The following is a 57,671-nucleotide window of genomic DNA, read 5'->3' as shown; positions in this document are numbered from 1 at the left end:
GCTACAATAAGATCAGGCAGAACGATGCCAAATTTATGAGCCTGATCAATTCGGGAGGCATTTACTGGCCAATATCACGTAAGCTTTTGTTGCAGAATAATTTATTAACACAAAACACTTACTGGCGCTAAACAATAAAGAAATGAAACCATCATCAGCTTTCCACTCTGCAAACGAAATGCTTAAGCGTATGATGGCTTCATCACCATTAAAATATAATCAGATGAAAAAATTTGTAAAATATGCAGGAGCCCTAACCATGCTGTTATTGCTCACCCTGGTGTATTCGGCTTGTAAAAAGAACGGTGGCTATTACGATGCTGCCGATGAATCTGCGCCGTTTTCGGGAAATATATACGAATATTTAAAAAGCAAACCCGGTGTTTACGATTCGCTTATTGTAGCGGTTGACCGTATGGGATTAAAAAAGACACTTACCGATAGTAATGTGACTTTGTTTGCCGTTACCAACCCAAGCTTTCAGCTGGCTTTGCGCAACTTAAATACCTTAAGAAAACAATCGGATAAAGATCCTTTGTTTTTATCCAATATTGATGGCGTGCAGTTAGATACCATGATTTCTTACTACATCATCAGGGGAGTAAAACCAACCGATTCGTTAAAGCTACAGGATGGATTAAATTTAACCAGCGTAAAGGTTGCTTACCCCATGCATGCCAAATCGGTAAAAGGATCGGCATCGGGACAGGTAGGTGCCGGACCTGAAGTAATCGAATTCAGCAATACCAAAAAGAGCAAGTTTATCAGAAACTGGTCTACCAGTACAACTGCTTCTAATAACATCCGTGCCAAAAACGGAATTGTACACGTAATAAGTCCCGATCACCTTTTCGGTTTCGATGGTTTTGTTACCCGTTTAACCTTTGTACCGCCACCGCCAAACTTAATGGTTACTGTGGGTGGAACTTTCTCTACCAACCGCGAAAATGGTGGTGGACCAACCAGTGGCGAGAACTCTAAAAAAGTAATCGATGGTGATGACCACACCAAGTTTTTATGCGACTTGCAGGGCTTTTTAACCATGCAGTTTAAGCTTAAAACACCAGAAGTTTCGTCGGTTTATACCTTAACATCAGCTAACGATGCGGTAGAAAGAGATCCGAAAGCCTGGACTTACGAAGGCTCGCAAGATGGTGTAAACTGGACCGAATTGCACCGTGTTAGCAACTTCTTCTTCGAAGAAAGGTATCAGCAAAAAGTATTCAGGTGTACCAATACCGTGGCCTATCAATACTACCGCGTAAATATTACCGAGTTAAGAAGCGGTGGCGTATTCCAGCTGGCCGAATGGACAATTAATAAAACGAAATAGATGATGGCGAACGGAAAAAATAAATTAGAAAAACTTATGAAGTCAATCCTAAAAAAGGAACATCTTTTTGTAGCGTTTGCGCTGGTTGTTTTTAGCGGATGTAAAAAACTATACAATTTGCCTGACGAAAAAGATTACTTAAGTAACAATGTAAATTTTAGCAATAAAATTCTCGAGCCGATTATTGGCCGTAATAATTTGATTGGTGGTTTCAATGGCGATAACTCAACAGCCCCAATCACTTTCGAAATTGTAAATGCAAGGTATGGCGATGGAAGGCCGGTGAACGATATTTTTCAAAAAGTACCTACTTACGTTTGGACAGCCCCTTACACTGGTTTAGAAAAAAGCCTGGCCGAAATTGAAGCCAAAAGAAAATTGGAAGAGCACTCGTTGTTAGAAATCCGTTCATCGGGGCAGTTCATTCTATGGGCATCGGCTACCAACCAGCTCATTAACCCAAGGCCAATTGATAGTACTAATTTTTCGCAGGATACCCGTTTTTTCGATGTAAAAGTTAAAAATACAGGTGGCGAGCGGTTAATTAAAGATTTCCAGATCAGGCCGTTCAGAGAGCGCCCTTACGAGCCATCGAACGATTTTAACGCATACACAGGCTTACCTGCCCCGGATCCTAAATTTCCACTCGATAAAAAACTAAGGGATTATATCCGCCCTTATTTAAACAATGTGATTGGCGCCAACAGCAATAAAAACCTGGTAAGCAATAACGACCTGAAAGATGTGGTGGTTTACATCCGGCCTTTTACAGGCGGTAATGGCCACTCACTGCGAATTAAAGCTTTAAATAAAGATTCGGTAGAAATCAATCCTGCCGCTTTTAACGAAACCGTGTGGGATAAAATGATCCATGGTTTTAACATGCAGAAAACCGATAAATATGTGCAGTACGATGTGGCTTATCCTATTCCGCTGGTAGAAATACCAACCTCGTACGCCACTGGCGGTTCGAGGGCAAAAGCCGAGCTAAGCTACTCCAGAGCTGCATTTGGTGGTGGGCGTACCATCGCCAACTTCGGTGTCGATTTTGCCATTTACAGGGCAGGTGACTGGGAAGTTGTATTTCACTTTAAAACTGATAACCCAAAATTTGCCGGCGAGTAGGCAACATTTAAAGCTAATATTATGAGAAGAAATATACTTTTTTATGCATTACTCATCGTATGCATAATGTTAGGCACAAGTGCTTATTCGCAAGAAAAAAATATTATTGTGAATGGTACTGTTGTGGATAAAGAAACTAAACAGGGGGTACCGGGAGTTTCGGTAATTTTAGAAGCAACCAACAAAGGTTTAACCCAAACCAATGGCAAAGGCCAGTTTACGGTAAATGTACCGGTTGGCGGAACGCTTGTATTTAAATTTTTAGGTTTTAATACCACAAAAACCAAAATAACCGGTGCAACTAATATTACTGTAACCATTAGCGAAGACCGTAAGGCGCTTGATGAGGTAATTATTGTGGCTTACCAAAAAAGAACTAAAGAAACCACTACTGGTTCGGCCACTTTAATTCAGGCTAAAGAGGTTCAGGATATTCCGGTATCAAACGTAGAGCAGCTTTTGCAAGGTAAAGTTCCGGGTTTAAACATCCAGAACAATACCGGAGCGCCTGGTTTCAGGGGTTCGGTACAGGTGCGTGGTCTTTCGAGCTTAAGTATTTCGGGTAGCGGTAACGAATCGTTTTTGCAACCTACATCGCCTCTGTACATTATTGATGGTGTGCCATTGGATGCTGATAAAGCTGCCGAGTTTGGTTTTCAGAGCCAGGGCCCGGGGGTAAGTCCGCTTTCCTTAATCCCGCAGGAAGATATCGAGAATATCCAGATCCTGAAAGATGCACAGGCAACTTCAATGTACGGATCGCGTGGTGCTTACGGGGTAATTATCATCACCACCAAAAGAGGTAACTCTAAAGTGCCGCGCATCAGGTACGTAACCAACGCTTTCGTAAATACACCACCAAAATTACGCGAAACTTTAGGTGGAAACTCGGAGCGTTCATTAAAAATTCAGCAGATTATCCTTAACGCACAAAACGTAAACGATATCCGTAACATTTCAAACACGCCTTTTCTGGCCGATAGTTTAAATGCTTACTGGAACAACTCTACCGACTGGCAGAACGTATTTTATCAAACTACCTACAACCAGAGTCATAACCTGGCTTTAGATGGTGGCGACCCTACTTTTAATTATAAAGCCAACGTAGGTTACTATACCGAAAAAGGGGTAATTAAAAACACGGGCTACGACCGTTACAACCTGAACATGAACATGGAGTTTAAACCAAACGAGAAATTCAGGTTCTTTGGTTTCATTAATGGTTCGGTAGGTAAGCAAAATAAAGGTAATGGTGTTGGTTTATTGCAATCGGGTGTTGCTGCCAACGGGCAGGCTTCTACCTTATTGCCTCCGCCATCTTTCTACCAGGCTTCTGGTGGGGTATTATCGGCTTTACAAACCTTAAACGATAACAACTCACGGAACTTACGTACCAACGTAGAGGCACGTTACGAGTTTATACCAGGTTTGGCTGCCTCTTCTACTTTAAGTTACGATTATACTTCCGATACCGAATCTACCTTTACTCCGGCTGCTGCCAATGGCCAGTATGCCAAATTATACGATTACGTGGGCAGAAACTTTCAGTTGTACAACCGTAACGGTATTACTTATGCCAAAACCTTTGGCGAAAAGCACAACATTTTCGTAAATACCTTTAACGAGATTTATAAGCAAGGTGCACAGGCCGGTATTACCCGTCAGGAAAGATTACCTAACGATCAGCTTCAGGGACCAACAGGTTACGATGCCTATAACTCAAGAGGTGGCGGTGTATTAAGCAATTACAGAAATGCAACCATTGCATCCTTTGCCGGATCGCTTTCTTACGATTACGATAAAAAATATGTGGCTGAGTTTTCATACCGTTTAGATGGTACTTCATCAAGCGGATTGGAAAACCCTTATTCTAAAAACCCATCAGTAGGTTTAAGGTGGAACTTTAACAGAGAAAACTGGTTAACCGATTTAAAATGGCTATCGTACGGTAGTTTAAGGTTAACCTGGGGACAGAACATTGTACCTACCGGCAACCTGCAAAGCATTTATGGTATTTATAACCTCAATGGTAATTTTAACAACAACCCTACTATTGGTATCAATTATGATTTGGTTCCGAACCCGAACCTTAAACCAACTACTACTACCCAATATAACCTTGGTTTCGATTTAGGTTTGTTTAACGACAGGCTATCACTAAACTTCGATACCTATTACAAAAAGGTAGATAACCTCTTGTTCGATAGGTTTTTATCAAACACTACAGGTTTCAACAAGCTGGCCAGTAACGATTTGGGCATTGCCAACTACGGTAGCGAGTTAATGGTAACTTTCAGGCCGGTAGTAAGCAAAGACCTTGATATTTCAGTATCGGTGAACGGAGCCTTAAACCGCGATGTATTGTTAAAACTTCCGGCCGAATATAATGGCCAGTACATCAGGTTCGATGGATCGGGGTATTTACAGCACAACGTTTTCCGTGTGGGTAGAAACACCCTGTCTAACTATTTAAGAATTAACCAGGGCGTTTACCGTACCGATGCCGATGTACCTGTTGATCCGGTTACCGGAAAAAGGTACCAGAGCAATGGCCAGTTTTTCTTAGGTGGCGATCCCATTATTAAAGATGTAAACGGCGATTATATTTTAGATAACCGCGATTACGAAATCACCGGTAACTCACAACCTTTGGTTACAGGCGGTTTATCGGCCAATATCAGGTATAAAAACTGGGGTTTAAACGTGTACGCAACTTACACTGCCGACAGGACCATTTTGAACAATGCCCTGGCCGATAGGATTGCCATTATGCGTAACCCTTTCTCGCAAACCTCAGTAGTGCCTTTAAACGATCTGGATATCTGGAAAGCACCAGGCGACGTAGCTAAATATCCTTACCCTTATGATTATGCCCGTTTCGATCAGATTCAGCCACTGCGTGCCGACCAAACCCTTTGGCAGGAAAGCGGAAGTTATTTAAAAGTGAGTAACGTAACCCTTTCTTATATGTTCGATAAAAAGTGGATTAGAAGGTTCGGCCTTAACCAATTGCGTATTTACGCTTCGACCAATAACCTGGTTACCTTTTCGAAATACAGTGGTCCTAACCCCGAGAACGTAACTACATTGGGGCGCGATATTTCAAACGGTTACCCTGTACCGCGTACCTATAACCTTGGTTTAAACTTAGAACTTAATACAGGCAATTAATCAATATTATTATGAAAAAAGTTATCATTTATACTATAATTATAGCGGCGGCCTTCTGTTTGCCTTCCTGTAAAAAGTTTTTAGATGTACAGCCGCTCGATAAATTAACCGGAAACAATTTCTTCCAGTCGAAAGAGGATGTGGTGGCTAACATTTACAATTTATCGCGTATTGTTTTTAGCAAGTACAACGAAACACACTTTGTTGGTGCCACCGGCGAGTATCGTTCGGGAGAAGTATTGTACGAAAGTCAGTCGGATTTAGCGCCAGCCCGCGAGTTTGTAGAGATTTTAGGTAAAAACAACCTCTTGTTTTTAATCTCAGGTGGCAGGCCATGGGATTTCTATAACTTTGGCCGCATTACCGATTGGACTGCCTATTATCAAGCCATTCAGGGAGCAAATATCTTAATTGCCAAATTGGATGAAGGCATTCCCGGCGTATCAGAAACTGAGAAAAATTCTTTCAAAGCCGAAGCAGCATTTATCCGCTCGTTAAGCTATTTCACCATGGTACGTTTGTATGGCAACGTGGTGTATTATACCGATGCCTTTCATTCTGGTGCGCAGCCGAGAGAAAATTTTGTTTCGGTATTGAATAAATGCATTGCTGATTTAAAGACGCATAAAAACAACATCGCCTGGACTTACACCGACCCTTCTTTAAAAGGTGTACGCGCCAGCAGAGGCAGTATTGTAGCATTGATGATGGAAATGAACATGTGGAATGCAGGTTTCGATCCAAACAATGCCCAGAAATATTACCAGGAAACAGCTGATTTAGGTAAAGAACTGATTGCGAGCAATGCCTTTAGGTTGCTGCCGATTAATGAGTGGGCAACAGTAATTAAAGGCCGTTCTGATGAGAGCTTATTTGAGTTTTACCGCAGTATTAACTATGGCGATGCAAATGCAAATATTGCGCCGATTGCCGATATGTTTCTACACTATCCATACAAAAGGCCAGAGTACACCCACCGTGTAAGTTTTGCTTACTACCGCGGAGAGTACATGCAGAAACTTTTTCAGGATGGTAGCGACAAGCGGATTACCAGCTGGTTTAACGAAGATATTTTTGCCGATAACGGAAAATTCATGATGCTGAAGTTTGCACAAAACTCCTTCTCTACCGGCGAAGAAGATGCTAACCCCGATAACACCTTTATGGTTTTCAGGTATGGTGGCGAAATATTGCTGGCAGCCGAAGCATTGGCCGATTTGGGCGAAGATGCAGAATCTATCAAATTGTTAAATATGGTTAGAGACCGTGCACAAGCTTCTAAATATACCGGTGGAGGTGGCTCGGCCCTTAAAGATTTTATCTTTTACGAAAGATCAAGAGAGCTGATTGGCGAAGGTCACCATTATTTCGACCTCGTACGTACCAAAAGAATTTTAAGCAACCAGTGGTCGTACAACGTATTAACGGCCGATAAATTTAGCCGTGGCGCCTGGACCTGGCCAATAAACTCAGGTGCTTTAAACAACAACCCGTATATGGTACTGAATGAGTACTGGGTTAACGGCGGTAATTAATTTGATTTAAAAGATTAAGAAGAAGATATGAAAAAGCTAATGATGATATGTGCTGCACTTTTACTCTTGTTAAATGCTTGTAAACGTGACGAATATTATATAGATGGCGGCAGGGCCAATCCCGATTATCAGGGCAGTATGCTGCAATACCTGAAAGATAAAAAGGTTCCCTTCGATACCGTAGCACAAATAGTTAAGCTGGCTGGTATGGAAGATCAGTTTAGTAAAGAAGACTTTACCTTTTTTGCCTTTGATGATGATGTAATTAAAAGAACAATTGGCGATATACACACTTTCGAAACCAAGAAAAACCCAAGATTACTATCCTTAAACCAAATGCTTTACGAAGCCGGAAAGGATACCGTAAAAACACTTGATCAGATTAGTCCGCAAATTTGGCGTAAATACCTGCAACGCTATATGTTTAAAGGGGTAAATGCATTAAAAGATTATCCACAGATTGATATGGATTTAAAAAGCATTTATCCTGGCGCCCTGCACTACGATTACAATAACGATGTATCGAACATAGGTGTGGTTTACAACAGCGCCAACGGGATTAAATATATCGGTTACAGGCAATTGGTGTTTTCGTACATACCCGATATTTCAAAGCCGAACGATAATTGGTACATCAGTTACATTGCTTCCTCAGATATCAAGCCAACCAATGGTATGGTGCACAGCCTGCGCTACCAGGGCGCATACCTCGGATTTAGCATTTACGAGTTTTTTAACGATGTGTATAATACCGGTTTAACGCCAAGTAATAAATAATTAGCCTGTTGTAATTTTAAAAGAACAAAATCATGAAAAAAATAAAATACATGCTAATCGTATTTTTTCTTTGCTCCTTAGTTATTCAGGGATGTAAAAAAGAAGAAGAATTGGGTAGCGATCCCTATGCAGACGGAAAGGCTGCATTGGGTATAAGCATGAGCCAGACCTTACCACCAGTACCTGCCGAAGGTATTGTTGGTACAACCGTTACTGTTAAGGCCACCGGGCTTTTACCTTATAAAGATCAGTTAAGCTTTATGTTTAACGGCGAAAAAGCGCAGGTGTTAAGCGTAACTGCATCCGAAATTACCGTTAAAGTACCCGATGCTGGAAGTACAGGCAATACTTCAATTGCTGTTGGCGATCAACTGATTCTTGGTCCGCAGTTTACCGTAACAGGTATTATCAAAAACGATATTACCTGGAAAGCAACAGCAGGTACAAATGGTTACGTAAGTCAGTTTTACGAAATGCAGGATGGTCGTGCGCTGGTAATCGGCAGCTTTAGCAACTACGATAATAAAGGGATTGTTACCAATATTAACCGCATTGCCAGAACATCTTTAGATGGCGATTACGACCGTACTTTCAGAACGGGCAGGGGGGCTAATGGTTCGTTATCGCGCGTAATCGAAATTGGCGGACGTTTTATCATTGCCGGCGGTTTTAGCGGTTACAACCAACGTACCGAAAACATCAGCAACATTACCAGTTTGTACCCTAACGGTGCCATTGATACCATTAAAATACAAACCAAAAAGAAACCAACCTTAACCGATACCGTAACCCAAAAATGGTTCCCGAAATTTAATGGTGGTACCAACGAATTTATCAACCGCATTTATCCGCACCAGGGCAAAATTTTGGCTACAGGTAATTTCAGGTATTATGTAAAACGTACTTACGATAAAGATAATTACGACTTTACCCGCGATACTGTGATTCTGGATAGTACCGAAATCCGCCAGATATTGAGGTTTAACCTTGATGGTTCTTTAGATAAAACTTTCCGTTTCGATATCGGAACAAATAAGGGTAATGTAAGTGCCAACGGACCCATTGATACCTATATGCATACCGATGCAGCCAATCTCGAAAAACTAATGGTTTTTGGTAGTTTCAACACCTTCGATGGGCAACCTGCAGGCCGTATATTAAGGCTTGCAGCCAACGGAACGGTTGATCCGAGCTTTAACCCGGGCAGCGGGGTAGATAATTACATCAGTTCACTTACCTATAATGCCACAACACATAAATATTTAATTACCGGAACTTTTACCCGTTACAATGGCAAACCTGCCAATGGCATGGCTTTGATTAACGAAGACGGAAGTTTAGACGAATCGTTCAACGCACGTTCATTCGAAGGTGGTTATCCAGGCTTTGCACGTCAAATTACAGGTGGCCTCATTGTAGTAGGTGGTGCCTTTAAAAAATACAATAATGTAACCCGTAACGGTTTTATGGTGCTTACGCCGGCAGGTTTACTTGCACCTGGCTATAACGCTACAGGGCCATTCTCCGGAAATCTTTCGGATGTGGTTGAAACCAAATCTGCCGATGGTAAAAAAGCTTTATTGCTGATTGGTGGTTTTTACCGTTTCGATAACCTGCCGTATAACAATATTGTAAGAGTAACAATTGAATAAGCCCAGTTAAATATAAATTAAGATGAGCATAATGAAAAAATATAGATTATTGATTGGGCTGATGGCCGCAATAATTACAACGGCCATATTTTCTTGTAACAAAGATTTTGATAGAACGCTTGGTACCAAAGATGGTACCGATACCACCAAAGTGAGATATGGCAGTCGCAAGGTTTTGTACCTGGTTGTTGATGGTGCAAGGGGACAATCGGTAGCTGCGGCAAATATTCCGAATATTACCGCTTTATTACCCACTTCCATTTACAGTTGGGTGGCTTTAAACGAGCCGGAAGCTACGCAGAATGCCAGCAATTGGGCAAACATGTTAACCGGGGTAAAGAAAACCAAAAGCCTGGTAAACGACGATGCCTTAACCAATAACAACCTGCAAAATTATCCGATCATTTTTAAGCGGATTAAAGAAAGCAGACCGCAAACTAAAATTGCAGCTTATACCTCATCGGCAGTGTTTAAGAGTTTAACCACCGGTGCCGATATCAGCGATCTGGTAGCTGGCGACGATCAGGTAAAAGCAGCCGTAATTAATCAGCTCAATACCGATACCGCTTCTGTAGTGGTTGGGCATTTTACCGATGTAGATAAAGCCGGTATGGCTTCTGGTTACGATAATTCATTTCCTGCCTATAAAGCTGCTATCGAAAAATTCGATGCCGGTGTAGGCGAGATTATTACTGCTTTAAAAAAGCGGAAAAATTATGCAAACGAAGATTGGCTCGTGGTAATTGCGTCGAGTGATGGAGGTGCATTTACTCTTCCGCCAAATGCCGACGATCAAACCATTTTTAGTAAAACGGCAAATAATGCATTTGTGATTTATTACAGCGAAAGTTATAAGAAAAGGATACTTGTAAAGCCATTTACGGGCAACCGGTACCTGGGTAAAACCGTTAAACTGGTTGGTCAAACCATCAGGGCAGAAATTGCGCCCGAAGATGCAAACGTTTACAATATCGACGATACCACCAAAATGACCATCGAGCTTAAAGTGAAAAAGAACAAAGAACAGTTTTTCTGGCCAAGCATTTTGGGTAAGCGGAACGAATGGTCGAGCGGGCACCCAAGCGTGGGTTGGGTAATCTATCTCGAAGACCGTTACTGGTATTTTGAGTGGAGAGGTACCAAAGATGGCGATTACAAGCAATGCAGAGGGGGCGACCTTATTCAGGGACGCTGGGAAAACCTTTCAGTTAAATTAGAGCAGCGTGGCAATCAAAGGTTCATCCGTACTTATACCAATGGTAAATATAACAACGAGGTAGAAATTACCAATTCAGGTTCACTGGCTAACTCAAACGCACTTAAACTGGGCTATTTAAATGGCCAGGGGCACGGAGAACCCGATGTATATGTTACCGATATCCGTTTCTTTAAGCTGAGTGTACCTGATGGGGTAATTGATCAATATGCCTGCGAAACTGCCATCGATCAGAGTCACCCTTCTTATAACTATTTGGTAGGCTACTGGCCTGCTACCGATGGGAACGGCGATAAAATGATCGATCTTTCTTCACAAGCCCACGATTTTAAATTACAGGGTGCATATGCCTGGGAGAACTTTAACGATTTAATTTGCCCGCCTTCTGCCAGTACTTTGGCAGTGTTGGTGCCCCAAACAGCCGATATACCAGTGCAGGTAATCAACTGGCTAAAAATAGCCAACAAACAAACCTGGGCGCTTGACGGAAGAGTTTGGTTAGACCAATAAAATAATTGCTGATCATTTAAAAATATCAAAAATGAAAAAAATTATATACAGCCTGCTAATGGGTTTCACCATCATTGTTGGTGCCTATTCATGTAAAGAATCGCAGATAGAAGATTTGAAAATACCCGATCCGGCTGGTAAAAGTATTACCGGCGAGGGGATTGTGGTAGGCAATGTAACTATGGATAACCAGTTTGTGAAAGTGCCTTTCAAAATTTCCCTTTCCGGAATGGCTGAAGAAGCTTTTCAGGTGGGTTTAACCTTAAATAACGATACCGTTACCCAGTTAATTGGTAATGGTGGGCTAACCAATGCCATCCTGATGCCATCGGCTGCGGTAGAATACCCAAATGTAATTAATGTAGCTTATGGTACCGACAATGCCGAAGGTGTAGCCATTGTGCGCAGATCGGTATTGGAGCGTTATCTGGGCAAGAAAGTGGTTTTTGCTTTGAAATTATCAGCCCCGGGAAAAGGTAATAAAATTGCCAATGGTAAATCAACCATTCTGGTTATCATTAATACTTCCGATTTATTAAAACAAAGTGATGTGCATTTCCTTACCTTTCAAGGCGGAGGCACTTACACCGTAACGCAAGGGCCAAATTATCAGGTTGGGCCTGCCGGGGTTACCATTCCTTTAATTATCAGTTTAGATAATGCCCCTACAACAGCCTTTAACGTAAAAGTTAAAGATAATATCGATACCATTGCCACCTTACTTTCAGCTGGTACGCTTACAAACGCTGTTCACCTGGCCGCTAAAGATTTTAGCCTCGATACTTTGATAAGGTTTAACACCGGGGCAAGCAGTGCAACAGTAAGGTTATCTATTCCTTGGCCAGTTTTTGATGCCAACATCGTAGCCAATAAAAAATTTGCTTTTGCCCTGAGCCTTAGCGACAATACCAACCATGTTATTCACCCTACAAAAGGCAAGGTTATTGTGGTAGTAGATCCGAGCGTAAACCTCGATAACAACTCACCAATTATTGGTAACGGTACCGGCTTAATTGCAAAATATTACACCAATACCCAGCTGGCACCAGATGATGGCCGTGAGCCTTTTGCTACCCGTATTGATGGTACAATCGAGTTTTCAGGCGATGGCTGGCCTGATAATGTGAAAAATACAGCTGGAGCATCTTTAAGCCGCGATAATTTTGCTACAAAATGGTCGGGCGAATTTTTGGCACCGGTAAGGGGCGATTATATTTTCTATCAAACCCGTTGGGATGATGGATCGCGTTTATACATTAATGGTAAAGCTGTTATTGACGATTACACCACGCAGTGGGATAAACCAGAAAGAAAAGCAACTGTTCGTTTAGAGCGCGGTATTAAATACAGAATTGAAGCACACCACCGCGAAAATGTGGGTGGCCAGCAAGCTTATCTCGAGTATGAAGTGCCATCAGCAGGTATAACAGGTAAACGTGCCATTCCAAAAACACAATTATTTCCAACCCCATAAACATAAATAGATATGAAAAGTAACATGAAAAGATTATTCAACATCTGTGCGCTTTTACTGCTTATCGTTGTGTTAACGGTAAAATGCAAAAACAGCGATACCGAGGAAGTTGTTCCGGTGGTAGAAGAGCCAAAACCATTGGTAGCTTTCGATTATAAAATACCAGACCCAGCAAAATACCAGGAGGTGCAGTTTACAGCCGATCCGAAAAATTATAAAACCTTGTTGTGGCAGTTTGGCGATGACAGTACTTCGGTTGAAGTTTCGCCCAAACACGTATACCGCTTTCCGGGTACTTACCGGGTGATTTTAACGATCCGTAATGGACAGGGCTACTCTGCAACTAAAGAGATTAACCTGAAAGTGGTTGACCCTAACTTCGACCCAACCAAATACGGCGAAAACTACATGAAAACCATTGGTGGTAAATTTTCGGTTAACCTCGAGGCTGGGGCAGGCCCCAATTCTGCTGAGGGATCTAGTAAACTGGTCGATCAGGATATCAATACCAAATTCTTACAGGCAGGTTTTGATGGCACGCAACGCTGTACTTTCGAGCTCAATACACCGCAAGTTGTGGGTGCTTATACCATGACATCGGGTAATGATGCCGCCGATCGCGACCCGAGATACTGGATTTTACAGGGATCGTTAGATGGTATTCAGTTCACCGATCTGCATACCGTAACCGTGTGCCCATGGGCAAATGAAAATAGTGGAGTAAGTAGAAAGCAAACCAAGCTTTTCCACTTCGACAATTACATCGCCTATAAGTTTTACAGGCTGTACATCAAATCGAACAGGGGTAGCCGTATATTCCAGCTGGCAGAATGGACCATCAACAAAAAACAACCATAAATTAATATTCTCTCCACACCATTTGAAGATACATGAGGCCTAAAAACTTCATGTATTTTTTTTGAGCAGATTTTTCTGAGGTTCAACGATTAAATTTAATTGTCAGTTAGACAATTAAAGTCTGAAATTACTCGTCTATTTAAATTATATTTTATACTTTAGTAAAACGTTTAACTAAGCTGTTTCTAACCAGAATATAAATTTCAAAATACACACACAGATCATGAACAAAACCAAAACTTTAAAATTTTTAGGCTTACTCGGCTGCATGTTTGCAGGTGGTTTGCTCAAAGCGCAGGATCGAAAGGCACCAGCCTATCCTTTAATTACGCACAATACTTATTTCAGCATCTGGTCTAACACCGATAAATTAAACGAATCGTCTACCCAGCACTGGACAGGTGCCGAGCATTCGCTTTTAGGGCTTATTAATGTTGATGGCAATATTTACCGCTTTTTAGGCAAAGAGGCTACCAATTACAAAACCATTGTACCCGCTTCTGACGAAAAGGGCTTTCAGGTAAATTATACTGAAACTGAACCACAAGGCGATTGGAAAGCTGAAAATTATAATGCAGCTAGCTGGAAAACCGGTGCTGCTCCTATTGGTGATGACGCTAAAACCGTTAAAACCTTATGGAAATCGCACGATATTTGGGTGCGCCGAACATTTAATGTGGCCAACCCGAAATCAATAAATGAGTTGTTCTTAAAAATAAACCACGACGATAATATCGAGGTTTTCCTGAATGGCAAGAAAATTTATACCAAAGAAGGCTGGACAAATACCTTCCAGTATGTGGCTTTAAGTAATAGTGATAAAAGTGCATTAAAAGCAGGTTCGAATGTAATTGCTATTCATTTAATTAACACGGCTGGTGGTCGTTACCTCGATTTTGGTCTCGTTGATAAATTAAAAGACAATGCCGAAAAAGTACAACTGGCCAAGCAAAAAAGTGTCGATATTAATGCTACACAAACCATTTACAACTTTACCTGTGGCAAAGTAGATTTAAAATTAACCTTTACTTCGCCATTGTTAATGAACGATTTAGGTTTGTTTGCACGTCCGGTTTCTTACGTTTCCTATCAGGTTAAAGCAAACGATGGCAAAACGCACCAGGTTAAGGCTTATTTAAGTGCTTCGACCAATATTGCCGTTTACCGTCCTTCGCAAGAGGTAACAACCAGTAAATACAACACGCCGAAATTATCGGTATTAAAAGCCGGTACGGTAGAGCAGCCAGTGTTACAAAAAGCGAGTGATGACATGCGCATTGACTGGGGTTATTTTTATGTGGCGGCACCAAAAACCAGTAACGCCATCCAGTTTGTAACTGCCGAAAAAGATGCAGCCGATGCTTTCAGAAACGGAAATGCTGCTTCAACAGCTAAACAAGGCAAAATGCTGGCCCTAAATACGATTATTCCATTTGGTGCGGTAGGCAAAGCAGCTGTAGAAAAATATGTTGAGTTGGCTTACGATGAAATTTATTCGGTACAATACTTTAACCAGAATTTAAGGCCCTGGTGGAATACTTCTGGTAAAGAAACCATCGAAGGACAGTTAACTGCTGCTGCTAACGAGTACAAAACAGTTATAGCCAAATGCGAAGCCTTTAACAAATCGGTGTATGCGGATGCATTAAAATCGGGTGGAAAAGAATATGCCGATTTATGTGTTTTAGCTTACCGCCAAAGTATTGCTGCACACACATTGGTAAAAAGTCAGCATGGCGAACTTTTATGGTTATCAAAAGAAAACAATAGCGGTGGTTTTATCAATACCGTTGATGTTACCTATCCATCGGCACCGCTGTACCTCATTTACAACCCACAATTGTTGCAAGGTATGCTAAACGGTATTTTTTATTTCAGCGAAAGCGGAAAATACCCGCACCCATGGGCAGCACATGATTTAGGTACTTATCCTTTGGCAAATGGTCAAACTTATGGCGAGCCTATGCCGGTTGAAGAATCGGGCAATATGATTATTTTAACCGCAGCCATTGCTAAGGCACAAGGCAATGCCGATTACGCCAAAGCGCACTGGAAAACATTAACCACCTGGGTTGATTATTTAACCAAAGAAGGCTTAGATCCAAAAACGCAATTGTGTACCGATGATTTTGCTGGTCACCTGGCGCGTAATGCCAATTTATCGGTTAAAGCCATTGTAGGTATTGCCTGCTATGCGCAAATGGCGCAAACTTTAGGTTATAGCGATGTTGCTAAAAAATACCGCGACATTGCCGAAAGCATGGTACCTAAATGGATGGAAATGGCCGATGCAGGCGATCACTATGCTTTAACCTTTGACAATAAAAATACCTGGAGCCAGAAATATAACCTGGTATGGGATAAGGTTCTGGATTTAAATCTCTTCCCTCAGAAAATTTATGATACCGAAACCAAGTATTACCTGACTAAACAAAACCGGTATGGTATTCCGTTGGATAGCAGAAAAGCCTACACTAAAAACGACTGGATTTTGTGGACGGCTACATTTGCGCCAACACGCGAGGAGTTTGAAGCTTTGGTACATCCGGTTTACAAACACGCTATCGAAACCGAATCAAGGGTGCCATTAAACGATTTTTACGATTCGAACACTGGTATCCGCGATAATTTTAAAGCCCGTAGTGTTATCGGCGGTTTTTACATGAAAATGTTTGCCGATAAACTAAAAGCCAAATAAGATTTAATTTATTACCCTTTAAATTAACAATCGAAGGTCCTGCATTGGTGCAGGGCCTTTTTTAATGAAATGGTTTTTGATTAAACAAGTAATTGCATGTTTAGCTCAGCGACTCCCGTCGCGTTTTAATTCGTTGCAAACGAATAGCTATTTACGCGCTCGTTAGAAACGAGCGTTAGCGTAATTTGTAACGAGGATGAACGGGATCAGCGATTTTATCGCTGTTAATAGAGAATCAAAACTCAAATTCAAGCTGGTTATTCTCCCTTTTTTCGATTTCGGTACCATCATAAAAGCGCGACAAAGTAATCCCCAGTAATCTTACCTTCGACGCCCCCAGTTCTGCTTCTTCAAGCAATTTTATGGCTTCTTTGTACATTACTTCTGCCTGATGGATTGGAGTAAGGAACGATCTGCTCCGCGTAATCAGTTTAAAATCGGCAAATTTTATTTTCAAAGTAATCGTTTTGCCACTCAGCTGGTATTTTTCCAGGCGTTTACTTACCGTTTCACTAATCTGTTTCAGCAGATCGTGCATTACCGCATCATCATTGGTATCTTCAGGCAAGGTATCTTCTGCACCAACCGATTTCGCCTCGCGGTTTGCCCTCACCGGCCGCTCGTCAATGCCACGTACAATTTTGTAATAAAACATGCCCGATTTACCGAACTGGGCAATAAGCTGTGCTTCAGTTAATTTTTTTAGGTCTGCCCCGGTATTAAGCTGCATGGCTTTCATTTTAGCGGCAGTTACTTTACCCACACCAAAGAATTTTTCGACCGGCAGCTTTTCCATAAAAGCTTTAATTTTCGATGGGCCGATAAAAGTTAAACCATCGGGTTTATTCATATCAGATGCTACCTTGGCCACAAATTTATTTGTTGATACCCCTGCAGAGGCCGTTAAATTCAGCTCATTTTTAATGGCATCTTTGATTGATTGGGCAATATCGATTGCCGATCCAATACCCAGTTTATCTTCGGTAACATCCAGATAAGCTTCATCTAAAGATAAAGGTTCAATTAAATCAGTGTACCTGCTAAATATTTCCCTGATGGCTTTCGAAGCCGCAGTATAAGCATCAAACCGGGGATACACAAAAATAGCCGTCGGACATAACTGATAGGCTTTACTGGAAGGCATGGCCGAGCGGATGCCATATTGCCGGGCTTCGTAACTTGCCGTAGATACCACCCCGCGGCTGTCGGGCTTGCCACCAACTACAAGCGGTTTTCCGCGGTATTCCGGAAAATCACGCTGCTCTACCGACGCATAAAAAGCATCCATATCGATATGGATAATCTTTCTTAAAGCTATGGTAGTTTCTTCAGACATTGGGATGAAATAAATTTCGCTATTTTTTTTAGCATTATTGAAATAGAATTTTTTTCTTTACAAAATATGGAAAGATCGATCCGCTTTTATAAGAATGCCAAACACGAATGGTATGCCGATATTCCGGAATGGGCAGGGGCCTTAGATGAGCTGCAAATGGTAGAAGGGGCCGATGATTTGTTAAACTGGATAGCCGCATCGACTGGTGAATGTAAATTGCTGCTTGCAGATGAACATTTTGAGCAGGCCGAAATTTTAGAGCTGGTTTACGTTCGTGAAGAGAACCTGGGTGCTGGTGGCGATTATATCTTAGAAACCTTTAAAGGTGATGTTAAAAACCACAGGCTTTGGCTTTGCCATGTTACCGAATTTGTATTTAAACAATTGCCCGAACGAATCTATTTTAAAGAGATAAGTGTTGATTGAAAAGACCCAAACATTTATCATTAAGAAATGAAGGATATTAAGAATAATAGCGCTTATTAAAGTCAATGAATATTTAAATGCCCTCAATTGCCTTATATGGTAAAGTAATGAGTAAAAACTTAGTTTAAAAGATGATCAACCTTATTGAGCAGTGAATCCATTTCGAAGGGCTTTTCCATAAAATCGTTAGCACCGGCGTCCATAGCAGATTGCCTGATATCCCTGCTGGCAGAAATCATCAGTATTGGAATTTCGCGGTATCGCGGATCATTTTTAAGCTGCTTACAGATATCCCTTCCGTCGTAACCACTCATCCAGATATCGAGCATTATTAAATCTGGTTTATTTTTCACCGCATCTATTACCGCCCCGCCGTCATAAGTATAGTCAACCTCATAGCCCATCACCTCCAAAATCATCGTCACAGCGTCAACAATGCCTTCGTCATCGTCTGCAATGAGTATTTTCTTATTTCTCATTTTGTAGTTTTATATCCATTCAGTTCCTGTTATGCATTTTTAAAAGCAAACATGAGCATTAACCTTTTATTATTAATAGCTAAAATCTGTTTTTTGTTTTAAAAATATAAATATTTATTTGTCGGTTTTGAGGCTTTAAAAATGATATAATTTATTGAAAAAACCAGTAAATCTGATCAGTTTTAATAAAGCTTTTGTTGCACCTATTAATTTTTTAGCCCAGCTGAACAGATAATTTTGCGTCGCGTATAAATTATTTAGGATTTTTATACTTTATATTTACAGCATTAATTCAGGTTAATTGAATTTAGTGGCCAAATGGATAGTATTAATATTAAGAAGTTAGCGGAGGCTTTAAATTTATCTACTTCAACAATTTCGAGGGCGTTCAGGGATAATAGCGACATTAATGTGGCTACCAAAGAACGTATATTAGCCAAAGCAAAAGAATTAAACTATCAGCCCAATCATTACGCCAGCAACTTGCGCGAGCAAAAAAGTAAAACCATTGCGGTTATCGTGCCCGAGCTGGCCAACAACTATTTCTCGCAGGCCATTCATGGCATTGAGCGTGTAGCACGCGAAAACGGTTATCATATCCTCATCTACGTAACAGATGATGAATATAAAAAAGAAGTTAATTTTATCCGTCACTTGCACAATGGCAGGGCCGATGGCATTATCATGTCGGTATCGGGCGAGGCCAACGACCATAATTACCTGAATAAATTTGGCGCAAAACGTTTGCCTCTGGTATTTTTCGACAGGATTTACGAAGATATTGAAACCCCGCGGGTAATTACGAACGATTACAACAGTAGTTTTCTGGCTACTGAGCACTTGATAGAGCAGGGGTGTAAGCGCATTGCCTACCTGGTGGTGAACAAAAGTTTATCTATCGGTAAAACCCGTATGCAGGGCTATATCGATGCGCTGGCCAAACATGAGGTGCCATTTGATGAGCATTTGATTGTAGATTGCAGCAACAGCTATGAAGAAAATAGTGTGATCATTAAAGAGGCTTTGACCGAATTAAAGCCCGATGGTGTTTTTACTTCGGTAGAACGTTTGGCCTTTGCTACTTACTATGCCTGTTACGATTTAAAAATCAATATTCCGACTGATTTAAAAGTGATCAGTTTCTCTAGTCTGGAAATTGCACCGTTGCTAAATCCTTCACTTACCACCATCACTCAACCCGCGACAGAAATAGGGGAAGAGTCGGCCCGATTACTGTTCTCCATTTTAGATAATAATGAAGATAAAAACACCCCGAATGAGGTAGTTTTAAGCTCAAAAATTATCGCCCGGAATTCGACTTCAAAAGGCTAAAAAACAGCTCAAAAATTCCCCAATTTTTCAGCTCAAAAATTTCAAAAATTTTCGACACTTAGTGTAAAATACGCAGAATTTCGACTCGTTTTCGGGAACGTTCCCGAAAATTGACTTTAAAATGATCCCGGTTTTTCGGGAACGTTCCCGAAAAATCCGTTAAAAATAGCTTAGTGTAAAAAATACACTTAATTTTTGAATTTAACAATTTTAATTAATTGATTTTCAGATGATTAATAATTTAACAATTATTTAACGTGACTTTTAGTTATGTCGAAAAATGATTTTTATGACCGGAAATTATCAGCCGAAAAACAGCCCGAAATATATTTTTTAAATAAATTTTGAAATGTCGTTACGGGCTGTAAATTAGTCCTATGTGTAAATCACTATAATATTTAACCAAATTTTTATACTTAAACGAGCTTCAAATATGAGAGTATTTTACCTGTTAAAACAGGGGCTTTTGGTGCTGTTAGTTTTTTCAGCATTAATGGTAAAAGCACAAACCGGATCGGTGTCTGGAAAGGTGCTTGACGAAACCGGCTTGCCATTACCTGGTGCTTCCGTAGTTATTAAGGGAACAACCAGAAGTACAGCAACAGACGCAAATGGTGTTTTTAAACTGGCAGGATTATCGAATGGTTCGGTAACCCTATCGGCCAGTTTTATCGGTTATCAAACCCTCGATAAAACAGTTAGCGTTTCGGCAAATGCTACTGTAAATTTTCAATTGGTACCCGATGCCCAAAAACTCAACGAAGTGGTGGTAATTGGTTACGGTACAGCCGAAAAGAAAAACCTGACGGGATCTATCACTACGGTAAATGCCAAAGATTTTCAGAAAGGTACCATTACTACTCCTGAGCAATTGATTCAGGGTAAAGTAGCCGGGGTTAACATTGTTTCCAACAGTGGTCAGCCAGGTGTGGGTAGCACCATCCGTATCCGTGGAGGTGCATCGCTTAATGCCAGTAACGATCCTTTGGTGGTAATTGATGGGGTACCTTTCAGCGGTAACTCAATTGGCAACGCACCAAGTCCGCTATCGTTGGTTAACCCGAACGATATTGAAACTTTTACCGTTTTAAAAGATGCCAATGCAACGGCTATTTACGGTTCGCGCGCCTCGAACGGGGTAATTTTAATTACCACTAAAAAAGGTGCTTCTGGTGCTCCGGTAATTAATTTCAGTACCAACAACTCTATCGCTACGGTAGCTAAAAAAGTAGATATTTTATCATCCGATCAAATCCGCAGTTTTGTAAATGCCAATCCAAATGCTTCTTATGATGATGGCAAGAAATTTACCGCTTTACTGGGCAGTTCAAATACCGACTGGCAGGATGAAATTTATCAGAATGCTTTCTCAACCGATAACAGCTTAAGTATTGCCGGTTCGTTTAAAGGCGTACCTTACCGTGTTTCGGCAGGTTATTTAGATCAGCAAGGACTTTTATTAACCGATCATTTTTCGCGTGGAACTGGTGCTATCAGCATTTCACCTAAATTATTTCAGGATCACTTAAAAATCGATCTGAACCTGAAAGGTGCTTTAACCGAATCGCATTTTGCCAATTCGGGTGCTGTAGGTTCGGCTATTCAATTCGATCCAACGCAATCGGTAACTGCCAACAATAATTTTGGTAACTATTTCGAATGGTTAAGAAGCGATGGTTCGGTAAACCCGAATGCACCGCGCAACCCGGTAGCTTTAATCAGGCTTAACGATAACAATGGTAAAGCCGAAAGAAGTTTTGGAAATGCACGTTTCGATTATTCTTTCCACTTTTTACCTGAATTACATGCCAACTTAAATTTAGGTTATGATATTTCTAAAGGTTATGGTTCAGTACGTGTTCCGGTTTTTGCAGCACAAAGTGTGGCTACCCAAGGTTCTTACACCCGCTCTTTAAACACAGAAACCAATAAGCTTTCTGAGTTTTACTTAAATTATGCCCATACTGCGGCCAGTATTAAAAGCCGTTTCGATGTAACTGCCGGTTACGGTTATTACGACAATTCTAAAACCGGTTACAATTTCCCATCGTACAAAGGAACAGGTGAGGTATTGGTAAATCCGGTTTTCCCTTTCTCTACCGATCGCGATAAATTGCTTTCGTACTATGGCAGGTTTATTTATACTTTGGCCGATAAGTATATCTTATCTGGTACTTTAAGGGCCGATGCTTCTTCTAAATTCTCAGAGAAAAACCGTTGGGGCTATTTCCCTTCAGCAGCCTTTACCTGGAGAATTTCGAACGAAAACTTCCTGAAAAACAGCGAATCAGTATCTGACCTGAAATTGCGTTTAAGCTACGGACAAACTGGTAATAAAGACGGTATCGGTTATTACGATTACCTATCGAAATACTATGCTAACAGCAACACCGGTCAATACCAGATTGGTAATACTTTCTACAATTATTACACGCCTGCTGCTTACGATCCTGATTTGAAATGGGAAACTACAACCACTTACAACGCAGGTTTGGATTACGGTTTTATGAAAGGGCGTTTATACGGAAGTATCGATGTGTACTACAAAAAAACCTCCGATTTGTTAAGCAAAATCAATATTCCGGTAGGTACCAACTTTAACAACGAATTAACCACCAATGTGGGTAATATGGATGTGAGAGGTGCTGAGGCCAGCTTAAATTTCGCAGCTATTAAAACCGAAAATACGAGCTGGGATTTAGGTGTAAATGTTGCTTACAACAAAAGAAAGGTAACCAACCTAACGCTTAACCCTGATCCGGCTTCGAAAGTGGGCGCTGGTGATATTACCGGTGGTACTGGTGTAACTTTAAAATACAATGCGGTTAATCAGATTCCAGGATCATTTTATGTGTACAAACAGGTTTATAATGCTGATGGCAAACCATTGGAAGGTGTTTATGAAGACTTGAACAAGGATGGCGTAATTAATACAAGCGATCAGTATTTCTATAAAGCTCCTGATCCGAACATCACACTAGGCTTCAATACTACTTTTTCCTATAAAAAATGGAGCTTTACCACTTCACTTAGAGCCAACTTTGGCAACTATGTGTACGATAACGTTTCATCAAACTTTGGGATCAGATCGAACATCTTAAGTCCATCGGGGGTAATCAACAACGCATCGACTGATTTCTTATCAACCAATTTCCAGAACAACCAGTTCCTGAGCGATTACTATGTTAAAAATGCTTCGTTCCTGAAAATGGATAACGCAGGTATTTCTTACAACGCGGGTAAATTATCTAAAAACGGAAATACAACGTTAAGAATTTCGGCAAACTGTCAGAACGTTTTCACGGTTACAAACTACAATGGAATTGATCCTGAGCTGAGCAGTGGTATCGATTACAACCTGTATCCACGTCCACGTACATACACTTTAGGTTTAAATGTTGGTTTTTAATAAAGAGAGAGAAATGAAAAATTCATTTAAAACGATATTGGCATCAGGTATTTTATTGTTGTCATTAAATTCATGCAAAAAAGGAGACCTGAACGTTTTGCCTACCAACGATGTAACTTCGGCAAGCGTTTATGCTACTCCGGCTGGTTATAAACAAAGTTTGGTTAAATTGTATGCTGCCTACGCATTAACCAGTTCAACCGGATCAGATAATAGCGATATCGGCGGGTTAAACTCTGGTTTTGCAGACTTTTTACGCTTATTCTGGACTTCGCAGGAGCTGGTAACCGATGAGGCCATCTGCGCCTGGGGTGATACCGGTATTCCGGAACTGGACTACGGTATACCAAGTGTAGATAACCAGTTTTTAAGAGGTTTATACTCAAGAAGTATTTTACAAATCACGGTTTGTAACGAATTCCTGCGCGAAAGCACTCCAGAAAAACTGGCCTCGCGCAACATTACTGGCGCTGATGCTACAGCCATTGCGAAATACCGTGCCGAAGCCCGTTTCCTACGTGCTTACCAATACTGGGTATTGTTAGATGCTTTTGGTAACCCGCCATTCGTTACCGAAAACGACGAGATTGGTAAAGTAGCTCCAAAACAAATTCAAAGAGCAGCTTTATTCGCTTATGTAGAATCGGAACTTAAAGCAATTGAAGGTGATTTAGCTGAACCGCGCGCCAATGAGTATGGCCGTGCCGATAAAGGTGCAGACTGGGCTTTACTTGCCAGGTTATATTTAAATGCACAAGTGTATACTGGTACTGCTAAATATACCGAAGCTATCACTTATTCAAGCAAAGTAATTGCTGCTGGTTATAGCTTAAAAGCCAATTACATGGACCTTTTTAAGGCTGATAACAACATCAATAATACCGAAAACATCCTGACCATAAATTATGATGGGGTAAACGGTACCAACTATGGCGGTACTACTTTCTTAATCAATGCTGGTATTAATGCCGATATGGGTACTGCATCTTATGGCGTGCCAAGTGGTGGCTGGGGTGGCAACAGAACCCGTCAGAATTTGCCTGCCTTATTTCCAGATGCCAATGGCAGCGCCGATAAACGCGGTACTTTCTTTGGTGCAAAAAGCGCGGTAGATGAAATTGGTGTATTTACTGACGGTTTGCGTGTAACCAAATTCAAAAACGTAACTTCAACTGGTGTAACACCTGCATCATTAAACGGTACTTTCAGCTCGCTTGATTTTGCCTTATTTCGTTTGGCAGAGCAATATTTAATTTATGGCGAAGCGGTTGCCCGTGGTGGTTCTGGTGGTACTGCTGCTCAGGCATTAACCTATGTAAATGCGTTACGCCAGCGTGCTTATGGCAATGCCAATGGTAATCTTACCACAGCTGCTTTAACGGTCGATTTTTACCTGGATGAACGTGCGCGCGAGTTGTACTGGGAAGGACACCGCCGTACAGATTTGGTACGTTACGGAAAATTTACCGGTTCTACTTACCTATGGCCATTTAAGGGCGGCGTTAAAGCCGGAACTTCAATTCCAGCACACCGCAACATTTACCCGATTCCGGCAGCAGATTTAATTGCCAACCCGAATCTGGTTCAAAACACAGGTTATTAATCTTCATATTTAATAAAAGATGAAATCAATATTTTTCAAAACCTTAGCCTTTTGCTTCCTGGCTTTATCGCTTTGGTCGTGCAAAAAAGATGAAACCCAAACGGTTTCGGTGGTTGGGACGGCAGGAACATTAACTGCTTCTACAACTGCATTGAATTTGGTACAAGCCAATGGGGCGCAAACAGCGGTTACCTTAAGCTATCCGCTGGCTACTTCAAGTGGTTATGTGGTACCGGTAAATACTACCTTACAATTTGCTTTAAAGGGTACCAACTTTGCAGCACCGAAAGAGATAGTGGTTACCACTAAAACCTATGCACCTACTGTTACCGAAATCAACAACATGATTTTAGCCTTAGGTGGAAAAATTGGTGTAGCTGCCCAGGTAGAAGTACGCTTAAAATCGGGAGCTGCAGTAAACGATTTAACTTATTCCAATATCATTACACTAAGCGCTACGCCATATTTAGCATCTGCATGGATTTATGTGCCAGGTAACTATCAGGGCTGGAACCCGGCAACTGCCGATAGTTTGGTTTCATTAACCAGCAACGGCATATATATTGGTATTATCAAATTTGATGGTAGCAATTTTAAAATTACACCAGAGAAAAAATGGGATGTAGCTTATGGCGATGCTGGTGGTGGTGCAATCAGTACTTCTGGGGGCGATATCGCTTCAGGTGTTGCCGGCTTAAAACAGGTAACGGTTAACCTTACTGCTAAAACTATCAAAATAGAAGATACTAAAGTTTGGGCCGTTATTGGCGATGCAACTCCTGGTAAATGGGATACAGATACCGACATGAAATTTATCAACGATGGTAAAGGAACCTGGAAAGTAACCACCAACCTTACAGCAGGTTCAATTAAATTCAGACAAGACCATAAGTGGGATGTTAACCTGGGTGGCAGCGGTGGTAATTTAACAGCTGGTGGCGCTGATATTGCAGTAGCTGCAGCAGGTAATTATACCATTACACTCGATGTAACCGGTAGTAAATATACCCTTGTTAAAAATTAATCATTAACTAAAATCGCCCTGTAAGGATCGTTTTGATCTTTGCAGGGTTTTTTTAACCTTTTAAAGTTTAAGCATGATCAGATTTCTTACCTCAGCAATTTTTTCTTCCGTTCTTTCTTTAAATAAAAATGCTCAAACTAAAATCCAGTCTAAAACCAAACCGACCGGATTAAAAAAAATATTCATTATTCTGGTGCTGCTATCGTCTAGTACCAGTCTCTTTGCCCAAAAATTAGAACGTATTGAACCCATGTTCTGGTTTACCGGCATGCAAAACCCTAAATTACAATTATTGGTACATGGCGATCAGATTGCCCGTACAACCGTAACCTTAAATTATCCTGGCGTTAAACTCGTTAAGGTAAATAAAGTAGAAAATCCAAATTACCTTTTCCTCGATTTAAGCCTTTCGGCAACCGTAAAATCGGGAACGTTCCCAATTAACTTTCTCGTAAACGGCAAAAAAATATTCAGTTACAGCTACGAATTAAAAACCCGCGATAAAAGCGCAGGCCGGATTCAAGGCGTAACGCAAAAAGATTTCATTTACCTGTTAATGCCCGATCGCTTCGCCAATGGCGATAAAACCAATGATGTGGTGAAGGGCTTAAATGAAACCGCCTTAAACCGCGATAGCATGTACTACCGCCACGGCGGCGACATACAAGGAGTGATGAATCACCTCGATTACCTGAAAGATTTAGGCGTAACTACCGTTTGGATGACCCCGGAGGTAGAAAACGATATGGCTCAGGCTTCTTATCATGGCTATGCCGTAACCGATCACTATAAAATCGATCCGCGTTATGGAACGAATGCGCTTTACAAACAATATGTAGCTGCTGCCCACGCCAAAGGTATGAAAGTGATTAAAGATATTGTACACAACCATATTGGCACCCAGCACTGGTTTTATAAAGATTTACCGATGAAAAGCTGGTTAAACCAATGGCCAAAATATACCCAAACCAGTTACCGCGATCAAACCGTAATGGATACCCATGCCGCTACTGCCGACCGCAAGCAAATGCTGAATGGCTGGTTTGTACCTTCGATGCCCGATTTAAACGAGCAAAATCCTTATGTCCAAAATTACCTGACCCAAAATCACATCTGGTGGATTGAATATGCAGGTATCGACGGACTGCGTTTAGATACCTATCCTTATAACGACCCGGCTTACATGGCCGATTGGGCCGTTAAAATTAAAGCAGAGTTTCCTAGGCTGTCGATTTTTGGCGAAACCTTTGTAAACGGTGTTGCTAACCAGGCCTTTTTTACCCAGGGCAATACCGTAAACCGCGGTTTCGATACACATTTGCCAGGCATTACCGATATGGCCGTTAAAGATGCCATTTACGAAGCTTTGAACGGCAAAAACGGCTGGACAGATGGCATTAACCGGTTATACGATGTAGTTGCGCACGACTTTTTATACCAGGATCCAACCCGCAATTGCATTGCACTCGATAACCACGATATGAGCCGTTTTTACTCGGTAGTGAACGAAGATTTCGATAAATATAAAATGGGGATGGCCATCTTATTAACCATGCGCGGTATCCCGCAAATGTACTATGGCACCGAAATTCTGATGAAAAACTTCTCCAATCCTGATGGTCTGGTACGCTCTGATTTTCCAGGTGGATGGGAAGGTGACAAAAAAGATAAGTTCGTGGCCGATGGTCGCACAGCAAAAGAAAACGAAGCTTTCAATTTTGTTAGAACGCTGGCCAATTTCCGTAAAAATAGCGCAGCCCTGCAAAACGGAAAGCTGATGCAGTTTGTACCACAGGATGATGTGTATGTGTATTTCCGCTACAATGCCGAACCAAAAGGCGCTGTAATGGTTATTGTAAACAACACAGAAAAAGAGAAATCATTAAACACCGATCGCTTCGCCGAAAGAACAACTGGCATTACAACTGCTAAAAATGTAATCTCCGGAGAGAACATCGATTTTAAAAACATTAAAGTGCCTGCCAAGACAACGTTAGTACTCGAATTAAATTAATTTATTGCCGTCGACTTCAGTCTACGGCCAGAAATAGAAAGATGCAAGAAAATCTCAAATCTCAAATCTCAGGTCTCAAATCTCAAATAAAGGCTTGTCTCTTCGATCTGGATGGCGTGCTGGTTGATACCGCCGTGTACCACTATCAGGCCTGGAAACGTTTGGCCAATACCATGGGTTTCGATTTTACCGAAGTGCAGAACGAGCAGTTGAAAGGGGTAAGCAGGGTAGAGAGTTTAAATAAGATTTTAGCCTGGGGTGGGGTAACCAAAACCGATACCGAGAAAGAAGAACTGGCTACTTTAAAAAATAGCTGGTATGTAGATATGATCACCAAAATGACTCCAGCAGAGGTTTTGCCGGGTACGGTCGAATTCCTTACAGCCATTCATCAGGCGGGTTATAAACTGGCATTGGGCTCTGCAAGTAAAAACTCGGCAACGATATTAGAAAGAACGCAACTGGCGCATTTCTTTGATGAAATTGTGGACGGTAATATGGTTACCAAATCCAAACCCGATCCCGAAGTTTTTTTAAAGGGCGCATCACTCTTAGGTTTCAAGCCAGAAGAATGCGTGGTTTTTGAGGATGCTGTAGCCGGTGTAGAAGCTGCCAAAAGAGGAGGAATGAAAGCCATTGGAATTGGTGAAAAAAGTGTGCTTACCGAAGCTGACAAGGTAGTAAGCGGATTGGATAAATTAACAGTAAAGGATTTAGAAGAATTGTAAAGGAGCAGCAAGTAAGTAGCAAGTATCAAGTGTGGTTTTATCTTGATACCTAATACCAATTACTTGATACTAACTACTTGATACTAGAAAATGAAGAATTACATTAAAGCAGATGAGTGGAACATTATCGAAGAAGGTTTTGATCCACATTTAAATAAAATTTCGGAAAGTATTTTCAGTTTAGGTAATGGCCGCATGGGGCAACGTGCCAATTTTGAAGAAACTTACACCGGCGAAACCCTGTTGGGCAACTATGTAGCAGGGGTATATTATCCCGATAAAACCCGTGTGGGCTGGTGGAAAAACGGTTATCCTGAATATTTTGCCAAAGTTTTAAATGCCGCAAATTGGGTGGGGATTGGAGTTAAAATCGACGATGAAGTACTTGATTTGGCTACTGCAGCGGTGAGCGATTTTAAACGGGTACTGAATATGCACGAAGGATACCTGGAGCGTACTTTCACTGCTAAATTAAAAAGCGGCAAGACAGTTAAAGTTAAAGCTACCCGTTTTTGTAGCATTGCCGATGATGAAGTAGGAGCAATCCGTTACAGCATTACACCTTTAAACTTCGAAGGAACCTTAACTTTAACTCCCTTTATTGATGGTGATGTTAAAAATCAGGATAGCAACTACGATGAAAAATTCTGGGATCAGGTAACTGATCAAATTTCTGGTGCTGAGGCTTATATTCAGCTAAGAACCAAGAAAACCGAATTTGAAGTTTGCACCGGAAGCCATATTCAGGTTTACCAAAACGGCCAACCGTTAGCTATTGATACTACAGAAGTACGCAAAGAAAAATTTGTAGGTCAAACTTTTGCTGTAGCGGTTAAAACAAATGAAGAAGTAACGCTGATTAAAATTGCGGCCAATTTATCTTCCGAAAATTATCCTAAAGATGCACTTTTAAAAGAAACCCAATCGGTTATTGCCAGCGCTGTAGCTAAAGGTTTCGATACCTTATTGCAGGAACAGGCTGCGGCATGGGCCACCAAATGGGAAGAAAGCGATATCGTAATTGAAGGTGATGTAGCTGCCCAGCAAGCTATCCGTTTCAATATTTTTCAATTGTTTCAAACCTATACCGGTAAAGACGACCGGCTAAACATCGGTCCGAAAGGATTTACAGGCGAGAAATACGGAGGCTCTACTTACTGGGATACTGAAGCTTATTGTGTTCCTTTTTACCTGGCAACCGCTCCGCAGGAAGTAAGTAAAAATCTGTTGGTTTATCGCCACAAGCAATTGGACAAAGCCATAGAAAATGCAGCTAAATTAGGTTTCAAAGATGGAGCAGCATTGTATCCGATGGTAACCATGAACGGAGAAGAATGCCATAACGAATGGGAAATTACCTTCGAAGAAATACACCGCAACGGCGCCATTGCTTTTGCCATTTATAACTACATCCGCTATACTGGTGATGAAAGTTACCTGGCCGACTACGGTTTGGAAGTGTTAATAAGCATTGCCCGTTTTTGGAAACAACGTGTTAACTGGAGCAACGAAAAACAGCAATATGTAATGCTTGGCGTAACCGGACCTAACGAATACGAGAATAACGTAAACAACAACTGGTACACCAATTTACTGGCTACCTGGTGCATGAAATATGCTACCGAAGCTGCTGAAATTGTACAAAAACAACAACCAGAAAAATACAACAGCCTGGTTAAAAGCTTAAGTTTCGACCAGAAAGAATTTGCTGACTGGGCCGATATTATCGAAAAGATGTACTATCCGGAAGATAAAGCGCAGGGTATTTTCTTACAGCAGGATGGTTACCTGGATAAAGAGCAGATTTTGGTTAAAGATTTACCGGCAAGCGAAAGACCAATTAACCAGAAATGGAGCTGGGATCGCATATTACGCTCGTGCTTTATTAAACAGGCCGATGTTTTACAGGGATTGTATTTCTTTGAGGAAGATTACGATTTAGAAACCATCAGGAGAAACTTCGATTTCTATGAACCGCGTACCGTTCACGAAAGTTCTTTATCACCTTGTGTGCATAGCATTTTGGCTGCCAAATTAAATGATGAAGCACGTGCTTACGAATTTTATCTGCGTACTGCCCGTTTAGATCTCGACGATTATAACAACGATACCGAAGATGGATTGCACATTACCTCTATGGCAGGTACCTGGATGAGTGTTGTAGAAGGCTTTGCAGGTATGCGTGTACGCAACGGCAAATTGCAGTTTAACCCATTCTTACCTGGCAAATGGAAATCGTTTTCTTTCACCATTGGTTTCAGGGGAGCTACTTTAAAAATTAATATTGCAGAAAACGGCATAAACATTAAAAACAACAGCACTGTAGGCTTGGAAATCGGTATCAGAAACCAATTTTATCAATTGGATGGAAATGCCGAAATTGAAGTAAATAACGCCGCGTTGGTATGATTCTAGCTGTAAAACGTAAAATGGAAAATGTATCTTTCTCAATGATCCGTCATTGCGAGGAGGAACGACGAAGCAATCTCACTAGGATAGCATGCTTTGTGTCAATTCTATTTTTACTAATTTCATCATCATCCTTTGCACAAAAACAGCCCCGAAAAATGAACGATAAACAAATCGTTATCTATCAGTTACTGCCCCGTTTATTCGGGAATAAAAATACGACCAATATCCCTTACGGCACCATTCAGCAAAATGGTTCGGGTAAGTTTAACGATATTACCGATAAAGCTTTAGATGGGATTAAAGAACTGCATGTAAACTACGTTTGGTACACTGGTGCAATTGCGCATGCCAGTTTAACCGATTATTCGGCCTACGGAATCAAGGTAGATGATGCCGATGTGGTGAAAGGAAGGGCAGGTTCGCCTTATGCCATCCGCGATTATTACGATGTAGATCCCGATTTGGCTGTCGATGTTAAAAACCGCATGCAGGAGTTTGAATCGCTGGTAAAAAGAACCCATGCTAAAAACCTGAAAGTAATTATCGATTTTGTGCCCAACCATGTGGCGCGAAGTTATCATTCTTATGCCAAGCCTAAAAATGTGGTCGATTTTGGTGAACAGGATGATGTAACACAGGGTTTTAGTGCGAAAAATGATTTTTACTACATTCCCGGACAAAAATTTCTGGTTCCGCAGCATGAACCTAAACAAACGCCGGTTGCCGTTTTGCAAGATGGAAAGTTTGATGAAAATCCCGCAAAAGCAACGGGTAACAATGTGTTTGCTGCCCAACCCAAATACGACGATTGGTTCGAAACCATTAAGTTAAATTATGGAGTTGATTATCAGAATGGAGAGAAAACTTATTTTGATCCCATCCCGCCGGTTTGGTTAAAAATGCGCGATATTTTAATCTACTGGACCCATAAAGGAGTAGATGGTTTCCGTTGCGATATGGCCGAAATGGTACCTATTGCTTTCTGGAACTGGGTGATTCCACAAGTTAAAAAGGAGAACCCTGATTTAATTTTCCTGGGCGAAGCCTATAATCCACAGGTTTACAAACAATATTTAGACGAAGGTAAATTCGATTACCTTTACGATAAAGTAGGTTTATATGATGGCTTAAAAAGGTTGATCAGGAACGAATCAAACGCTGATGTAAAAGAGATCAGTAAGGTTTGGCAGAAAGAAAGTGCCGGTTTTGGCCATCACATGTTGCGGTTTTTAGAAAACCACGATGAAGAACGTATTGCTTCATTAGGTTTTGCCGGTAAGGCTGAGCTGGCTTTACCCGCTATGGTAGTTTCAGCTACTTTAGGCGCTGGCCCCGTAATGCTTTATTTTGGTCAGGAGGTTGGTGAGCCCGGAAAAGGAGAAGAGGGTTTTGGTGGCGACGATAACCGCACTACCATTTTCGATTACTGGGGTGTACCCAACCATCAGCAATGGATGAACGGCGGTGCTTTTGATGGAGGAAAATTAACTGATGATCAGAAAAAGTTAAGGGCTTACTATCAACAACTGCTAAAGGTAACCACCAGTAGCGATGCAATTGTGCATGGCGATATTTATGAAGTTCCGTTAAGTGGAAATATGAATAACCGCATGTATGCTTTTATCCGTTACTCGGGCAAACAACGTTTGTTGGTGGTGGCTAATTTCGACAGAAAGGAAACTTTAACCGCGAACATCGAAATCCCGGATCAGATTTTAAAGGTAAAATCTTCAGACCCGGTTACAGAGCTGCTGACCAATAAAAAATTAAACATCCCTGCAGGAACGGCAATACCCGTTAAGGTTGGACCAGTTTCGGCGCAGGTAATAGCGTTTTAAAATAATGATGCATTAACCGCTAGAACGTAGAGCGCCATGCGCCATACGCTTAGCGCTTAGACTAAAGAAAATGAGCTTAAAAACAGTATTCGAGAATCCGAAATTAACACTCGTTCAGATTATCAACATGAGCGTAGGTTTTTTCGGTATCCAGTTTGGTTGGGATCTGCAACGTGCCAATATGGGCCGTATTTACGAAAACCTTGGTGCCAATCCCGATCAGGTTCCTTTATTGTTTTTAGCAGCACCGCTAACTGGTCTGTTGGTGCAACCTGTTATTGGCTACCTGAGTGATCGTACCTGGCACCCAAGATGGGGCAGGAGAAGGCCATACTTTCTAATCGGCGCCATTGTAAGCAGCATAGCCTTAATTTTTATGCCACACAGCAGTGTATTATGGATGGCTGCAGGTTTATTGTGGATTTTGGATGTTTTCGGAAATATTGCCATGGAACCTTTCCGCGCTTTTGTTACCGATAAATTGCCCGATAGTCAGGTTAACCGCGGTTTTATTATGCAAAGCATGATGATTGGCCTGGGGGGGAGCGTAGCCTCAGCCTTACCATGGATCATGAATAATATTTTCCATTTAACCAATACAGCCGAGCAGGGCAGCATTCCGGAAAATGTAAAGTTCTCTTTTTATATCGGTGCATTTTTCTTTTTTGCAGCGGTACTGTGGACGGTTTTTACCACTAAAGAATATCCTCCACAGGATGTTGATTTTAAAGAAAAAGTAAAAGCCAGCAACAAAGGTTTTGGTGGCGGTGCCAAAGAAATTTTTCAGGCCTTGCGCAATATGCCTAAAAGAATGCAGGTAGTTTCGCTGGTTCAGTTTTTTACCTGGCCAGGTTTATTTTTAATGTGGTTTTATTATACCACGGCGGTTGCGGTTAATGTCTTTGGCGGTAAAGATGCAGCCGATCCGGTTTATGCCCACGGCGCCGATTTTGGTAGTTTAACACTGGCTTATTATAGTGTAGTAACTTTCCTTTTTGCTTTAATTCTTCCTAAAATAGCCGATGCTTTAGGCCGTAAAACTACCCACGCGCTTTGTTTAATTTGTGGAGCTGTTGGCTTAATCAGTGTGGCCTGGGTGCATGATAAAAATATGCTCTATTTGTGTATGACAGGGGTTGGTATTGCCTGGGCAAGTATCCTTTCTATGCCTTATGCGATGTTAAGTGGTTCCTTACCAAAAGATAAAATTGGTATTTATATGGGTATTTTCAATTTCTTTATCGTACTGCCCGAAATTATAGCCTCGCTGGGTTTTGGCTGGCTAATGCGCAATGTATTAAATAACGACAGATTACTGGCCGTTCAGTTGGGTGGCGGTTTAATGATTCTGGCCGCTGTAATTTGCTATGTGTTTATCCGAGAAAAGAAAACTGATGAAGTATTGGCCGCTAAACTGGAAGTCGAAGAAAACAGAAGTGTTTAATCAGAATTTAATCCAAAAATAGTCACTGACTAAGTGCAAAATATTAACCACAGAGTCAACAAAGAAAAACACAGAGAAAACGGAGTCCATTTTAAGTCTCAATGTGCTCTGTGAAAACTTTGCGGCCTCGGTGGTAAGAACCAACAATAATCTAACCAAATGAAAAAAGTATTTTATCTCTTGCTGTTAGTAGCAGCAACGCATACCGCCTGCAAAAAAGCGGCTACAGATACCCCGGAGCCTACACCTGTTAATCAAACAGCCGATTTACCGGCAGGAGCCAAAGATGGCGTGGCCTTCATTAATAATGGTACTTCGGCTATTGTAACCCTATACGCGCCCGGTAAAACTTCGGTTGCGCTAATTGGCGATTTTAATAACTGGTCAGCAACGGCTTCGGTAATGAAAAAGACATCCGATGGCAATACCTGGTGGGTACAAATTGATAACCTTAACCCCGCTACCGAATATGCCTACCAGTTTGTTGTTGATGGAAACCTGAAAGTGGCCGATCCCTATTGCGAAAAAGTGCTCGATCCGGATAACGATCAATATATTGCGGCAACAGTATATCCGAACTTAAAAGCTTATCCAACAGGTAAAACAACTGGTATTGTGAGTACAATGCAGGCGAATCAGCCGGTTTATAACTGGAAAAATACCAGCTTTACCCGCCCGGATAAAAACAACCTGGTGATTTACGAATTATTGGTGCGCGATTTTACTACTGAGCACAGTTATGCATCCACGCTTGCAAAATTGGATTATTTAATTGGCTTGGGGATAAATGCTGTTGAATTAATGCCCGTTAACGAGTTTGAAGGCAATTTAAGCTGGGGCTACAATCCATCTTTTTATTTCGCACCAGATAAATATTATGGCACCAAAACGGCATTGCAAAATTTTATTGATGAGTGTCACGGTCGTGGTATTGCCGTAATTATGGATATGGTGCTAAACCATTCCTTTGGTCAATCGCCTATGGTACAGTTGTATTTTGATGGCGCTAAGCCTACTACTTCGAGCCCCTGGTTTAATGTAGATGCCAGGCATCCTTTTAATGTGGGTTATGATTTTAACCATGAAAGCCAGGCAACTAAAAAGTTTTCGAAAGATGTAATGAAATTCTGGATGCAGCAGTACAAAATAGATGGTTTCCGATTCGATTTATCAAAAGGTTTTACCCAGAAAGCTTCAACAGATGATGCGCAGTTTAGGTTGTATGATGCCGGCCGGGTGGCCATCTGGAAAGATTACAACAGTTACATCAAAAGTATCGATCCGAATTTTTATGTGATATTGGAACATTTTGCAGAAGAATCGGAAGAAAAAGTATTGGCCGACGAGGGCATGATGCTTTGGAATAACCTGAACCACGATATGAACGAGGCTACCATGGGCTGGTTAGGAGGTTCTAATTTTCAGTGGGGATTTTATACCAATCATGGTTTTACCAAATCAGAAAACCTGGTAAGTTATGGCGAAAGTCACGACGAAGAACGCCTGAATTTCAAAAACATCCGCTATGGAAATGGATCTGGTAGTTATATGATTAAGGGTAACCTCGCTACATCTTTAAAAAGGGAAGAATTGATTGCCGCATTTTTATTTGGCATGCCTGGCCCTAAAATGATCTGGCAGTTTGGCGAACTCGGTTATGATGTAAGTATCGATTTTAATGGACGCACCGGCGATAAACCCATCAAATGGGAATATTTCAGCGATCCAAGTCGCAAAGCACTGTACGATGCTTACGCCAAATTCATCAGGTTAAAGAAGAGCAACAGCATTTTTAACTCCACTAATTTCACTTACAACCTGGCTGGTGGCATTAAATACATTAAATTAACTGAAGGCAGCAACACTGTTGTGGTAGTTGGTAATTTTGATGTGGTAAACCAAAGTGCCAATATCGATTTTGGTGCGGCGGGTACATGGCTAGATGCGGTAGGCAGCAATGTTAGTCTGGCTTCGGGCATGTACACTGCAAACTTAGCACCGGGCGAATACCATATTTTTAGTAAAGTTGCTTTAAAGTAATTACAACCTCGCAGGTTTTAGAAATCTGCGAGGTTTGATATTAAAAACCTGCGAGGTTTATTAAACCGGTTGGTAATAATCTTGTTGTTTTTAGTTAATATTGCTTTAACAACAAAGCATCCTAAATGAAAGATAAATTAGCGCATCACTTACTCTGGGAACGGCTACGCGCCGGCGATAAGGATGCGTTTTTTGATCTCTATTCGGAACTTTATTACCCGCTGGTAAATTTCGGCATCAGGGTCTGTGCCGATGCCGACACTTCTGGCGAAGCTACCGATCAGGTTTTTACAACCATTTGGGAGAAGCACGAAACCTTAACCCGGGTCGACAATGTTGAAGCCTATCTTCGTACTTTTTTAAAACGTAAACTGCTGCGGATTCTGGAAAGAAAACGTAAAATCAGCGATGCGCTTTTTAATGCAGGTGCCGATGGCGACTGGATGGAAATGAGCTACGAAGAATTTATTGTTAAAGTACAAAGCGACGAACTGGTGAAACATCAGCTTAAAAGTGCTTTAGAAAAACTTACCTTCCGCCAAAAGCAACTTATCCATTTAAAGTTTTTTGATGGTTTCAGCTATGAGCAAATTGCCGAACAAACCAACCAAACCATTAAAACAGCCTACAATACCATTTACGATGCACTAAAAATATTAAGGAAAGAGTTTAAAAGCTAATCCCATGGTTGGTGACTCTAATTCCATGGTTGGTGGCCCACCAACCAACTAAGACTCTATGCCACCACCATGGCGAATTAAATTTCTTCATTTCCTGTACTTCCAGTGCACATATTTGGTTAGGTTAAAAAAAAGTTAAAATTTTCTTAGGAAAAAGTAAAGCTTTTTGGCACTGTTATATAAAAGGCAAATTAGCATGGTTGATAGAAGTAAATTCAATGCAGAAGACTTCCTTGTGGATAGCACTTTTCAGCAGTATTGTGCTGGAACAGATCCACTATGCATTGGATATTGGGAGAAATACATTAATGCCCACCCCGAGCAGGCAGCAGTAATAGCTGAGGCGAAAAAATTATACGTAATACTGAGTGGAAATAAGCGCCCGTTAAACAAACAGCGCGAAAATTTAGCAGAAACCCTGTTCCCCGTAGTAGAAACCGTGAAGCTTAAAAATTACTTATGGCTTAAAATTGCAGCTACCGTAGTGCTGGTGTTGGGTTCGGTGTTTTTATATCGTACATACCTTAACAAAAGCACTCAAAGTGCAGTGCCGGAGATTTACAGTTTTACCACTAAAAGCGGTGAGCGTAAAAAAATTATGCTGCAGGATGGTACCTCGGTTTTGCTCAATGCAAAGAGTAATTTAACCGTTAGTAAAGATTTTAACGATAAATGCCGTGAAGTAACTTTAACCGGAGAGGCTTTTTTTGATGTAGCACACGATAAAGCCAAACCCTTTAAAGTGCACACTACCGATTTTAACATCAATGTACTCGGTACCGCATTTAATGTGAAAGCTTACGCTGACGAAATTACTTCGGAAGCCACCTTGATTCGTGGTTTGATTACCATGGAAGCTACGAGTGGGAATGGCGGTATTATTACCTTAAAACCAAGTCAGAAGGTAACCTTTTACAAAACAATTGCACAAAAGCAGCCCGCTAAACTGGTTAAACCCACTGCACCAAAGCCCGAAATTACCATTAACCATTATACCAAGATTAAGGATAGTACCATTGTAGAAACAGCCTGGACCCAAAACCGTATCGAAATTTACGACCAGGATTTTGATGAAATTAAAAACATCCTCGAAAAATGGTACAACGTAGAAATCAGCTTCAAAAATCCGGAGATTGAAAAATACCGCTTTACTGCAACCATTACCAACGAGACCATAGCAGAAGTTTTACAAGCATTACAACAAACCGAAAACAATTTTAAATATGAGATAAAAGGAAAAAAGATCACCATTTCGAAATAGGAACAAAAAAAGGACGGTGTTGGAGCACCGCCCTTATAGGTTTCCTTCTTGATTAATTAATGGCAGTTTATGCGCAAACAGATTGCTGCCAAGAACTTATGCAACCAAAAAAAACAAAAATATGATTAATTATTACTTACTGCAAGGGCATCCGAGATACCGGAGGCTTTTAAAATTCATTATGCTAATGAAACTAGCCTGTATTATGGTTTTCATTACCTGCCTTAATGTTTCAGCATCTGTTTTTTCCCAGGAAAAAATTTCGTTAGATGTGAAGAAAACAAAGCTGGCAAAGGTTTTACAGATTATTGAGCAGCAAAGCAGTTACCATTTTGTTTACAGCTCTTCTTATGTACCGGTAAACCGGGATGTAAGCATTACTGTAACCAATACTTTGGTTACCGATGTGCTGGCAGCCATTTTAAACAGAACGAACCTGAAATATTCTGTTTCTGATGGTGGCTTAATTGTCATTAGCAAGAATAAAGAAGTCCCAATTACAGGAACTGTAAAAGATGCACTTGGAGGTGCTTTACCCGGTGCCAGTGTGCGGGTAAAAGGAACGGGTATCGGTACCTCAACCGATGTAAATGGAAAGTTTGCCTTAAATGCACCCGAAAATGCTATTCTGGTAGTTTCTTATGCAGGTTTTCAAACCAAAGAAATTGCAATTAGTACCAAAACCGTTATCGATATTGTACTTACCGAAGATACCAAGCAATTAACGGATGTAGTGGTTACGGCTTTGGGCATTAAAAAAGAAAGAAGAGCTTTGGGCTATTCGGTTACGCAGGTAGGCGGCGAAACTTTAACCCAGGCGAGGGAAAATAGTGTGCTCAATTCCTTGGTAGGTAAAGTTGCCGGTTTAGATGTGAGTTCAACATCAGGTGGCGCAGGCGCGGCAACCAGTGTAATTATCCGCGGGGTTTCCAGTTTAGGCCAAAGTAGTCAGCCACTATATGTAATTAATGGTATCCCTATGGAGAGCGAGCCTGTTGGCCGTTTCAATGCCAATTCGGTGGGCAACTCTGGCGGACAATACGACAATGCTCCCGATCGTGGCGATGCGATTGGTAATTTAAATCCCGATGATATCGAAAGCATTTCGGTTTTAAAAGGTGCCGCTGCAGCAGCATTGTATGGGTATCGTGCTAAATCAGGAGTAATTTTAATCACCACCAAAAGTGGCAAAGGCAACAGCATTGAATTTAACAGCAATTACGTGGCCGAGCAGATTATGGACCGCACCAACTGGCAGTATGTTTATGGTCAGGGCGTAAACGGGCAAAAACCGGCTACACAACTGGCAGCAGCTTCAACAGGTGGTTCCAGCTGGGGTGCACGACTGGATGGTTCGAACGTGGTGCAGTTTGATGGGGTAAGCAGGCCTTATTCTGCTCAACAAGATAACATCGAAGATTTTTACAAAACCGGTAATAGCTTTACCAATACCCTGGCTTTAAATAAAACGTTTACAGGCGGAGTAATCCGCGTTTCGGGCAGCGACTTGCACAACAACTCAGTAGTGCCCAATTCAGGTTTAAACAGACAGAACTTTACTTTGTCGAGTACTTTCGATCCGATAAAAAACCTCGTAGTTGATGCCCGTTTCAATTACATTTTAGAACAGGCTAAAAACCGGCCAATGGTTTCGGATGGTGCTGGTAATGCCAATTACAATGCTGCATTTTTACCAACCAGTGTAAATATTAACGATTTAAAACCCTGGAAAAATGATAAAGGAAACGAAATCCTGTACAATACAGGTAATCCCTATGCTACCAACCCCTGGTTTGCAGCTTACGAGTTTATCCACAACACCAAAAAAGAACGTTTATTAAGTTCGGCAAATGCCAAATATACTTTTGATAATGGCTTGTTTTTACAGGCAAGGGCTGGAAGAGATGCCTACAACGAAACTTATCTGGGCGTAACACCTTCCGGAACTGCTTACGATACTGATGGTGGTTTTACCGAACAATTAACAAATTTTTCTGATATTAATGTAGATGGATTAATCGGTAAATCGTTCAAAATAGACGATTTCGCAATTACCCCTAACATTGGTGCCAGTTACCGCCGCACCAAATTAACGCAAACAACCAATCAGGGAGGCTCTTTCCAGATCCCTGGCATCTATACTTTATCCAATACCGGTGGAAAAACTGTTAGTGTGGTACAAAGCGACCAGGAAACACAATCTGTTTACGGTACTTTAGAATTAACCTATAAAGATATCTTCTATTTAACTGCCAGCGGAAGAAGCGACTGGTTTTCTACTTTGGCTACACCAGGAAAGGACAATAAGCTAAGTGTGTTTTATCCTGCCATTAGTGGTTCATTTGTTTTTTCTGAGCTGTGGAAACCATCTTTCTTAAGCTTTGGTAAATTAAGGGCAGGTTATGCCGTAGTGGGTCAGGGTGCCTTACCATTTAAAACACAATTGTATTATAATCTGCGTAGCGAAACCGTTAACGGAAGTCCGATTGGTAATATTGTAAATTCATCTATTCCCAATGCTTCACTATTTGCCTCTAAAGCTAAAGAACTCGAGATTGGTACCGAGATGCGCTTCTTTGGCGATAGGTTAAATGTTGATTTTACCTGGTACAATAAAAAATCGAGCGATGAAATTTTGGATGTACCCACCTCCACCACTACAGGTTACAATGGTGCCACTTTAAACATTGGCGAACTGCAGAACAAAGGTATTGAAGCTTTAATTTCTGGCGTGGTGCTAAAGAATAAAGATTTCAGCTGGACATCCAGTGTTAACGGATCATATAACGATAATAAAGTAATTACGCTGGCTCCGGGCACAGCTTCACAACTGCTGGCCACTTCCAGAAGTAATGTGGGCTTTTTACAAAATATAGCCGGATTGCCTGTGGGACAGGTAATGGCCTACGATTTTAAGTACGATGCCAGTGGCAATATACTTAAAGATGCCAATGGAGCTCCCGAAAGAGGCGAATTAAAAGCCTATGGCTCTGCCTATAGCAAATGGAGCGGAGGCTGGAACAACGAATTTAATTATAAGGGTGTAAACCTTTCGTTTTTAATAGATGGTAAATGGGGTGGTAAAATCTTCTCGGCAACCGATTATTATGGCTATGTGTTTGGATTGCACCAGGCTACTTTAGAAAACCGCGATGCGCTGGGTGTAAATGCAGCCAATTATTACACCACCTATGCCAATAATGTTTCAAAACAATTTGTTCAGGATGCCAGCTTTGTCAAATTCAGGCAGGTAATATTAGGTTATAATTTCCCGGCCAAAATGTTTAACAATAAGATTAAAGGCCTCAATTTAAGTTTTGTTGGGCGTAACTTATTCATCATCATGAAAAAGACAGATAACATCGATCCCGAATCGAGTTACAATGCCACTTTTCCGGGGATGGAGTTGGGTGGTGTGCCACCCGTACGTACCTATGGTTTAAATTTAAGTGTTAAGTTATAATCCTTTAAACGAATTGAAAATGAAAACGATCCTAAAATTATACGTGCCACTTATCTTATCCGGATTAACCCTGATAACAGGTTGTACCAAAGACTTCGAAAAAATTAATACAGACCCGGTTTCGGTTGGGCAAGAACAATATAATCCCAATTATTTATTATCAACCGCCCAGTTAAATTATACCGGAAGCATCGATTTTGCTTACGAAACCTGGCGTGGCAATTTAATTTATGCTTCTACCATGATGCAGGGCATGTCATCGGTAATTGGTTATTGGGCAGGCGATAAATATCTGCTGAATGAAGGTTATACGGCAGCGTACTGGGAAAAAGCTTATCCCGATCAGGTAAAATATGCCGCCGATCTGGTAGAATTTACCAAAGGCAAAGCACAATACAATAACGTTTATCAAATGGGCAGGATTTGGAAAGCCTTAATTTTTGAGCGTTTAACCGATTTATATGGCGATGTACCTTATTTTGATGCAGGTAAAGGCTATTATACCGGCAATTTATATCCGAAATACGATGCACAACAAGCCATTTATACCGATTTATTAAAAGAAGTGGATGAGGCAGGTAATGCACTTAATGCAAGTGGCGATGCGGTAACCGGCGATTTGGTTTTTGCAGGCGATATTGCCAAATGGAAACGTTTTGCGGCAAGTTTAATGTTGCGCATGGCCATGAGGCTAACTAAAGCCGACGCTACTTTAGCCCAAACTTATATCAATAAAGCGGTGGGCAAAACCATGACAAGCGATGCCGACAATGCATTTTTTAAACATGATATCAACGGCAGTCGTGTTACACAGAACAGAAATGCACAGGTTTTACTCGGCGATGGCGGTCAGGAGAACTTCTACACCCGCTGGAGCAGTACTTTTATCAACTACCTGAAAACAAATAACGACCCGCGTTTAAGTAAAGTGGCTGTAACCAAGTTGTATTTAACTGATGGCACTAAAGATCAGAACCCGGCTTACATAACTACTGCTGCGGTACAAAAAGGAATGCCTAATGGTAAAGATTTGAGTGGCATTGCCGGCAGGGATGTGCGTCAGGATCCATCTTATACCGATTTTACAGATTATTCTTCGCCGAACCCCGGCATGCTGAAGAGAAATGGGAATACCTTTATTCTTACCTATGCAGAAACCGAGCTACTTTGGGCAGAAGCTGCACAACGTTATGGTATTGGTGGTTCGGCTGCTACGCACTACAACGCTGGTGTAACTTCAGCCATGACTTACCTTTCGCAATACGATGCCGCCATGGCAGTTAGTGCAACCGATGCTGCAGCCTACCTTACTGCACATCCTTACGTTCCTGCAAACGGTTTAGATATGATTGCCACTCAATATTGGGCACATACCATTACTATGCTCGATTTTTACGAAACCTGGTCTAACTGGAGAAGAACCGGACTTCCGGCTTTGGTGCCTATTGTATATCCAAATACCAATACCGGTGGCTCCATTCCCCGCCGTTTCCCTTACCCGCTTTTTGAAGGTGTATCTAACGCTACCAATTACAAAGCTGCATCAGCAGCCGTTCCTGGTGGAGATAAACTGGTAGGTAAAGTATGGTGGGATAAATAAAACAAATCATCCCTTTTTTACTGGCCGGCATTGCTCAAAGCAGTGTCGGTTTTTTTATGCCCTATAATTAGGGTATCCAGAAATGATGGAACGAGATTAAGATAGGTTTTTAAGGAAAGTGATCAAACGTTTGTGCTGTGCCGGTTTCTTTACTCCATATTTTAGCTTAACCAGAACAGCATTCCTGTAGTATTAAGTAGTGGCGTATATCAGGTTTAGTTTAATTTTTATGTTTTTTATGATGTTGTTAACCAAACGTTTGCGCTTAATTTGTTGGCGCTACCTCAATGCCAATGTTTTACCTTAGTTTACAGGGCTCAGGTTAATACTTCAGGTTATTGCATAATAAAAAAAGCAGCTATACTCTTGTACTTCACCTAAACCTTCAATTAACATCTTAAACTTTAACCCTATTTAAAAATGAAAAAAGTAATCGGTTTATTGGCTCCCGTATTGGTTTTTACGGTTGTTCTCTTCAGTAGTTTTACCCCCGAAAAGGTAAAAGTTTCAACTCAGAAGCTTACGCCGCTGGGAGTAATTACGGTAACCAAGAATTTTACTACAAGCAATGGCTTGCCCGCAGTAGCCACGCTGCAATACACTTCAGGTCAGGTGTATTCGAGTATTACCATAACTATTCAGGGCGAAGGTAATGTGCCGTTAACATCGGTATCTCACTCTTCCGGACCTATTTACGCTGATCGTTTTGAAGGCTATAAAGCAGGGAGTTATTACGAATATTTTGCCGATGTACTGGTAACCGGAAACCAAACCATAGGCTGGCAAATTTCTGATGTAAGTGTTGAAGCTGTGGTAATTTAATATTGCTTTGAATAAAGAACTACTACTAAACATGGCGGTTTTTTGCGGGCCTGCATAGCTTAACGCCATGCAGGCTTTTTTTTATTGGTAACATTTCTAATGCGATTTTTGATTAACCACACAATAGTTTGATATTTAGAAACCAAACCAACTAACGCAATGAAATTCAGATTTGTACTTACCACCTTTTTAATAAGCGGGCTTATGGCCCAGGCGCAACAAGGGCCTAAAAAAAATCAATCAAAAGAAACGGTTACCACTACACAGGTTACGGTAAAAGAAGAAGCTAAACCGGGTAATAATGAGCGGAGTATCAAAGTAGAAAGTACAGTGGTGAGCAATCACTCAGTAACGATTGATGGCAAAGCCGTTCCGTATAAAGCAACAGCGGGCACCCTGCCTGTTTGGGATGAGGATGGAAAGCCTATTGCAGGATTATTTTATACCTACTACGAGCGTAGCGATGTGCAAAACCGCGATAAAAGGCCATTGGTTATTTCTTTTAATGGCGGTCCGGGCTCTGCATCTGTTTGGATGCACATTGCCTATACCGGTCCAGTGGTATTAAATATCGATGATGAGGGCTATCCCGTACAGCCTTATGGTTATAAAGAAAACCCATATTCTATTTTAGATGTGGCCGATGTGGTGTATATCGATCCGGTAAATACAGGTTATTCGAGAGCGGTAAGCAAGGATATTCCTACAAACAAGTTTTTTGGCGTTCGGGCCGATATTAAATACCTGGCCGAGTGGATTAATACCTTTATTACCCGAAATAACCGCTGGGCCTCGCCTAAATTTTTAATTGGCGAGAGTTATGGTACTACACGCGTTTCGGGATTAGCACTTGAGTTACAAAACAGTCAGTGGATGTATTTAAATGGGGTAGTACTGGTTTCGCCTACCGAACTGGGGATTGATAGAAGCGGTCCGGTTGATGCTGCTTTGCGCTTGCCTTATTTTGCTGCAACTGCCTGGTATCATAAAGCTTTGGCTGCCGATTTACAAGGCAAAGATTTAACGGCAATGCTACCCGAAGTAGAAACCTTTACCATTAATGAGCTTATCCCGGCCATTTCGCAGGGCGGTATGCTTAGTACCGATAAAAAGAAAGCCATTGCCGTTAAAATGGCACGTTACTCAGGCCTTTCAGAAAAGGTAATTCTAGATTATAACCTTAACGTACCGACCGATTTTTTCTGGAAAGAACTGTTAAGGGATAAAGGTTTTACTGTTGGGCGTTTAGATTCGCGCTATCGTGGCATAGATAAAATGACAGCTGGCGAGGGGCCTGATTATAATGCAGAGTTAACCTCATGGTTGCATTCTTTTACCCCTGCTATTAATATGTACCTGCGCAATGAGCTTAACTATAAAACTGATTTAAAGTACAACATGTTTGGCTCGGTTTACCCATGGGATAAAAGCGGCGACCAAACCGGGGATAACCTGCGCCAGGCCATGGCACAAAACCCTTATCTGCATTTGCTGGTACAATCGGGCTATTACGATGGAGCATGCGATTATTTCAACGCTAAATACAGCATGTGGCAGTTAGATGCTGCCGGTAAGTTGCAAGACCGCATGAGCTGGGAAGGTTACCGTAGCGGACACATGATGTACCTGCGTAAAGACGATTTAAAAACAGCTAATAACCATATCCGCGAGTTTATTAAAAAAGCCTTGCCAAAAGCAGGCGAAGCTGCTAAGTTTTAATCAGGATTTTAAGGATATATTGATTTTATGATTCATAAATCGAGAGTTGACAAATTTATAGGTAAATTGCCATTGAAGTTGTCAACTTTCATCTCCTAGCTCCGTGTCTTCACGGACCTCTTTTTTTTGGGTATTCAGCGGTTTTTAATTTTTTGGAGCGCAATACCCGTACAAAAATTTATCGTTACTCCTGCTTTCCATTGATTCCGGTGAAAAAACAGGGATTCATTTCATCCGATAGCTACCGGATCAGGGCTAAGTAAACTAAGGCGGTGGCACAGAAAAGAGGCATAGCTGCAGTAACCCGTATAAAATAAACCTGATCGGACGGATGCCGCCGTTCGCGGCAGGAGGTAGAGCAGGACAGAACAAAACCGAAGCAGCACTGCAATTGCTTTTCAAATTATAATCGCCTTTGTTATATGTATATGTTAACTTGCTGAGCTAATTTATGCTTGTAAAAACGCAAACAAAAAACTCATCGCGGCAAACTAAAAATAATTACTTATTTTTGTGGTTCAATTATGCAGCAGATAAAAACATCATTCGATTTTGAAAAACCTATCGCCGACCTGGTTCAGCAGATAGAGAAAGTTAAGCAAGTTGCCGAAAAAACTAAGGTAGATATGTCTGCCACTTTAGATGAGCTTGACGGTAAATTAGATGAAACTACCAATAACTTATATAAAAACTTAACCGGTTGGAACAAGGTTCAAATGAGCCGTCACCCAGACCGCCCGCAAACACTCGATTATATCAACATGATCTGTGATGATTTTATTGAGTTGCACGGCGATAGAACGGTTAAAGATGATAAAGCGATTATAGGTGGTTTTGCTTCAATTAACGGCCAAACAGTAATGGTTATTGGTCACCAGAAAGGTAAAAATACCAAAGAGCGCCAGTATCGCAATTTCGGTATGGCTAATCCTGAAGGCTACCGCAAAGCTTTGCGTTTAATGCGCCTGGCCGAAAAATTTAACAAACCCGTAATTTCTTTTATCGATACCATGGGTGCTTACCCTGGTTTAGAGGCCGAAGAACGCGGACAAGGTGAGGCAATTGCCCGCAACTTGTTAGAAATGTCGATCCTTCGCGTACCAATTATCTGTATCGTGGTAGGAGAGGGTGCTTCTGGTGGAGCTTTAGGTATTGGTATTGGCGATAAGGTTTACATGTTAGAGCATACCTGGTACTCGGTTATTTCGCCCGAATCTTGTTCATCTATCTTATGGAGAAGCTGGGATTTTAAAGAAAAAGCTGCTGAATGCCTTAAATTAACTTCTGACGATATGTTTGGCAATAAGTTAATTGACGGAATCATTCCTGAACCTTTGGGCGGTGCACACCAGGATCCTGAATTAATGGGAAAAACCTTAAAAGAATATATTGTTAAAGATTTGGCTTCATTAGGTAAGCTAAAAACCGATAAACTGATCGAACAACGGATTGAAAAATTCTGTGAGATGGGTGTGGTTAACGAATAATCATCATTAACTAAAATAAATTTTGAATCCTGTTTGGCATTGCCGGGCAGGATTTTTTTATTGGCATTTTGCTCACGCTCGTTTCTAACGAGCGTGTAAATAGCTCGTCGTATTTTACGATGTTAATGGACTTTTATTTGCGATCGAATCGCAAAGTTAGGTATGCACTCGTTGGAAACGAGCGCAAGCTCATAAAACCTGTGAGGTTTATTTTGCCAAAAAAAAGCAGCTACAAATTAATGCAGCTGCTTGTCAATTATTTTAAGATACTTTTTACTGTTGCGGACCTTGTGCCGGGAATAACATCGATAAACGACCCTCCAGGTTGTTAAATGTTTTCTGAAGCTTATCGCTCAATTTATCCTGACCGGCGGCCTTACTGGTTTTAATCATCCTATCCAGGTAATATAAACCCGTTTGAATATTTTGTGAGCCAGTTAAGCTTTTTTTCGATTCCGAGATATCGGCCAGGTAATTTAGTTCTTTGTTGATGTAATCGCCTGATTTTTCTAAAATATCATTTGCCCTGGCAGTCTCGCCAAGTTTGTACAGGTTTTCGGCCATGTAGAATTTCACTACTACGGTACGGATACCGAAGAATTTATCAGGCATTACCTCATAATACTTATCGATAACTTTTTTAGCTTCAGCTATTTTACCGTCTTTAATCAGGCTGCCCGTTAAGCTGCTGAAAATGTTGGTGAAGATAAAAGTATCATCTGATGATTGTGGATCTAAATATTTAGCGGTTTTCATATTACCCCACTTAAATTTAGTCATTACGTTATTGTATAAAACAGGTGTGTTTAACTGCTCCGGACGCTCATCAGCTGCGGTAGTGTCAGCTTTGAAAGGCAATAAACGCAAAGCTAAACCTTCGCTGTATAAATACTTGTCTAAACCGTTATATTGCTCAGAAGGTACTGTAGAAGCGAAGTAAATCGGACGTTTCCAGTTGTTATGCGCAAGGATATCGAACATAGCCAAAGTTCCTTTGGTTACATATCCTTTGTTAAACTTCCAGTCCATTTCTGTAGTAATTTTCGAAGCATCTGCTGCCGAAACTGTTCCGGTGCTTACCACCTGCTGTGGATCTACTGTAATTTTAAAGTTTTTGGTTGGCAGGAAGTTAGATTTTGTACCATCCTGCATCGGAACTTTATCGCTTTCGTCGTTTGATAATAATAAGTCAACCACGTTTTTCAATTCAACGTTGCCGGCAAGTTTATAATCATCGTAAGGCATTACATCACGCTCGCCCTGTACATATTGTTCAGGTTTCATGGTAATTGGCAATGGAGCAGATTCGTTTTGTTTCTGGCGTAAACCGTTAATATACCAATCTGTATCAAATAAACTCAGGTTTACAATACGAACATCCGGACGTACATTCTCTACTTCCTGAATGTACCAAAGCGGATAGGTATCGTTATCGCCGTAGGTAAATAAAATGGCATTTGGCGCGCAAGATTGCAGGTAATCTAAAGCAATATCATGTGGAACCAGTTTGGTAGAACGATCGTGATCATCCCAGCCTTGCGCGGCCATAATAACCGGTGCTGCCAATAAACCAATAACAGTGGCACCAATTGCACCTGCCGTTGGACTTACTTTCTTAAATACCCATTCTTTAAGCGCTAATGCGCCTAGCCCAATCCATATGGCAAAAGCGTAAAAAGAGCCTACGTAAGCGTAATCCCTTTCACGTGGTTCAAGTGGTTTTTGGTTTAAGTATAACACAATGGCAATACCAGTGAAGAAGAATAACAAACCCACTACACCTGCATCTTTTTGGTTGCGTTTAAAGTGCCATAAAGCACCAATAATACCCATAATTAAAGGCAAAAAGAAGAAACGGTTATAAGCTTTGTTATCAATGGTTGATGGTGGCAAATTGGTTTGGTTACCACGTAACCAGGAGTCGATAGGTTTAATGCCGCTAATCCACTCGCCTTCAAAACCGCTACCCTGGCCTTGTTCATCGTTTTGGCGACCAACAAAATTCCAGAAAAAATAACGCATGTACATGTAGCCAATCTGATAGCTGGCTAAGAAGCCTACGTTATCAACCAAGTTTGGTGTTTTAGCATCATCTAAATGCATCCACTCTTTGTAAAACTGTGCATGTTTAGGATCATCGCTATACATGCGTGGCAATAAAGTATTGTTGTTGTACTCATAATCGGTTTTTTTACCGGCTACTTCGTATTTTTCTTTTCCTTTTCTCCAGATGGTTTTTCCTTCGGTTACACCTACTCTTTCCGAGTTATAGTTAGGGCCATAAGCCAGTGGTCTGTCGCCATATTGCTCACGGTTCAGGTAACTTAAAAAAGAGAAAGCATCTTTAGGGGCACTGTTGTTTAAGTTCGGATCTGCTTTAGCCCTGATAATAATCATCGAGAAAGAAGCATAACCGAAAATAATCAGCACGGTAGAAATTAATCCTAAGTTTAACAGTTTCTTTTGGTGTTTAATCGAATAACGGATACCCCAAACCAAGGCTCCGATTAATATAATAGCAAAAAATAAAACCCCGGTACCAAAGCCCATACCCAATGTATTTACGAAGAATAAATCGAAATATGCACCGAACGAAACCAGGTATTGGATAATGCCATACTGGATTACTGCCAGAATTAAAATACCAACAAGTAAGGTTTTAAAAATACCGCCTGTAGTAGCTTTATCAGTTCTTTTGAAATAATAAACAAAAGCCAGCGCCGGGATGGTTAACAAGTTTAATAAGTGAATACCGATAGATAAACCCATGATATAGGCTATAAACAGCAACCAGCGGTCTGCTCTTGGCTCATCGGCATGCGCTTCCCATTTAAGGATAGCCCAGAAAACAATGGCAGTAAATAACGACGATTGGGCATAAACCTCCGATTCAACTGCCGAAAACCAGAAACTATCAGAAAAAGTATAGGCCAACGCACCAACAGCGCCAGCACCCATAATGCTAATTAGTTTACCGGTTGTAAGTTCTTCGCCAGCTTTAACAATGGTCTTTTTAGCCAATGCGGTAATGGTCCAAAATAGAAATAAGATAGTGGCACCACTGGCAACAGCAGAACCTACGTTCATCCAGTAAGCAATCCGGGTTAAATCGCCGGTTGCAAAAATAGAGAAGAAACGTTGGATCATTAAAAACAAAGGTGCTCCTGGCTGGTGAACTACCTGCATCCTGAATGCCGATGCGATAAATTCGCCGCAATCCCAGAAGCTGGCAGAAGGCTCTAAGGTTAAAACGTAAGTTAGTGTAGCAATTAAAAAGCAGATCCAGCCTACTATATTATTAACTTTTGAATAATTCATTGGTTTGTTTAATGATATTAAAAATTGTTTTTACATAAAAATGCTGCCGAAATTAACTATTCTAGTCGATAAAACAGGTAATTTTTTAGATTGATTTAACAAAATTTAACGCCTTAATCCCATTCACTTCGAGGATTTTGGCCAATCCTGAAAATAAAAAACCACGGACTAAAATGTAAAATCTGCCCGTGGGTTAAAAATTAAACTGTTTTTCGCTTAGCCTGTAGCAAAAGGGGTAAACCTGGCAATCTGGTTATTGTATTGTTTTTCTAGGCTTTGGCTTAGCTCATTTTGTTTAAAAGCTTCGGTCAGTTTTACCATCTGACCTAAATAAGCCAGGTAAAAACGTACATCCTGCTCGGCAGCCAGCTGATTTTTGCTTTCGGAAACATCTGCCAGATGGGTAAGCTCCCTATTCACATAGTCGGCTGTTTTTTTAATCATGGCATTTGCCTGGTTCAGATCGTTTAAGCGATAAAGGTTTTCGGTAAAATAATAAGTGCTCATTACCTGGCGCATACTGTAGAATTTAGCAGGAATTACCGCCATAAATTTATTGGCAACCTTTTTACTTTCGGTAATTTTGCCTTCGTTTAGCAGGCCGGTTAGTAAACCATTAAACATGTTCGATAACATAACTACATCATCTGATGATTGCCTGTCTAAATGGTTGGCATTTTTAATGTTGCCAAATCCGTAAACGTTCATCAGGTTGTTGTACAATGGCTTAATGTTAATGCGGTCGAAATCTTGTTCAATTGCCGTATCTGGTTTTAAAGGCAATAATCTTTTGTTCAGCCCTTCTGAATAAAGGTATTTATTCAAACCTACATATTGCTCATCGGGCATTGCACCGGTAAAATAAATCGGGCGTTTCCAGTTGTTGTGTACCAGGATATCGAATAAAGCCAGTGTGCCTTTGGTTACGTAATTCTGGTTAAAGGTCCATTCCATGCTGCCGGCAATTTTACCTGCATCTTCTTTAGGTACGGTACCGGTATCTAAAACCTGTTGCGGACTTACCGAAAGTTTAAGGTTTTTGGTTGGCAGCACGTTGTATTTTGAGCCATCGTTCATGGTTACCTTATCTGCATCGTTATCCGATAACAGCACATCTAAAATTTCTTTCAGTTCAATGTGCTGGGCAATTTTATAATCCTGGTAATACATAATGTCGCGCGTTCCGGCTACGTATTGGTTTGGCGTTATGGTAAGTGGGAGGGGCTCCGATTGGTTTTGTTTTCTCCGCATGCCATCAATATACCAATCGGCTGTAAACAGGCTCAGGTTTACTACGCGTACATCGGGGCGGATGTTTTCTACTTCCTGCGCATACCAAACCGGGTAGGTGTCGTTATCGCCGTAGGTAAATAAAATCGCATTGGGTGCACACGATTTCAGGTAATTAACCGACATATCGTGGGCTACATGGCTATCAGATCGGTTATGGTCATCCCAGCCTTGTTCTGCCATTATTATGGGCGCAGCAAACAGAGCGATAATGGAAGCGAAAATACTGGCGCGTACGGGTGTTAACTTTTTAAAAGCCCAGTCTTTTAAGCCAAATACCCCCAGACCAATCCAAATGGCAAAGGCATAGAACGAACCCACATAAGCGTAATCCCTTTCGCGTGGTTCAATGGGCACTGAATTAAGATATACTACTATGGCTATTCCGGTGAAAACAAACAGCAAGCCTACAACGCCTGCATCTTTCTGGTTGCGTTTAAAGTGCCAAACTGCGCCAATTAATCCGATAATTAAGGGCAAAAAGAAAAAACGGTTATAAGCTTTGTTTTCTATGATAGAGGGTGGCAGGTTTTGCTGATTGCCAAGCCTGATGGCATCTACGGGTTTTACGCCACTTAACCAGTTGCCCGCGCGACCGCCAAACTGGCCATCTTCATTATCTTGCCTGCCCACAAAGTTCCACATAAAGTAGCGCATATACATTTGTCCGGTCTGGAATGAAAACATATATTGCAGGTTATCCATTAAGGTTGGCTTATGCGTATCGTCAAAACCCATGTAATTTTTATAAAACTTAACATGTTCGGCTTTGTCGCTATACATGCGTGGTGCAAGGGTTTTATCGGCAAAAACATATTCAGACCTTGTTCCTGCTGATTCGTATTTTTTTTCGCCTTTGCGGTAAAGCTGGCCGGTTTCTTTGATATCGATCTTTTCCGAATTGTAATTTTCGCCATACAATAAAGGCCGGTCGCCATATTGTGCACGGTTAACATAGCTTAAAAAGTTAAACACATTTTCGGGATCTGTGTTATTTAAATTGGGTTTGGCTTGTGCTCTGATAATTAAAAGTGCAAAAGAACTGTAGCCGAATAAAAGCAATACAGTAAACAACATGATTAAATTTAGTGCCCTTTTATTTTTAAGGATGGAATAACGGATGCCGTATATCAACCCGCCAATAAGTAAAACAGCAAAGCACAATACTCCGCTACCAAAACCGAAACCTAAGGTGTTTACAAAAAAGTAATCAAATTTGGCTGCCAACGCCACCACATACTGGATTAGGCCAAACTGTACCACAGCCAATGATAAAATGGATACAAAAAATATTTTCACAACACCTTGCCAGTTAGGCGAAGGGTTCTTTTTGAAATAATAAACAAATATTAAGGCTGGGATGGTAAGCAGGTTTAAGATGTGCACACCAATAGAAAGCCCCATAATATAAGCTACAAACAATAACCAGCGGTCGGCTTTGGGTTCGTCGGCCTGCGATTCCCATTTTAAGATACCCCAGAACACAATTGCAGTGCAGAGTGATGATAAGGCGTAAACCTCGGCCTCTACGGCCGAGAACCAGAAACTATCAGAAAAGACGTAAGCCAGGGCGCCAACGAGGCCTGCACCCATAATGCTGATTGTTTTTTGGGTATTGATGGCTTCGTCTTTTTTAACGATGGTTTTTTTAGCCAAGGCGGTAATGGTCCAGAAAAGAAATAAAATAGTACCTGCACTGGCCAATGCCGAAGCTACATTCATAAAATAGGCGATTTTAGTTTTGTCGCCAAGGGCAAGGGTGGAGAATAATCGCTGGATCATCGATACCATTGGGGCTCCGGGCTGGTGTACAACCTCCATTCGGAAGGCCGAAGCAATGAATTCGCCACAGTCCCAGAAACTTACAGATTGATCTAAGGTTAAAATGTAGGTGGTTGCGGCAACAATGAAGCATAGCCAGCCCCCAATGGTGTTAATCCTTGAGTAATTCATAGTAAAAATTTAGTCTTTGATAATAAATGATTTAAGTGGTTCGTAGTAAAAAAAGTCGCAGAAAAAAAGAAAATGTTGCACGCTATAAGATGATTTTTTTATCTTTGCATCGCAGTCAGGAAGAGCGAGAAAGAAATTAAAAAATATTTTAAAATCACTCTTGCAAATTTGAAATAAGCTTCCTACATTTGCATTCCCTTTCGAGGAAATATCTTCGAGAAGTTTTTGTCCGATAGTATAAGGGTAGTACAACGGTTTTTGGTACCGTTTGTCTTGGTTCGAATCCAGGTCGGACAACGAAAATTTAACGTCGGATCATGTTTTAAACAGACATGATCCGATTTTTTTTAACAGCAAACTACACGGACCCATGCCATTGCAGTTCAACCCGGTAAAACTTTTTTCCGGAACAGGTTCTAAGGGATTATCACTTAAGATTGCCGAACACTACGGCAAGCCACTTGGTAACGTAACCATTCACAAATTCAGTGATGGCGAATTTCAACCTTCTTTTGATGAATCAGTTCGTGGTAGTGATGTTTTTCTAATCCAGTCTACTTACCAACCTAGCGATAACTTAATGGAGCTTTTGTTAATGGTTGATGCCGCTAAAAGAGCATCGGCACATTACATTACTGCTGTAGTTCCTTACTATGGTTTGGCACGTCAGGATAGAAAAGATAAACCACGTGTGGCTATTGGTGCCAAATTGGTGGCTAATTTATTAAAGTCGGCAGGTATTCACCGCATCATGACGATGGATTTGCACGCTGCACAGATACAGGGTTTCTTCGATATTCCGGTTGATCACTTAGATGGATCGGTTATTTTTGTGCCTTATATCAAAAGCCTTGGCTTAAAAAATTTAACTATCGCTTCGCCTGATATGGGTGGTTCGTACAGGGCACGTACATTTGCCAAGTTTTTTAATGCAGAGGTAATTATTTGCGATAAGCGCCGTAAACGTGCCAACGAAATCGAATCGATGTCGATTATTGGAGATGTGCAGGGACAAGATGTAGTATTGATTGATGATATTTGCGATACTGCCGGAACCTTATCAAAAGCTGCGGCTTTGATTATGGAAAATGGTGCTGCAAGTGTAAGAGCGGTTTGTACCCACGCCGTATTATCAGGTAAAGCAATTGAAACGGTAGAAAATTCGGTATTAACCGAGCTAATCGTTACCGATACCATTCCTTTAAAACAGGAAAGTGCAAAAATCAGGGTGCTAAGCACAGCAAGTTTGTTTGCAAGGGCAATTGCCAATGTAAACGAGCATGGCTCAATTAGCGATCTGTTTAGGGTATAGCGTTAAGCGTATTGCGGTTAGCGTTTGATATGCGCCAAACGCAAGGCCATAAAAATGAATTTAAAAGTAGCAGGTAAAAAGCTGTAAATCAGTCTTGATACTTGATACTAAATACTAATAAATAAATAGAAAATAAAAATGAAAACAATCGCAATTAGCGGTTCTCCAAGAGAGAACGTAGGGAAACGCGATGCCAAGGAACTTCGTTACGAAGGTAAAGTTCCGGCGGTATTGTATGGTGGTAAAGAGCAACAACACTTAGCTGTAGTTATTGCTGATTTAAGAGACGTAATTTATACTCCGGAAGTAAACTTTGTGGAAATCGAAGTTAATGGTGCTAAAACTAAAGCTATCGTTAAAGATACTCAGTTTCACCCACTTACCGACGTATTATTACACGTAGATTTTCTTCAGTTATTCGATGACAAGGAAATCGTAATGGAAATTCCTGTTAAATTAACCGGAACTTCTCCAGGTGTTAAAATGGGGGGTAAATTAATCCAGAAATTACGTAAACTACGTGTTAAAGCGTTACCAGCTAACATGCCACAAAACGTAGAAGTAAGCTTAGAGAAATTAGAAGTTGGTAGCTTATTCCGTGTTCGTGACCTTTCAGGTGATAAATACGTAATCACTAACACTCCTGAAGATACTATCGTTTCTGTTGCAATGTCAAGAGCATTAAAACAAGCAGAAACTGAAGCTGCTAAAGGTAAAAAGTAGTATTGATTTCACAGATTAATGTGATTTCACAGATTCTAGAAGCGGTAGAGAAACAATTCTTTACCGCTTTTTTATTTTATTGGCTTTACGCTTTCAGCTTTAGTCTTTGATCTTTCCGCTTTTCGCTTTGGTCTTTAAGCTTTATTCTTTGGTCTTTTCGCTTTAAGCTTCTACATTTGCACCCATGAAATATCTTATCGTTGGTTTAGGGAATATTGGTCCGGATTATGCACATACCAGACATAACATTGGTTTTGATATTGCCGATGAACTGGTTAAGGGATTAAATGGAAGTTTCGACAATATCCGACTGGCTTATTACGCCGAAGTGGGTTTTAAAGGCAAAAAGCTGCACGTAATTAAACCAACCACCTTTATGAACCTGAGTGGTAAAGCGGTAAACTATTGGATGAAGGAGCTTAAAATAGCGCCAGAGAATGTATTGGTAATTGTTGATGATTTGGCACTACCATTGGGCAAACTCAGGCTAAAACTACAAGGATCAAGTGCAGGGCACAACGGTCTTAAGAGTATAGAAGAAGTGTGCGGCGGACAAAACTATGCCCGTTTGCGTTTCGGTATCGGTAACGATTATCCAAAAGGTCGCCAGGTAGATTTTGTATTGGGTTTGTTTGATAAAGAAGAGCAATTAGAACTTCCTGCCTTAATTGATAAAAGTGTCGAGCTGATTAAGAGTTTTGTAACTGTTGGCCCAGCCCACACCATGACCGCTTTTAATAAATAGTTTTTTAGGTTAATCGGTTAACTGTTTAAATTGGTTAATTACTCACGCTGCCATCCCGAACGTAGCGAAGGATCTTTTGTAAAAAAGTATATTCTACCTGTACCGATTATAATAAATTTAAGCTTATATATCCCTCAAATGACAACCAAATTAATGGAATCTTTCAATAAGGTTATAATCAACGAAAATGATGATTAGGAAAGCAATTGCAGAAGCTCTTTTTAATGTTCGTCCTGCTTTTTGCTTGTAGTCCCGATTAGAAGGGAATCGGGAGCTACCGCGTCAATCAGGTTTATTGGGCAATGTTCCTGCTGCTATTGAGGGTTGAATAGCATAGTTTCATATTGATTTCCTTCCCTAATCCATGATCTGTGTCTTTATTGGCTATCTCATCCGGCGCAGATTAAGTAGAGGCAAGATCTTCTTTCTTTGCGTTATGCAACTCTAAACAGCATTACTGTCCGTGCCACCTAAACCCGATCGCAGTGGTTCCGGTGCTTCTCCGCAACTTATATTACAAAGTCAACCAGGATCGGAAATAACGGAAAGGTACTGTCTTCAAAACCAAATTAAAATCGATATATTTTTAATAAATTTGTTTAGTGAAATTTTTCTTCGGAAATTTTATCATGTGTAGCCTCTGCTTGTTCAGAGGCTATTATTTTTTGAGGATAATTAAAGTCAGTCTGGTATTTTTGTTTTTTTCTCCATAAGTAATACGCCATTATCAGTAATTTTTTCTGCACAGCAACGTATCCTTTCATCTTTATACCTGTTCTTTTATAAACTCTTTCGTATAGCATCTTAAACTGCGGCTGATCATCACGAACAGCACATAGGGCTGGCATATGCAGGATTCTTCTT

Annotated in this window: 36 protein-coding genes and 1 pseudogene (1 of these 37 running past the window's edge); 32 read left to right on the top strand and 5 right to left on the bottom strand. The window is 41.0% G+C overall.

Translation table 11 applies throughout. From position 1 onward, the window contains the following. From BLR37_RS22860 to BLR37_RS22810, 11 genes are all read left to right on the top strand, one after another. Positions 1-131: the final stretch of a RagB/SusD family nutrient uptake outer membrane protein gene (locus BLR37_RS22860; RefSeq protein WP_090772760.1), read on the top strand. Its footprint begins 1,384 nt before the window's first position; 131 of the gene's 1,515 nt are visible here — the last part of the coding sequence; its start codon lies off the left edge, out of view; its stop codon occupies positions 129-131. A gap of 11 nt (positions 132-142) precedes the next feature. Further along, entirely contained in the window at positions 143-1,333 is a 1,191-nt protein-coding gene (locus BLR37_RS22855) for a fasciclin domain-containing protein (RefSeq protein ID WP_090772726.1), read from the top strand. A gap of 36 nt (positions 1,334-1,369) precedes the next feature. Next, a complete protein-coding gene (locus BLR37_RS22850) occupies positions 1,370-2,458 on the top strand; it encodes a DUF5007 domain-containing protein (RefSeq protein ID WP_090772758.1) in 1,089 nt (362 codons plus the stop codon). 21 nt (positions 2,459-2,479) lie between these two features. Then, positions 2,480-5,629 (top strand): SusC/RagA family TonB-linked outer membrane protein, encoded by a 3,150-nt coding sequence (locus BLR37_RS22845; RefSeq protein ID WP_244154738.1) that lies wholly within the window; start codon positions 2,480-2,482, stop codon positions 5,627-5,629. Positions 5,630-5,640: 11 nt separating this feature from the next. Then, positions 5,641-7,164, top strand: coding sequence for a RagB/SusD family nutrient uptake outer membrane protein (locus tag BLR37_RS22840; protein ID WP_090772722.1), 1,524 nt, complete (start codon positions 5,641-5,643; stop codon positions 7,162-7,164). Positions 7,165-7,191: 27 nt separating this feature from the next. Next, positions 7,192-7,941 (top strand): hypothetical protein, encoded by a 750-nt coding sequence (locus BLR37_RS22835; protein ID WP_090772720.1) that lies wholly within the window; start codon positions 7,192-7,194, stop codon positions 7,939-7,941. A gap of 32 nt (positions 7,942-7,973) precedes the next feature. Beyond that, positions 7,974-9,593, top strand: a complete 1,620-nt coding sequence (locus BLR37_RS22830; protein WP_090772718.1) for a DUF5008 domain-containing protein — start codon at positions 7,974-7,976, stop codon at positions 9,591-9,593. Positions 9,594-9,624: 31 nt separating this feature from the next. Then, entirely contained in the window at positions 9,625-11,319 is a 1,695-nt protein-coding gene (locus BLR37_RS22825) for a DUF4983 domain-containing protein (protein ID WP_167356668.1), read from the top strand. 31 nt (positions 11,320-11,350) lie between these two features. Beyond that, on the top strand, positions 11,351-12,793 hold the full coding sequence (locus tag BLR37_RS22820; RefSeq protein ID WP_090772714.1) for a PA14 domain-containing protein: 1,443 nt from the start codon (positions 11,351-11,353) through the stop codon (positions 12,791-12,793). A 24-nt stretch (positions 12,794-12,817) separates the two neighbouring features. Continuing rightward, positions 12,818-13,651: a PKD domain-containing protein gene (locus BLR37_RS22815; RefSeq protein WP_167356667.1), complete on the top strand. Its 834-nt coding sequence runs from the start codon at positions 12,818-12,820 to the stop codon at positions 13,649-13,651. A gap of 268 nt (positions 13,652-13,919) precedes the next feature. Beyond that, positions 13,920-16,349, top strand: coding sequence for a glutaminase family protein (locus BLR37_RS22810; RefSeq protein WP_482211620.1), 2,430 nt, complete (start codon positions 13,920-13,922; stop codon positions 16,347-16,349). A 235-nt stretch (positions 16,350-16,584) separates the two neighbouring features. Here BLR37_RS22810 and dinB read toward each other — a convergent pair whose 3' ends face one another. Further along, positions 16,585-17,685 (bottom strand): DNA polymerase IV, encoded by a 1,101-nt coding sequence (dinB, locus tag BLR37_RS22805; RefSeq protein ID WP_090772708.1) that lies wholly within the window; start codon positions 17,683-17,685, stop codon positions 16,585-16,587. 66 nt (positions 17,686-17,751) lie between these two features. Here dinB and BLR37_RS22800 point away from each other — a divergent pair, with 66 nt between their 5' ends. After that, positions 17,752-18,111, top strand: coding sequence for a DUF6717 family protein (locus BLR37_RS22800; RefSeq protein ID WP_090772706.1), 360 nt, complete (start codon positions 17,752-17,754; stop codon positions 18,109-18,111). Between the two features lie 119 nt (positions 18,112-18,230). Here BLR37_RS22800 and BLR37_RS22795 read toward each other — a convergent pair whose 3' ends face one another. Next, the gene (locus BLR37_RS22795; RefSeq protein WP_090772705.1) at positions 18,231-18,590 is read right to left on the bottom strand and encodes a response regulator; all 360 of its coding nucleotides are present in this window, start codon (positions 18,588-18,590) and stop codon (positions 18,231-18,233) included. A gap of 318 nt (positions 18,591-18,908) precedes the next feature. Between BLR37_RS22795 and BLR37_RS22790 the strand changes: the two genes are divergently transcribed. The 17 genes from BLR37_RS22790 to BLR37_RS22710 all read left to right on the top strand — a co-directional run bounded on the left by BLR37_RS22790 (position 18,909) and on the right by BLR37_RS22710 (position 47,466). Further along, complete coding sequence (locus BLR37_RS22790) at positions 18,909-19,922, top strand: LacI family DNA-binding transcriptional regulator (RefSeq protein ID WP_090772703.1); 1,014 nt, start codon at positions 18,909-18,911, stop codon at positions 19,920-19,922. A gap of 433 nt (positions 19,923-20,355) precedes the next feature. Next, entirely contained in the window at positions 20,356-23,331 is a 2,976-nt protein-coding gene (locus tag BLR37_RS22785; RefSeq protein WP_090772701.1) for a SusC/RagA family TonB-linked outer membrane protein, read from the top strand. 13 nt (positions 23,332-23,344) lie between these two features. Continuing rightward, the gene (locus BLR37_RS22780; RefSeq protein ID WP_090772757.1) at positions 23,345-24,934 is read left to right on the top strand and encodes a RagB/SusD family nutrient uptake outer membrane protein; all 1,590 of its coding nucleotides are present in this window, start codon (positions 23,345-23,347) and stop codon (positions 24,932-24,934) included. A 19-nt stretch (positions 24,935-24,953) separates the two neighbouring features. Beyond that, a complete protein-coding gene (locus BLR37_RS22775) occupies positions 24,954-25,958 on the top strand; it encodes a SusE domain-containing protein (protein WP_090772699.1) in 1,005 nt (334 codons plus the stop codon). Positions 25,959-26,031: 73 nt separating this feature from the next. After that, on the top strand, positions 26,032-27,972 hold the full coding sequence (locus BLR37_RS22770) for a glycoside hydrolase family 13 protein (protein WP_090772697.1): 1,941 nt from the start codon (positions 26,032-26,034) through the stop codon (positions 27,970-27,972). 41 nt (positions 27,973-28,013) lie between these two features. After that, entirely contained in the window at positions 28,014-28,700 is a 687-nt protein-coding gene (gene pgmB / locus BLR37_RS22765; RefSeq protein ID WP_090772695.1) for a beta-phosphoglucomutase, read from the top strand. Positions 28,701-28,790: 90 nt separating this feature from the next. Beyond that, positions 28,791-31,109, top strand: a complete 2,319-nt coding sequence (locus BLR37_RS22760) for a glycoside hydrolase family 65 protein (protein ID WP_090772693.1) — start codon at positions 28,791-28,793, stop codon at positions 31,107-31,109. 158 nt (positions 31,110-31,267) lie between these two features. Continuing rightward, on the top strand, positions 31,268-32,950 hold the full coding sequence (locus BLR37_RS22755) for an alpha-amylase family glycosyl hydrolase (RefSeq protein WP_244154737.1): 1,683 nt from the start codon (positions 31,268-31,270) through the stop codon (positions 32,948-32,950). Positions 32,951-33,020: 70 nt separating this feature from the next. Beyond that, positions 33,021-34,394, top strand: coding sequence for an MFS transporter (locus tag BLR37_RS22750; protein WP_039479429.1), 1,374 nt, complete (start codon positions 33,021-33,023; stop codon positions 34,392-34,394). A gap of 159 nt (positions 34,395-34,553) precedes the next feature. Continuing rightward, positions 34,554-36,434, top strand: coding sequence for an alpha-amylase family glycosyl hydrolase (locus BLR37_RS22745; RefSeq protein ID WP_090772689.1), 1,881 nt, complete (start codon positions 34,554-34,556; stop codon positions 36,432-36,434). Between the two features lie 125 nt (positions 36,435-36,559). Continuing rightward, on the top strand, positions 36,560-37,114 hold the full coding sequence (locus tag BLR37_RS22740; RefSeq protein WP_090772687.1) for an RNA polymerase sigma factor: 555 nt from the start codon (positions 36,560-36,562) through the stop codon (positions 37,112-37,114). Positions 37,115-37,310: 196 nt separating this feature from the next. Further along, on the top strand, positions 37,311-38,375 hold the full coding sequence (locus BLR37_RS22735; protein ID WP_090772685.1) for a FecR family protein: 1,065 nt from the start codon (positions 37,311-37,313) through the stop codon (positions 38,373-38,375). Positions 38,376-38,562: 187 nt separating this feature from the next. After that, the gene (locus BLR37_RS22730; protein WP_244154736.1) at positions 38,563-41,838 is read left to right on the top strand and encodes a SusC/RagA family TonB-linked outer membrane protein; all 3,276 of its coding nucleotides are present in this window, start codon (positions 38,563-38,565) and stop codon (positions 41,836-41,838) included. 19 nt (positions 41,839-41,857) lie between these two features. After that, positions 41,858-43,438, top strand: a complete 1,581-nt coding sequence (locus BLR37_RS22725) for a SusD/RagB family nutrient-binding outer membrane lipoprotein (protein ID WP_090772753.1) — start codon at positions 41,858-41,860, stop codon at positions 43,436-43,438. A 420-nt stretch (positions 43,439-43,858) separates the two neighbouring features. Further along, the gene (locus BLR37_RS22720; protein ID WP_090772683.1) at positions 43,859-44,260 is read left to right on the top strand and encodes a hypothetical protein; all 402 of its coding nucleotides are present in this window, start codon (positions 43,859-43,861) and stop codon (positions 44,258-44,260) included. Positions 44,261-44,419: 159 nt separating this feature from the next. Next, a complete protein-coding gene (locus BLR37_RS22715) occupies positions 44,420-45,979 on the top strand; it encodes a S10 family peptidase (protein WP_208599716.1) in 1,560 nt (519 codons plus the stop codon). Positions 45,980-46,503: 524 nt separating this feature from the next. Further along, a complete protein-coding gene (locus tag BLR37_RS22710) occupies positions 46,504-47,466 on the top strand; it encodes an acetyl-CoA carboxylase carboxyltransferase subunit alpha (protein WP_082018658.1) in 963 nt (320 codons plus the stop codon). 273 nt (positions 47,467-47,739) lie between these two features. Here BLR37_RS22710 and BLR37_RS22705 read toward each other — a convergent pair whose 3' ends face one another. Both BLR37_RS22705 and BLR37_RS22700 read right to left on the bottom strand, forming a co-directional pair. Beyond that, the gene (locus BLR37_RS22705) at positions 47,740-50,784 is read right to left on the bottom strand and encodes a DUF2723 domain-containing protein (protein WP_090772681.1); all 3,045 of its coding nucleotides are present in this window, start codon (positions 50,782-50,784) and stop codon (positions 47,740-47,742) included. A 216-nt stretch (positions 50,785-51,000) separates the two neighbouring features. After that, positions 51,001-54,027: a glycosyltransferase family 117 protein gene (locus BLR37_RS22700; protein ID WP_090772679.1), complete on the bottom strand. Its 3,027-nt coding sequence runs from the start codon at positions 54,025-54,027 to the stop codon at positions 51,001-51,003. Positions 54,028-54,397: 370 nt separating this feature from the next. Between BLR37_RS22700 and BLR37_RS22690 the strand changes: the two genes are divergently transcribed. The 3 genes from BLR37_RS22690 to pth all read left to right on the top strand — a co-directional run bounded on the left by BLR37_RS22690 (position 54,398) and on the right by pth (position 56,807). Further along, complete coding sequence (locus tag BLR37_RS22690) at positions 54,398-55,339, top strand: ribose-phosphate pyrophosphokinase (protein WP_090772677.1); 942 nt, start codon at positions 54,398-54,400, stop codon at positions 55,337-55,339. Positions 55,340-55,477: 138 nt separating this feature from the next. Further along, positions 55,478-56,062: a 50S ribosomal protein L25/general stress protein Ctc gene (locus BLR37_RS22685; protein WP_039479449.1), complete on the top strand. Its 585-nt coding sequence runs from the start codon at positions 55,478-55,480 to the stop codon at positions 56,060-56,062. A gap of 184 nt (positions 56,063-56,246) precedes the next feature. Then, positions 56,247-56,807: an aminoacyl-tRNA hydrolase gene (gene pth, locus BLR37_RS22680; RefSeq protein WP_090772675.1), complete on the top strand. Its 561-nt coding sequence runs from the start codon at positions 56,247-56,249 to the stop codon at positions 56,805-56,807. Positions 56,808-57,406: 599 nt separating this feature from the next. On the opposite strand, the pseudogene BLR37_RS25455 reads toward pth, so the two are convergent. Further along, positions 57,407-57,671, bottom strand: a pseudogene (locus tag BLR37_RS25455) (hypothetical protein); the annotation flags it as partial.

The organism is Pedobacter soli, assembly GCF_900101435.1.
GTDB lineage: Bacteria > Bacteroidota > Bacteroidia > Sphingobacteriales > Sphingobacteriaceae > Pedobacter > Pedobacter soli.
The sequence above is the reverse complement of the archived record's forward strand: the minus strand, read 5'-3'. Positions and strand labels throughout refer to the sequence as shown.

Excerpts from the sequence above, each read along its gene's own strand:
- BLR37_RS22760 (WP_090772693.1), top strand. The coding sequence starts at position 28,791 with ATGAAGAATTACATTAAAGCAGATGAGTGGAACATTATCGAAGAAGGT.
- BLR37_RS22785 (WP_090772701.1), top strand. The coding sequence starts at position 20,356 with ATGAGAGTATTTTACCTGTTAAAACAGGGGCTTTTGGTGCTGTTAGTT.
- BLR37_RS22730 (WP_244154736.1), top strand. The coding sequence starts at position 38,563 with ATGAAACTAGCCTGTATTATGGTTTTCATTACCTGCCTTAATGTTTCA.
- BLR37_RS22790 (WP_090772703.1), top strand. The coding sequence starts at position 18,909 with ATGGATAGTATTAATATTAAGAAGTTAGCGGAGGCTTTAAATTTATCT.
- BLR37_RS22750 (WP_039479429.1), top strand. The coding sequence starts at position 33,021 with ATGAGCTTAAAAACAGTATTCGAGAATCCGAAATTAACACTCGTTCAG.
- BLR37_RS22685 (WP_039479449.1), top strand. The coding sequence starts at position 55,478 with ATGAAAACAATCGCAATTAGCGGTTCTCCAAGAGAGAACGTAGGGAAA.
- BLR37_RS22840 (WP_090772722.1), top strand. The coding sequence starts at position 5,641 with ATGAAAAAAGTTATCATTTATACTATAATTATAGCGGCGGCCTTCTGT.
- BLR37_RS22810 (WP_482211620.1), top strand. The coding sequence starts at position 13,920 with ATGTTTGCAGGTGGTTTGCTCAAAGCGCAGGATCGAAAGGCACCAGCC.
- BLR37_RS22710 (WP_082018658.1), top strand. The coding sequence starts at position 46,504 with ATGCAGCAGATAAAAACATCATTCGATTTTGAAAAACCTATCGCCGAC.
- BLR37_RS22740 (WP_090772687.1), top strand. The coding sequence starts at position 36,560 with ATGAAAGATAAATTAGCGCATCACTTACTCTGGGAACGGCTACGCGCC.
- BLR37_RS22775 (WP_090772699.1), top strand. The coding sequence starts at position 24,954 with ATGAAATCAATATTTTTCAAAACCTTAGCCTTTTGCTTCCTGGCTTTA.
- BLR37_RS22745 (WP_090772689.1), top strand. The coding sequence starts at position 34,554 with ATGAAAAAAGTATTTTATCTCTTGCTGTTAGTAGCAGCAACGCATACC.
- BLR37_RS22845 (WP_244154738.1), top strand. The coding sequence starts at position 2,480 with ATGAGAAGAAATATACTTTTTTATGCATTACTCATCGTATGCATAATG.
- BLR37_RS22755 (WP_244154737.1), top strand. The coding sequence starts at position 31,268 with ATGAACGATAAACAAATCGTTATCTATCAGTTACTGCCCCGTTTATTC.
- BLR37_RS22725 (WP_090772753.1), top strand. The coding sequence starts at position 41,858 with ATGAAAACGATCCTAAAATTATACGTGCCACTTATCTTATCCGGATTA.
- BLR37_RS22830 (WP_090772718.1), top strand. The coding sequence starts at position 7,974 with ATGAAAAAAATAAAATACATGCTAATCGTATTTTTTCTTTGCTCCTTA.
- BLR37_RS22855 (WP_090772726.1), top strand. The coding sequence starts at position 143 with ATGAAACCATCATCAGCTTTCCACTCTGCAAACGAAATGCTTAAGCGT.
- pgmB (WP_090772695.1), top strand. The coding sequence starts at position 28,014 with ATGCAAGAAAATCTCAAATCTCAAATCTCAGGTCTCAAATCTCAAATA.
- BLR37_RS22795 (WP_090772705.1), bottom strand. The coding sequence starts at position 18,590 with ATGAGAAATAAGAAAATACTCATTGCAGACGATGACGAAGGCATTGTT.
- BLR37_RS22850 (WP_090772758.1), top strand. The coding sequence starts at position 1,370 with ATGAAGTCAATCCTAAAAAAGGAACATCTTTTTGTAGCGTTTGCGCTG.
- BLR37_RS22690 (WP_090772677.1), top strand. The coding sequence starts at position 54,398 with ATGCCATTGCAGTTCAACCCGGTAAAACTTTTTTCCGGAACAGGTTCT.
- pth (WP_090772675.1), top strand. The coding sequence starts at position 56,247 with ATGAAATATCTTATCGTTGGTTTAGGGAATATTGGTCCGGATTATGCA.
- BLR37_RS22720 (WP_090772683.1), top strand. The coding sequence starts at position 43,859 with ATGAAAAAAGTAATCGGTTTATTGGCTCCCGTATTGGTTTTTACGGTT.
- BLR37_RS22825 (WP_167356668.1), top strand. The coding sequence starts at position 9,625 with ATGAAAAAATATAGATTATTGATTGGGCTGATGGCCGCAATAATTACA.
- BLR37_RS22835 (WP_090772720.1), top strand. The coding sequence starts at position 7,192 with ATGAAAAAGCTAATGATGATATGTGCTGCACTTTTACTCTTGTTAAAT.
- BLR37_RS22705 (WP_090772681.1), bottom strand. The coding sequence starts at position 50,784 with ATGAATTATTCAAAAGTTAATAATATAGTAGGCTGGATCTGCTTTTTA.
- BLR37_RS22815 (WP_167356667.1), top strand. The coding sequence starts at position 12,818 with ATGAAAAGATTATTCAACATCTGTGCGCTTTTACTGCTTATCGTTGTG.
- BLR37_RS22780 (WP_090772757.1), top strand. The coding sequence starts at position 23,345 with ATGAAAAATTCATTTAAAACGATATTGGCATCAGGTATTTTATTGTTG.
- BLR37_RS22715 (WP_208599716.1), top strand. The coding sequence starts at position 44,420 with ATGAAATTCAGATTTGTACTTACCACCTTTTTAATAAGCGGGCTTATG.
- BLR37_RS22735 (WP_090772685.1), top strand. The coding sequence starts at position 37,311 with ATGGTTGATAGAAGTAAATTCAATGCAGAAGACTTCCTTGTGGATAGC.
- dinB (WP_090772708.1), bottom strand. The coding sequence starts at position 17,685 with ATGTCTGAAGAAACTACCATAGCTTTAAGAAAGATTATCCATATCGAT.
- BLR37_RS22800 (WP_090772706.1), top strand. The coding sequence starts at position 17,752 with ATGGAAAGATCGATCCGCTTTTATAAGAATGCCAAACACGAATGGTAT.
- BLR37_RS22770 (WP_090772697.1), top strand. The coding sequence starts at position 26,032 with ATGATCAGATTTCTTACCTCAGCAATTTTTTCTTCCGTTCTTTCTTTA.
- BLR37_RS22820 (WP_090772714.1), top strand. The coding sequence starts at position 11,351 with ATGAAAAAAATTATATACAGCCTGCTAATGGGTTTCACCATCATTGTT.
- BLR37_RS22700 (WP_090772679.1), bottom strand. The coding sequence starts at position 54,027 with ATGAATTACTCAAGGATTAACACCATTGGGGGCTGGCTATGCTTCATT.